This is a genomic window from Methylobacterium sp. Leaf465 (genome assembly GCF_001424705.1).
Lineage (GTDB): Bacteria > Pseudomonadota > Alphaproteobacteria > Rhizobiales > Beijerinckiaceae > Methylobacterium.
The window spans coordinates 392,729-448,651 of the sequence record NZ_LMRA01000034.1; the positions used below are offsets into that span (position 1 = coordinate 392,729).

At 70.2% G+C, this 55,923-nt stretch carries 52 protein-coding genes (2 of these 52 only partly in view); 26 read left to right on the top strand and 26 right to left on the bottom strand.

Annotation, left to right across the window (positions count from 1 at the left end; translation table 11 throughout):
• Both ssuD and ASG51_RS16925 read left to right on the top strand, forming a co-directional pair.
• Positions 1–445, top strand: the final stretch of a protein-coding gene (gene ssuD, locus ASG51_RS16920; RefSeq protein ID WP_056211773.1) for an FMNH2-dependent alkanesulfonate monooxygenase. Its footprint begins 719 nt before the window's first position; only the last 445 of its 1,164 coding nucleotides appear in the window; the start codon falls outside the window, past its left edge; the stop codon is at positions 443–445.
• 332 nt (positions 446–777) lie between these two features.
• Positions 778–1,758 carry a sulfonate ABC transporter substrate-binding protein gene (locus ASG51_RS16925; protein WP_056381978.1) on the top strand — a complete coding sequence of 327 codons (981 nt, stop codon included), beginning with the start codon at positions 778–780 and terminating at the stop codon, positions 1,756–1,758.
• 6 nt (positions 1,759–1,764) lie between these two features.
• On the opposite strand, the gene ASG51_RS16930 is transcribed toward ASG51_RS16925, so the two are convergent.
• The 3 genes from ASG51_RS16930 to ASG51_RS16940 form a co-directional block, all read right to left on the bottom strand.
• Positions 1,765–3,000, bottom strand: coding sequence for an oxalate decarboxylase family bicupin (locus ASG51_RS16930; protein WP_056381980.1), 1,236 nt, complete (start codon positions 2,998–3,000; stop codon positions 1,765–1,767).
• Positions 3,001–3,125: 125 nt separating this feature from the next.
• On the bottom strand, positions 3,126–6,671 hold the full coding sequence (locus ASG51_RS16935) for a DEAD/DEAH box helicase (protein ID WP_244480174.1): 3,546 nt from the start codon (positions 6,669–6,671) through the stop codon (positions 3,126–3,128).
• A gap of 173 nt (positions 6,672–6,844) precedes the next feature.
• Positions 6,845–8,338 (bottom strand): DUF2252 domain-containing protein, encoded by a 1,494-nt coding sequence (locus tag ASG51_RS16940; RefSeq protein WP_082501407.1) that lies wholly within the window; start codon positions 8,336–8,338, stop codon positions 6,845–6,847.
• A gap of 546 nt (positions 8,339–8,884) precedes the next feature.
• Here ASG51_RS16940 and ASG51_RS16945 point away from each other — a divergent pair.
• Both ASG51_RS16945 and ASG51_RS16950 read left to right on the top strand, forming a co-directional pair.
• The gene (locus ASG51_RS16945; protein ID WP_056381982.1) at positions 8,885–10,516 is read left to right on the top strand and encodes an alpha-D-glucose phosphate-specific phosphoglucomutase; all 1,632 of its coding nucleotides are present in this window, start codon (positions 8,885–8,887) and stop codon (positions 10,514–10,516) included.
• Positions 10,517–10,628: 112 nt separating this feature from the next.
• A complete protein-coding gene (locus ASG51_RS16950) occupies positions 10,629–11,399 on the top strand; it encodes a glucose 1-dehydrogenase (protein ID WP_056211782.1) in 771 nt (256 codons plus the stop codon).
• Between the two features lie 188 nt (positions 11,400–11,587).
• Here ASG51_RS16950 and ASG51_RS16955 read toward each other — a convergent pair whose 3' ends face one another.
• On the bottom strand, positions 11,588–12,481 hold the full coding sequence (locus ASG51_RS16955) for a LysR family transcriptional regulator (protein WP_056211784.1): 894 nt from the start codon (positions 12,479–12,481) through the stop codon (positions 11,588–11,590).
• 96 nt (positions 12,482–12,577) lie between these two features.
• Between ASG51_RS16955 and ASG51_RS16960 the strand changes: the two genes are divergently transcribed.
• Positions 12,578–13,699: an aldo/keto reductase gene (locus tag ASG51_RS16960; protein ID WP_056381984.1), complete on the top strand. Its 1,122-nt coding sequence runs from the start codon at positions 12,578–12,580 to the stop codon at positions 13,697–13,699.
• A 240-nt stretch (positions 13,700–13,939) separates the two neighbouring features.
• Here ASG51_RS16960 and ASG51_RS16965 read toward each other — a convergent pair whose 3' ends face one another.
• From ASG51_RS16965 to ASG51_RS16975, 3 genes are all read right to left on the bottom strand, one after another.
• Complete coding sequence (locus tag ASG51_RS16965) at positions 13,940–14,314, bottom strand: hypothetical protein (RefSeq protein WP_200941355.1); 375 nt, start codon at positions 14,312–14,314, stop codon at positions 13,940–13,942.
• Positions 14,315–14,434: 120 nt separating this feature from the next.
• Complete coding sequence (locus ASG51_RS16970; protein WP_056381986.1) at positions 14,435–15,775, bottom strand: leucine-rich repeat-containing protein kinase family protein; 1,341 nt, start codon at positions 15,773–15,775, stop codon at positions 14,435–14,437.
• Positions 15,776–15,797: 22 nt separating this feature from the next.
• A complete protein-coding gene (locus ASG51_RS16975; protein ID WP_056381988.1) occupies positions 15,798–16,850 on the bottom strand; it encodes a tyrosine recombinase XerC in 1,053 nt (350 codons plus the stop codon).
• Positions 16,851–17,140: 290 nt separating this feature from the next.
• Between ASG51_RS16975 and ASG51_RS23560 the strand changes: the two genes are divergently transcribed.
• On the top strand, positions 17,141–17,632 hold the full coding sequence (locus ASG51_RS23560; RefSeq protein WP_082514056.1) for a lipocalin-like domain-containing protein: 492 nt from the start codon (positions 17,141–17,143) through the stop codon (positions 17,630–17,632).
• 389 nt (positions 17,633–18,021) lie between these two features.
• Here ASG51_RS23560 and ASG51_RS16980 read toward each other — a convergent pair whose 3' ends face one another.
• Positions 18,022–18,393, bottom strand: a complete 372-nt coding sequence (locus ASG51_RS16980) for an antibiotic biosynthesis monooxygenase family protein (protein WP_056352143.1) — start codon at positions 18,391–18,393, stop codon at positions 18,022–18,024.
• 87 nt (positions 18,394–18,480) lie between these two features.
• Here ASG51_RS16980 and ASG51_RS16985 point away from each other — a divergent pair, with 87 nt between their 5' ends.
• Positions 18,481–18,957 (top strand): MarR family winged helix-turn-helix transcriptional regulator, encoded by a 477-nt coding sequence (locus tag ASG51_RS16985; RefSeq protein WP_056381991.1) that lies wholly within the window; start codon positions 18,481–18,483, stop codon positions 18,955–18,957.
• Between the two features lie 227 nt (positions 18,958–19,184).
• On the opposite strand, the gene ASG51_RS16990 is transcribed toward ASG51_RS16985, so the two are convergent.
• Together ASG51_RS16990 and ASG51_RS16995 are read right to left on the bottom strand one after the other, a co-directional pair.
• Complete coding sequence (locus ASG51_RS16990; RefSeq protein ID WP_056381992.1) at positions 19,185–20,144, bottom strand: alpha/beta hydrolase; 960 nt, start codon at positions 20,142–20,144, stop codon at positions 19,185–19,187.
• Positions 20,141–21,715, bottom strand: a complete 1,575-nt coding sequence (locus ASG51_RS16995) for a GMC family oxidoreductase (RefSeq protein ID WP_244476460.1) — start codon at positions 21,713–21,715, stop codon at positions 20,141–20,143. The genes ASG51_RS16990 and ASG51_RS16995 overlap by 4 nt, the downstream gene beginning before the upstream one ends.
• 217 nt (positions 21,716–21,932) lie before the next feature.
• Here ASG51_RS16995 and ASG51_RS17000 point away from each other — a divergent pair, with 217 nt between their 5' ends.
• The 4 genes from ASG51_RS17000 to ASG51_RS17015 are packed head-to-tail and all read left to right on the top strand — an operon-like array spanning position 21,933 to position 24,649.
• A complete protein-coding gene (locus ASG51_RS17000) occupies positions 21,933–22,427 on the top strand; it encodes a DoxX family membrane protein (protein WP_056381995.1) in 495 nt (164 codons plus the stop codon).
• A complete protein-coding gene (locus ASG51_RS17005; RefSeq protein ID WP_056216166.1) occupies positions 22,424–22,882 on the top strand; it encodes a hypothetical protein in 459 nt (152 codons plus the stop codon). Before ASG51_RS17000 ends, ASG51_RS17005 begins: the two co-directional genes overlap by 4 nt.
• Positions 22,883–22,886: 4 nt before the next feature.
• The gene (locus ASG51_RS17010) at positions 22,887–23,807 is read left to right on the top strand and encodes an SMP-30/gluconolactonase/LRE family protein (RefSeq protein WP_056381997.1); all 921 of its coding nucleotides are present in this window, start codon (positions 22,887–22,889) and stop codon (positions 23,805–23,807) included.
• Entirely contained in the window at positions 23,804–24,649 is an 846-nt protein-coding gene (locus ASG51_RS17015; RefSeq protein WP_056381999.1) for a VOC family protein, read from the top strand. The genes ASG51_RS17010 and ASG51_RS17015 overlap by 4 nt, the downstream gene beginning before the upstream one ends.
• 62 nt (positions 24,650–24,711) lie before the next feature.
• Here ASG51_RS17015 and ASG51_RS17020 read toward each other — a convergent pair whose 3' ends face one another.
• Both ASG51_RS17020 and ASG51_RS17025 read right to left on the bottom strand, forming a co-directional pair.
• On the bottom strand, positions 24,712–24,924 hold the full coding sequence (locus ASG51_RS17020; protein ID WP_244480175.1) for a hypothetical protein: 213 nt from the start codon (positions 24,922–24,924) through the stop codon (positions 24,712–24,714).
• Positions 24,925–24,986: 62 nt separating this feature from the next.
• Positions 24,987–25,730, bottom strand: coding sequence for a Crp/Fnr family transcriptional regulator (locus tag ASG51_RS17025; protein ID WP_056216157.1), 744 nt, complete (start codon positions 25,728–25,730; stop codon positions 24,987–24,989).
• A 432-nt stretch (positions 25,731–26,162) separates the two neighbouring features.
• Here ASG51_RS17025 and ASG51_RS17030 point away from each other — a divergent pair, with 432 nt between their 5' ends.
• The 9 genes from ASG51_RS17030 (at position 26,163) to soxA (ending at position 33,269) form a co-directional block, all read left to right on the top strand.
• A complete protein-coding gene (locus tag ASG51_RS17030; RefSeq protein ID WP_056382003.1) occupies positions 26,163–26,366 on the top strand; it encodes a hypothetical protein in 204 nt (67 codons plus the stop codon).
• Between the two features lie 625 nt (positions 26,367–26,991).
• On the top strand, positions 26,992–27,453 hold the full coding sequence (locus ASG51_RS17035; protein WP_056216155.1) for a (2Fe-2S)-binding protein: 462 nt from the start codon (positions 26,992–26,994) through the stop codon (positions 27,451–27,453).
• 10 nt (positions 27,454–27,463) lie between these two features.
• A complete protein-coding gene (locus tag ASG51_RS17040; protein ID WP_056382006.1) occupies positions 27,464–29,650 on the top strand; it encodes a molybdopterin cofactor-binding domain-containing protein in 2,187 nt (728 codons plus the stop codon).
• Positions 29,650–29,961, top strand: coding sequence for a c-type cytochrome (locus ASG51_RS17045; RefSeq protein ID WP_056275969.1), 312 nt, complete (start codon positions 29,650–29,652; stop codon positions 29,959–29,961). The genes ASG51_RS17040 and ASG51_RS17045 overlap by 1 nt, the downstream gene beginning before the upstream one ends.
• On the top strand, positions 29,958–31,208 hold the full coding sequence (locus tag ASG51_RS17050) for an NAD(P)/FAD-dependent oxidoreductase (RefSeq protein ID WP_056382008.1): 1,251 nt from the start codon (positions 29,958–29,960) through the stop codon (positions 31,206–31,208). Before ASG51_RS17045 ends, ASG51_RS17050 begins: the two co-directional genes overlap by 4 nt.
• A gap of 89 nt (positions 31,209–31,297) precedes the next feature.
• Positions 31,298–31,699, top strand: a complete 402-nt coding sequence (gene soxX / locus ASG51_RS17055; protein WP_244480178.1) for a sulfur oxidation c-type cytochrome SoxX — start codon at positions 31,298–31,300, stop codon at positions 31,697–31,699.
• A gap of 8 nt (positions 31,700–31,707) precedes the next feature.
• Positions 31,708–32,172 carry a SoxY-related AACIE arm protein gene (locus ASG51_RS17060; RefSeq protein ID WP_056382010.1) on the top strand — a complete coding sequence of 155 codons (465 nt, stop codon included), beginning with the start codon at positions 31,708–31,710 and terminating at the stop codon, positions 32,170–32,172.
• A 6-nt stretch (positions 32,173–32,178) separates the two neighbouring features.
• Entirely contained in the window at positions 32,179–32,499 is a 321-nt protein-coding gene (gene soxZ, locus ASG51_RS17065; protein WP_056382012.1) for a thiosulfate oxidation carrier complex protein SoxZ, read from the top strand.
• A 17-nt stretch (positions 32,500–32,516) separates the two neighbouring features.
• Complete coding sequence (gene soxA / locus ASG51_RS17070) at positions 32,517–33,269, top strand: sulfur oxidation c-type cytochrome SoxA (RefSeq protein WP_056382116.1); 753 nt, start codon at positions 32,517–32,519, stop codon at positions 33,267–33,269.
• Between the two features lie 3 nt (positions 33,270–33,272).
• Here soxA and chrA read toward each other — a convergent pair whose 3' ends face one another.
• Positions 33,273–34,532, bottom strand: coding sequence for a chromate efflux transporter (chrA, locus tag ASG51_RS17075; protein ID WP_056382014.1), 1,260 nt, complete (start codon positions 34,530–34,532; stop codon positions 33,273–33,275).
• A 308-nt stretch (positions 34,533–34,840) separates the two neighbouring features.
• Between chrA and ASG51_RS17080 the strand changes: the two genes are divergently transcribed.
• The 5 genes from ASG51_RS17080 (at position 34,841) to ASG51_RS17105 (ending at position 42,109) form a co-directional block, all read left to right on the top strand.
• The gene (locus ASG51_RS17080; RefSeq protein ID WP_082514058.1) at positions 34,841–36,184 is read left to right on the top strand and encodes a flagellin; all 1,344 of its coding nucleotides are present in this window, start codon (positions 34,841–34,843) and stop codon (positions 36,182–36,184) included.
• 1,781 nt (positions 36,185–37,965) lie between these two features.
• Positions 37,966–38,646 carry a helix-turn-helix transcriptional regulator gene (locus ASG51_RS17090; RefSeq protein WP_056382019.1) on the top strand — a complete coding sequence of 227 codons (681 nt, stop codon included), beginning with the start codon at positions 37,966–37,968 and terminating at the stop codon, positions 38,644–38,646.
• Positions 38,647–39,066: 420 nt separating this feature from the next.
• A complete protein-coding gene (locus ASG51_RS17095) occupies positions 39,067–39,750 on the top strand; it encodes a TadE/TadG family type IV pilus assembly protein (protein WP_244479877.1) in 684 nt (227 codons plus the stop codon).
• A gap of 1 nt (position 39,751) precedes the next feature.
• On the top strand, positions 39,752–40,429 hold the full coding sequence (locus tag ASG51_RS17100) for a TadE/TadG family type IV pilus assembly protein (RefSeq protein WP_082514059.1): 678 nt from the start codon (positions 39,752–39,754) through the stop codon (positions 40,427–40,429).
• 24 nt (positions 40,430–40,453) lie between these two features.
• On the top strand, positions 40,454–42,109 hold the full coding sequence (locus tag ASG51_RS17105) for a pilus assembly protein (RefSeq protein ID WP_244480176.1): 1,656 nt from the start codon (positions 40,454–40,456) through the stop codon (positions 42,107–42,109).
• 59 nt (positions 42,110–42,168) lie between these two features.
• Here the strand turns inward: ASG51_RS17105 and ASG51_RS17110 are convergent, their stop codons facing one another.
• The 13 genes from ASG51_RS17110 to ASG51_RS17165 form a co-directional block, all read right to left on the bottom strand.
• Positions 42,169–42,960 (bottom strand): FCD domain-containing protein, encoded by a 792-nt coding sequence (locus ASG51_RS17110; RefSeq protein ID WP_056216136.1) that lies wholly within the window; start codon positions 42,958–42,960, stop codon positions 42,169–42,171.
• Entirely contained in the window at positions 42,957–44,459 is a 1,503-nt protein-coding gene (locus ASG51_RS17115) for a M81 family metallopeptidase (protein WP_056382021.1), read from the bottom strand. Before ASG51_RS17115 ends, ASG51_RS17110 begins: the two co-directional genes overlap by 4 nt.
• 23 nt (positions 44,460–44,482) lie before the next feature.
• The gene (locus ASG51_RS17120; protein ID WP_056382023.1) at positions 44,483–45,730 is read right to left on the bottom strand and encodes a Zn-dependent hydrolase; all 1,248 of its coding nucleotides are present in this window, start codon (positions 45,728–45,730) and stop codon (positions 44,483–44,485) included.
• A 23-nt stretch (positions 45,731–45,753) separates the two neighbouring features.
• Entirely contained in the window at positions 45,754–46,467 is a 714-nt protein-coding gene (locus ASG51_RS17125; RefSeq protein ID WP_056216130.1) for an ABC transporter ATP-binding protein, read from the bottom strand.
• The gene (locus tag ASG51_RS17130) at positions 46,464–47,252 is read right to left on the bottom strand and encodes an ABC transporter ATP-binding protein (RefSeq protein WP_056275941.1); all 789 of its coding nucleotides are present in this window, start codon (positions 47,250–47,252) and stop codon (positions 46,464–46,466) included. Before ASG51_RS17130 ends, ASG51_RS17125 begins: the two co-directional genes overlap by 4 nt.
• A complete protein-coding gene (locus ASG51_RS17135; RefSeq protein ID WP_082514061.1) occupies positions 47,249–48,304 on the bottom strand; it encodes a branched-chain amino acid ABC transporter permease in 1,056 nt (351 codons plus the stop codon). The genes ASG51_RS17130 and ASG51_RS17135 overlap by 4 nt, the downstream gene beginning before the upstream one ends.
• 13 nt (positions 48,305–48,317) lie before the next feature.
• Positions 48,318–49,172, bottom strand: a complete 855-nt coding sequence (locus tag ASG51_RS17140; RefSeq protein WP_082514062.1) for a branched-chain amino acid ABC transporter permease — start codon at positions 49,170–49,172, stop codon at positions 48,318–48,320.
• Between the two features lie 138 nt (positions 49,173–49,310).
• On the bottom strand, positions 49,311–50,528 hold the full coding sequence (locus tag ASG51_RS17145; protein ID WP_056216126.1) for an ABC transporter substrate-binding protein: 1,218 nt from the start codon (positions 50,526–50,528) through the stop codon (positions 49,311–49,313).
• Positions 50,529–50,922: 394 nt separating this feature from the next.
• The gene (locus ASG51_RS17150) at positions 50,923–51,273 is read right to left on the bottom strand and encodes a hypothetical protein (RefSeq protein WP_056216124.1); all 351 of its coding nucleotides are present in this window, start codon (positions 51,271–51,273) and stop codon (positions 50,923–50,925) included.
• 45 nt (positions 51,274–51,318) lie between these two features.
• Positions 51,319–52,134 (bottom strand): transglutaminase family protein, encoded by an 816-nt coding sequence (locus ASG51_RS17155; RefSeq protein ID WP_056216122.1) that lies wholly within the window; start codon positions 52,132–52,134, stop codon positions 51,319–51,321.
• A gap of 86 nt (positions 52,135–52,220) precedes the next feature.
• Positions 52,221–52,484 carry a hypothetical protein gene (locus ASG51_RS17160; protein ID WP_056216120.1) on the bottom strand — a complete coding sequence of 88 codons (264 nt, stop codon included), beginning with the start codon at positions 52,482–52,484 and terminating at the stop codon, positions 52,221–52,223.
• A gap of 385 nt (positions 52,485–52,869) precedes the next feature.
• Positions 52,870–53,043: a hypothetical protein gene (locus ASG51_RS24685; protein WP_200917584.1), complete on the bottom strand. Its 174-nt coding sequence runs from the start codon at positions 53,041–53,043 to the stop codon at positions 52,870–52,872.
• Between the two features lie 11 nt (positions 53,044–53,054).
• Positions 53,055–53,267, bottom strand: a complete 213-nt coding sequence (locus tag ASG51_RS17165) for a hypothetical protein (protein WP_244472697.1) — start codon at positions 53,265–53,267, stop codon at positions 53,055–53,057.
• A 436-nt stretch (positions 53,268–53,703) separates the two neighbouring features.
• Between ASG51_RS17165 and ASG51_RS17170 the strand changes: the two genes are divergently transcribed.
• On the top strand, positions 53,704–55,923 hold the 5' portion of the coding sequence (locus ASG51_RS17170) for a polysaccharide deacetylase family protein (RefSeq protein ID WP_082514063.1). It continues 924 nt past the right edge of the window; only the first 2,220 of its 3,144 coding nucleotides appear in the window; it begins with the start codon at positions 53,704–53,706; its stop codon lies off the right edge, out of view.

Below are 55,923 nucleotides of genomic sequence, written 5' to 3' on the forward strand. Positions count from 1 at the left end.
GGCCTGGGCCGCGGCCGAGAGCCTGATCTCGCGCCTCGACGACGCGACCATCGCCAAGGCGCAGGCCACCCTGAAGCGCCAGGATTCCGTCGGCCAGAGCCGGATGATGGCCCTGCACGGGGGCGACCGCACCAAGCTCGAGGTCTCGCCGAACCTCTGGGCCGGCGTCGGCCTGGTACGCGGCGGCGCCGGCACCGCCCTGGTCGGCTCAGCCGATCAGGTCGCCGACCGGATGAAGGAGTACATCGACCTCGGGATCGACCGCTTCATCTTGTCGGGCTACCCGCACCTGGAGGAGGCCTACCGCTTCGCCGAGCTGGTCTTCCCCAAGCTGCCCTTGCGCGCCACCACCGGCGTCGCGCCTACGAACGCCCGCAACAACGGCCCGTTCGGCGAGGTCATCGCCAACGACATCGTCCCGAGTCGGCGCATCGCGGCCCATTGAGGCGCTGACGTCGAAGGCGCCTCCTCGGCGTCGCCGCCGCTCATCGCGGGCACGACGCGGTGTCCGCGCTCCTCGCCCCGCAGGCGGCGACCGTATTCACGCATCCGCCTCTGCAAGCTCGGCGCGTCCCTCTCCCCCTTGTGGGAGAGGTGAGGAGTGGGGGGCGGGTGACCCTCAGCCGGCCGAGGCTGGCGGAGCCACCCCCACCTCCCACTCCTCCCCACGAGGGGGAGGAGGGCCGCGTCGTGCCGACATGTGGAAATCCGGTCGCCGCAGGCGGGGAGAGAGCCTTGCCGGCGCTCCACCCCACCCCCAGCCCAGAGGACAGTCCCATGCCCGCCGCCACCCACGCGCTCGCGCTCCGCTCCGACGGCACCCGCCGCGCCGGGATCCTGCTCGCCGCCCTGGCCGTGCTGACCTTCGGCGTCCTGCACGCCCGCGCGGACGAGAAGGTGATCCGCATCGGCTACCAGAAATACGGCACCCTGGTGCTGCTCAAGGGCAAGGGCCTGCTGGAGCAGCGCCTGAAGCCGCTCGGCTACCGCGTCACCTGGGCCGAGTTCCCCTCGGGGCCGCCCCTGATGGAGGCGCTGAATGCCGGGGCCGTCGATCTCGGCTCGGCCGGCGAGGCCCCCCCGATCTTCGCCCAGGCCGCCAACCCGGACCTGCTCTATGTCGGCCACGAGCCCGCAGCCCCCAAGGGCGAGGCGATCCTGGTGGCCCAGGACGGCCCGATCCGCACGGTCGCGGACCTCCGCGGCAAGAAGATCGCCCTGAACAAGGGCTCGAACGTCCATTACTTCCTGGTCCGGGCCCTGGAGCAGGCGGGGGTGCCCTACGAGGCGGTGACGCCGACCTTCCTGGCGCCGGCCGACGGGGCCGCCGCCTTCGCGCGGGGCGCCGTGGACGCCTGGGCGATCTGGGACCCCTACCTCGCCTCGGGCGAGCGCAGCACCGGCGGTCGCATCCTCGCCGACGGCACCGGCCTCGTGCCGAACCGCCAGTTCTACCTCTCGACCCGCGCCTTCGCCGCCGCGCACGGCCCGGCCCTCGACGCGACGCTCGCCGCCATCGGCGCGATCGACGCCTGGGCCAAGGACAACACCGACGCGGTGGCGGCCGAACTCGCCCCCTCCGTCGGCATCCCGGCGCCGATTCTCACGGTGGCCCTGCGCCGCCTCACCTACGGAGTCACGCCGCTGAACGCCGAGACCACCGCCGACCAGCAGCGGGTCGCCGACACCTTCCACCGCCTCGGCCTGCTGCCGAAGCCCGTGGACGTCGCCGCGGCGGTGAGGAAGCCCGGGAGTTGAGGCGGCTCAGCCCGGCAGCACCGGCGCCTTGACCGCCGGCAGGCGGTCGAGATCCGCCGGATTGAGGTGGGTGTGCGCCGCCACCAGGGCGTGCGGGGTGAGGGCGAGCCACTGGCGCAGGGAGATGTCCGCGTAGGTCGGGCTGCGGAACATCTCCAGGAAGGTCAGGGGCGTCGGGCCGGTGTTCTCGATGTAGTGGCCCATGGCGAAGGGGACGTAGCCGACGTCGCCGGCCTGGTAGTCGAAGGTGCGGGCCTTCGATTCCGAGCCGAACACCGTCATGCGGCCCTGGCCCGCGATGTAGAACTGCCACTCGTCGCCGTTCGGGTGCCAGTGCAGCTCGCGGATGGCTCCGGGCTCCAGCTCCACCAGGGCGGCCGCGATGGTCTTCGAGGCCTTGAACACCGAGGAATCGGTGATGCGCACGGTGCCGCCCGGCAGGCTGAGGGGGGCCTGGGCCAGCATCCGGTGGCTGAAGGGCTCCGGCACCGGGCCGCTGCCGCCCATCCGGTCCGCGTCGAGGGGGCCGGGCATCGGCCCCGGGAAGATGTAGAGTTCCTTCTCCGGCACGCCCGCGAAGGCGCTCTCCGGCAGGCCGAAATTCTTGGCCAGGATGTCCCTCGGCGTATGCGCCATCCAGTCGGTCAGGAGGAAGGTGGAATCCTCCGAGAACCCGCCATCGTCGAAGACCAGCAGGAACTCGCAGCCGTCGACGCCGTCGGCGGACAGGCCCTGGATCGAATGCGGGATGCCCGAGGGGAAGTACCAGAGGTCGCCCGCGCCGACATCGTCCGCGAAGGTCCGCCCCTGCGCGTCCACCGCGGTGATCCGGGCCCGGCCCTTCAGCATGTAGGCCCACTCGGCCTCCTTGTGCCAATGCATCTCGCGCACCACCCCGGCGCCGAGCCGCATGTTCACCCCCGCCATCGCCTTCGACACCGGCAGTTCGCGGATCGTCGTCTGCCGGGCCCAGCCCCCCTCCTCGAGGCGCATGTGGCTGTCGGCGAAGGACCATTTCAGGTTCGGCATCGTGCCGTGGTCGGTCCGGGGCGGGCGCAGGGTGAAGGGGTCCTGCGCCTCCCGGGCCGGGTTGCGGGGCCCCAGGATCGAGGCGCCGTCCTTGCCCCGGATCGGGCTCTGCGCCCCGGGGGCCGCGGGCTGAGCCTGCGCGCCGGCCACGGTGAGGAGGGAGCCCCCGGCGGCGGTGGCGGCCAGGAGGCTTCGGCGGGACAGGTCGGTCATGGGCAGCGGGTCTCGGGCATCGGGTCGCGTCTGGCGTCCGGGAGCGCCGCTGGGCGCCCCCACGCCCTCGTCAATCGGCCCCGCCGCCGGCCGTTCCGTGCCTCACGGCCTCGTGCGGCGGCCCGTCAGGCCGCCGCCGCGAGGGCGGGCGCCGGGCGCTCGCCCTGCGCCGCCAGGCGCTCCAGGAAGGCGGCGGCGAGGCGCCCGCGCGTCGCCGGGTCGTCGCTGCCCTGGCGCAGGAGCACCCGGTTGTCCTTGCGCACGATATGGGCGTGGGCGGGCACCGGCAGGGGCGGCGCGTTCGGCCGCAGGTCGGCGGCCAGCCCCTGCGGTCCGCCGCTGAGGCGGTGGATGCCGAGCCCGAGGCAGCCGACCCGGAGCCGGGCCAGGGCGATCAGGTCCTCGAAGGCGGCGGGCGGCGGGCCGAAGCGGTCGACCACCTCGCTGCGCAGGGCCTCCACCTCCTCCGGGTTCGCGAGGCGCAGGGTGCGGGTGTAGAGGCTGAGCCGCACCTCCGGCTCGGGCACGTAGTCGGCCGGCACGGCGCCCGACAGGCCCAGCCGGATCTCCGGGTTCCAGTCCTCGGCGGGCTCGCCCTTGGCGGCGCGCAGGGCCAGGTGCAGCAGGTGCTGGTAGAGCCCGAGCCCGATGAGCTTGACGTGGCCGGCCTGGTTCTCGCCGACGAGGTCGCCCGCCCCGCGCAGGTCGAGGTCCCGGGCGCTGATGGCGAAGCCCGCGCCCAGGCGGTCGAGGGCCTCCAGCGTCCGCAGGCGCTTTTCCGTGGCGGGCGTCAGCGGCCGGTCGGGGCGGCTCAGCAGGTAGACCACGCCGCGGCGCTGGCCGCGCCCGACCCGGCCGCGCAGCTGGTGCAGCTGCGACAGGCCGAAGCGCTCGGCATCCCAGACCAGCATGGTGTTGGCGCGCGGCACGTCGAGCCCGCTCTCGATGATGCTGGTGGCGAGCAGCACGTCGCCCTCGCCGTCGGCGAAGCGCACCATCACGTCGTCCATCTCGGCGGCGTTGAGCCCGCCGTGGGCCACCCGGGTCTGCAGGTCCGGCACCAGCTTGGCGAGGCGCGCCGCCATGGGGGCGATGTCCTCGATGCGCGGGCAGACCACGAAGCTCTGGCCGCCGCGCCGGTGCTCGCGCGTGAGGGCGTCCCGCATCGCCTCGTCCTCGAAGGGCCCGATCACGGTGCGGATGGGCTGGCGCACGGAGGGCGGCGTGGCGATGACGCTGAGGCTCTGGAGTCCCACCAGCGCGCTCTGCAGGGTGCGGGGGATCGGGGTCGCGGTGAGCGTGAGCACGTGGCCGTCCCCCGCCGCCTCCCGCAGCCCCTGCTTGATCTTGGCGCCGAAGCGCTGCTCCTCGTCGATGACCATCAGGCCGAGATCGGCGAAGCCCACGCCCTTGGCCGCGAGGCAGTGCGTGCCGACCACGAGGCGGATCGTGCCGTCGGCCAGCCCCGCCTTCACCCGCTTGGCCTCCGCGGCCGAGACGAGGCGGGAGAGGTGGGCGACCTCGAGGCCGAAGCGGGCGAAGCGCCGGGTGAAGGTCTGCACGTGCTGGCGCGCCAGCACCGTGGTCGGGGCGACGATCGCCACCTGCTTGCCGGCGAACACCGCCGCGGCGGCGGCTCGCAGGGCGACCTCGGTCTTGCCGAAGCCGACATCGCCGCAGACGAGGCGGTCCATCGGCCGGCCGGAGGCCAGGTCCGCCATCACGCCGCTCACCGCCGCCGCCTGGTCGGCGGTCAGGGCGAAGCCGAAGCCGGCGGCGAAGCGCTCCATCTCGCGCTCCCGGGGCACCAGGACCGGTGCCCGGATCGTCCGGCGCTTCTCGGCGTCCGCCAGCATCACCCGGGCGGCCCGGGCCATGCAGGCCTCCGCCTCGAGGCGGCGGCGTCCCCAGCTTCCGCCCTCCAGCTTGTCGAGGGTCACGGCCTCCACCTCGGAGCCGTAGCGCCAGATCCGATCGGCCTGCGAGACCGGCACCATCAGGATGCCGTCGCCGGCAAAGCGCAGGCGCAGGGCGTCCTCGCTCCCGCCCTCGCCGGTGCTCACCGCCTCCAGGCCCTCGAACACGCAGAGCCCGTTGTCGCGGTCCACGGCGACGTCGCCGATGCGCAGCTCGACCTCGCCGATGGGCAGGATGGCGCTCGGGCCCCCGGCCGCCACGGTGGCGGCACGGGCGCCGAAGAGGTCGGCGGCGGCGACCACCGCCACCCCCTCGCCGGGCACCCGGAAGCCCGCCTCGATCGGGGCCTCCAGGCTGAGGAGCGCGCCGGGCTTGGCCGCGACGGCCTCGGCCCAGGCCCGGACCGTCCGGGCCTTGCGGCCCAGCGCCCGTTCGGCGATGCGGACGAGGCGCGCCAGGGGCTCGGCCGGTCCCGTGAGGAGGATGCGGTCGCCCGCCTTCAGGCGCTCGCGCAGGGTCTCGGCCAGGGCCGTGTTCGGCCGGGCCTTGCGCACGAAGGCCGGCATGGTGAGATCCTCGGCGCCCTCCGCCTCGGCCTCGGCGACCCGGCGCGCCGCGAGCTGGGCCGCCCAATCCGCGGGGCTGAGGTAGAGGCCGCCATCCTCGGCCCCGCCGCGCCGGGACCGGGCCGCGGCCTCGCGGCCCTCGTCGATCTGCTCGAAGAAGGCCTGTGCCCGCTCCTCCGCTCCGTCCTCGACCACGAGGCGCGCGTCGGGCACCTGATCGAGGACCGTGACGAGGGACGGGTAGAACCGGGCGAGGCCGTGTTCCTGGCCGGTGAAGGGCGCGAGCCGGCTCTCCGAGCCCTCGGGCAGGAGGATCTCCGTGGCGGGGTCGATGACGAGCAGGTCGGCATCGGCCAGCGAGCGCTGCGAGACCGGATCGTAGGAGCGGATCGCGGTGACCCGGCCCTCCTCGTACTCGATGCGGCAGGGGCGGTCGGCGGCGGCCGGGAAGACGTCCACGGTCCGGCCCCAGACCGCGACCTCGCCGGGCTCGTCGACCCGGTCGTCGAGGATGTAGCCCAGCCGCTGCAGGAAGGCGGAGACGGCGGAGGGATCGAGGGCGTCGCCGACCCGGACCTCCAGGCGCGCCTGTGCCCAGGTCTCGGCCGGGGGCGCGCGCTGGATCAGGGCGGGGGCGGTGGTGAGGACGATGTCGGGCAGGGCCGCGGTGTCGGTGAGCCAGCGCAGCACGCCGGTGCGCGCGCCCATCACCCCGCGCGAGGGCGACGCCCTGTCGTAGGGCAGGCAGTCCCATTCGGGGTAGATCGCGACGCTGCGCTCGGGCGACAGGGCGCGCAGGATCTTGGCGATGACGTCGAGCCGGTGGCTCTCGCGGGCCATGTGGATCAGGGGCTTGCCGGTCCGCGTCAGGTCCAGGAGGGCGACCGCCAGGGCACCGGTGGGCACCAGGGGCGCCACGATCTCGGGGCCGGCCGGGGCGGCCTGCGCCGGCGCCGCGGCCGGACGGCCCGCACCGGTCCCCTTCCCAGATTCCTTGCCGGCCCCCTTGCCGGCCCCCTTGCCGGATGCGGCGTCGGAAACCGTCTCGGCCGGTGTCCCCGAGGCCTTGCGGGAGGCGGGTTTCGGCGCCGCCTTGGCACGCGGCCCCTGGGGCGACGTCTTGGTCGGCCGCTCGACCGTTTTCTTGGCCGTTTCCTTGCCCGGTTCCTTGGCCGATCCCCCGGCCATTTGCTCGGCCGATCCCTCGGCCGTCGCGGTCGAAGCGGAAGACGACGCGGTCCTGCGTTTTGCCATCTGGGGTGTGCGCTGCCCGGCTCGAGGAGAGGACTCGGGAAACGCGGCCGGAGGGTCCGGGCTCCGTTCTTTCGCCCGCCGTCCCCAGTTTGTCGCAGGCCTGTGGATCACATCTCCGGGTCGGGCGCCGCCTCCAGGCGGCCCTGCGCGATGGCGGCCTGGAAGGCGGCGAAGTCGGCCTCGTTCTGGTCGCCGTAGGCCAGGGCCCAGTCGGCCAGGGCCTCGCGCAGGTCGCACTGGCGGTCGCGGCCGCAATAGCCCGCGATTGCCGCCGCATCCCCGGTGCGGGCATGCGCCCGCGCCAGCAGGGCGCCGTAGGCCCAGGAGAAGTAGATCAGCGGCTGGCCGGTGAGGCCGGCCACGGGGATGTCGCCCTTCATGTTCTTCATCTGGCGCACGTAGAACGGCCGGCCCTCGATGGTGGTCCAGCCCAGCAGCGGGTCGCCTACCGCCTGGAGCAGGCGCTGGCCGTAGATCACCCGCTCGCCCTCGTGGTCGCCGTAGGCGTCCGGCATGCCCGCGAGGTAGGGGGCATGGGCCGGCGTCACCGCCTCCTTGACCTGGAGGAAGAGGACGTCCTGGTCGGAATTCCCGCACAGGAGCGCCACGTAGGCGCGGGTGCCGACGCTGCCGACCCCGACGACCCGGTGGGCGACGTCCACCACGTGGTAGCGGCTGAGCATGAACCGGCGCTCGCGCGGCAGGGTCTCGGCATAGTGCTCCAGCCCGCCGATCACCGCCTCGCGGGTCTCGGCATCGACGCTCGTGAGGATCGGGGGGGCCGCCTTGAAGCGCCAGCCGCCGTCGGTGCGGCGCTCGCCGACCCGGGCGAGCAGGCTCTTGTTGTGCTTCTTGCGCGCCTTCTCCACCGCCTTGGCGATGACCGCCTCGGAATGGGTGTCGATGGTGAGCCCGGCGAAGTCGAGCTGGTCGGCCCGGGCCGCCTGGTGCCAGACGTCGAGGGGTCCCTGCGGCGCCAGCTCGGTCATGGTGTGCTGGTAGCCCGCCACCGCCGCGAGGGCGGCCTCGCGGCGCTCGGCCTTGGCGACCCCGTCGGTGCGCGCCGCCACCTCGATGCTGGCGGCGAGGCGCTTCAGGTCCCATTCCCAGGGTCCGATCGTGACCTCGTCGAAGTCGTTGAGGTCGAGGACGATGTCGCGCTGGGGCGTGCCGAACAGGCCGAAATTGGCCAGGTGCGCGTCGCCGTTCATCACCACCGCGATGCCGCTGCGCGGGGTGTGGGCGAGGTCCCAGGCCATGACGTGGGCGGCCCCGCGCAGGAAGGCGAAGGGCGAGCTCGCCATGCGGGCGACCCGGAGCGGGATGAGGTGCGCCTGGCGCCCCTCATGCGCCGCCTCGATCAGCGCGACGGGGTCGGGCCGGTGGGCGGGCGGCGTCCAGGCCGCGTGGGCGGCGTGCGGCACCGCCTCGCGCAGGGCCTTGCCGGCGTGGCGACGCTTGTCCCAGGGCTCGCCCGCCTCGCGCAGGTTGATGCGCGGGATGTCGGCGAGGGGCGCCAGCAGGATGTCGTCGGCCTCCGGGCGGACCTCGGTCGCGCTCGACCCGTCAGCGCGCAGGCTGACATCCTGGGGGCATTCCATGCACGGTCCTCACACGCGAATTCGTGAAGGACAAATCTTGACCGTTTGGGATCGTTCCCGGGGCAACACGTCTCAGGACCGGGATTCATCCCGGCGCGCAGCGTCGGGACGCGGCTGCGAAAGGCGACGTCGGCAAGGGGCGTTGCGGCGGCCGGCGTTCAGGCCCGGTCGTCCGCCCTTGGGCGGGAGGGCGAACCCCGATGACGCGCCGCGAGGGGGCTGGTCGTTCAGGATGGAGGCCGGGGTCCGGATTTGAACCGGACGTACGAATCCTTGCGGGGATCCTGGCTCGACACTCACCCACCTGGCCGAGATCCAGGAAGCATGGAATCCGCGACGCGGCAAGGCGGATGTGCTTCGGGAACGCTGGCGTTGTCATCGCTCTCTGAAGACCATCCCCGTCCGCGACGCTGTCCGAAGCGTGCGTGGTCGCCCCCCATCGGCGCGAAGCTTGCCCCGAAGGCCGGCTCCCCTGCGGGCCGGCGCCGATTGACCCGCAGCGGCAAACCGCGTTCTTGAGCGCGGCGATTCAGGAGTGCTTGAACGATGTCCGCAACGACCGTCCCGACGACGCCCTACGACGACCAGAAGCCGGGCACGTCCGGCCTGCGCAAGAAGGTGCCGGTCTTCCAGCAGGCGCATTACGTCGAGAACTTCGTCCAGGCGATCGTCGACTGCATTCCCGATCGGGCGGGCGCCACCCTGGTGCTCGGCGGCGACGGGCGCTTCCTGAACCGCCAGGTGGTGCAGACCACCCTGAGGATCGCCGCCGCCAACGGCTTCGCCCGCGTGCTGGTGGGCCAGGGCGGCCTGCTCTCGACCCCGGCCGCCTCCTGCGTCATCCGCAAGCACGGCGCCATCGGCGGCATCATCCTGTCGGCGAGCCACAACCCGGGTGGCCCCGAGGGCGATTTCGGCATCAAGTTCAACACCGCCAATGGCGGCCCGGCCCCCGAAAGCGTCACGGCGGCGATCCACGCGCGCACCAAGGCGCTGACCGAATACCGGATCGTCGCCGGGCCCGACCTCGACCTCGACACGATCGGCGAGACCCGGATCGGCGACATGACCGTCGCGGTGATCGACCCCGTCGCCGACTACCTCGCGCTGATGCGCGAACTCATCGACTTCGACGCGATCACGCGCCTGTTCGCCGGCGGCTTCCGCATGCGCTTCGACGCCATGAGCGCGGTCACCGGCCCCTACGCCCACGCCATCCTGGAGGGCGTGTTCGGCGCCGAGCCGGGCACCGTCCTCAACGGCACGCCGCGGGAGGATTTCGGCGGCCACCACCCGGACCCGAACCCGGTCCACGCCCACGACCTCTACGAGCTGATGCTGAGCGCCGACGCGCCGAACCTCGGCGCGGCCTCGGACGGTGACGGCGACCGCAACATGATCGTGGCCCCCGGCCTGTTCGTGACCCCGAGCGACAGCCTGGCGATCCTGGCCGCCCACGCCCACCTCGCCCCCGGCTACGCTCAGGGGCTCGCGGGCGTCGCCCGCTCGATGCCGACGAGCCGGGCTCTGGATCGGGTGGCGGCGTCGCTCGGCATCGCGGCCTACGAGACCCCCACCGGCTGGAAGTTCTTCGGCAACCTGCTCGATGCCGGCCTCATCACCCTCTGCGGCGAGGAGAGCGCCGGCACCGGCTCGAACCACGTCCGCGAGAAGGACGGGCTCTGGGCCGTGCTGATCTGGCTCAACATCCTGGCGGTCACGGGCAAGCCGGCCGACGCCGTGGTGCGGGACCACTGGGCCACGTTCGGACGCGACTACTACACCCGGCACGACTACGAGGAGATCGATTCCGAGGCCGCCAAGGGCCTGATGGAGGGCCTGCGCGCCAAGCTCGCCAGCCTGCCGGGCCAGACGCTCGGCTCCCTCACCGTCGCGGCGGCGGACGACTTCCGCTACGTCGATCCCGTCGACGGCTCCGTCACCGAGCAGCAGGGCGTGCGCGTCACCTTCGCGGAGGACGCCCGGGTGGTCTACCGCCTCTCCGGCACCGGCACGGCGGGGGCGACCCTGCGGGTCTATATCGAGCGCTACGAAGCCGCCCCAGATCGGCTCGAATTGCCGGTGGCGGAGGTGCTGGCCCCGGTGGTGGCGGTGGCCAACGCGCTGGCCGACATCGCCGCGCTCACCGGCCGCGCCGCGCCGAGCGTCGTCACCTGAGGGGCGCACGCCCGCACGGGCGCCCGTGATCCGGCGTCGCGGCCCGGAACAGGGCCGGGCGCCGGTCCCTTGTCCCCGCATCGATTCGAACGGTGCGAGGAGACGGGCTCACATGACGCTGGAAGGCAAACGCGCGCTGATCACGGGCGCGGATTCGGGAATCGGACAGGCGACGGCCGAGCTGTTCGCCCGCCAGGGCGCCGACGTGGCGATCACCTACAACACCGACGCGGACGGTGCCCGCGAGACCGCGCGCCGGGTCGAGGCGGCGGGCCGCCGCTGCCTCGTGATCCAGAACGATGTCGGCGATCCGGCCTCGGTGGCGGCGACCTTCGCGCGGGTCGCGCAGGATCTCGGCGTGCTCGACATCCTGGTGAACAATGCCGGCCAGGCGATGAGCGGCATGCCGGTGGCCGAGATGGACGACGGCAAGCTCGAGCAGATCCTGCGCGTCAACCTGATGGCCCCGGTCTTCTGCGCCCGGGCCTTCATCAAGGTCCGCCGGGCCCAGGGCGGGCGCGGCAAGATCGTCATCGTCTCCTCGGTGGCCCAGCACCTGCCCACCCCGGAGAGTGCCCCCTACGGCATGTCGAAGGCGGGCGTCGGCTCGCTGTGCCGCAGCCTGGCGCGGGAGCTCGCCGAGGATCGGATCAACGTCAACAACGTGGCGCCCGGCCTGATCGAGACGCCGATGACCGCCGACCGCTTCGAGAACCCGGACAAGCTCGCCCAGTCCCTGGAGCGCATCCCGTGGCACCGGGCCGGCCAGCCCGACGAGATCGCCAAGGCGATCCTCTACCTCGCCTCGGACGATGCCGACTACGTCACCGGCCACACCCTGGTGGTCGACGGCGGCCTGACCATGCAGTGGGGCGGCGCCTGAGGGGGTGACGGGGGCCGCGGGGCGGCCGCCCGGGTGGGCGGCGCCTGACGCCCGGTCCGGTCCGGGTCGGGCCGGACCTCGTCGGCCCGCCCCGCGCTCCGGCGGCCGGAAGGCCGGCGGAGCGCCCTGTGGCGAGATCGCGACGAAGCGGTCGCGAGGACACCCGCGTCGCGCCGGACCCCGGCCGGTCAGGCTTCGGGCCGACGCAGGGCGTCGATCAGGGCGCGAAGCGTCGGCGTCGCCTGCCGGCTCGGATGGTAGAGGTGGTAGCCGGGGAAGGGCGTGCACCAGTCCGCCAGAACCTGCACGAGGCGGCCCGCCGCGATGTCGGCGGCCACGTCCTCCTCCAGCATGTAGCCGAGCCCGGCCCCGGCCCGCACCGCGGCCCCCGACAGGTCCGCATCGTTGACGATGAGCTGCCCCTTGGCCCGCACGCGCACCTCCTGGCCGTCGCGCGCGAACTCCCACGGCAGCAATCCCCCGCCGCCGACCAGCCGGTAGTTGACGCAGTTGTGCGCGTCCAGGTCGGCCGGCGTCTCGGGCCGCGGATGGCGCGCGAAATAGGCGGGCGTGCCGACCACCACCGTGCGCAGGTCCGGCCCCAGCCGCACCGCCACCATGTCCCGCTCCACCGACTCGCCGAAGCGGATGCCGGCGTCGAACCGGTCCGCGACGATGTCGGCCAGGCGATCGTCGATGACGACCTCGACCGAGACGGCCGGATGGTCGAGGAGGAAGCGCGGCAGGGCCGGCTCGAGCACGCGGCGTGCGGCCGAGGAGAAGGTCGTCAGCCGGAGCGCACCGGACGGCGCACCGCGCCAGTCGGCGAGGGCTGCAAGGCCGCCTTCGATCTCCGCCAGCGCCGGGGCCAGCGACCGCACGAGCCGCTCGCCCGCCGGCGTCGGCGCGACGCTGCGCGTGGTGCGCGCCAGCAGCCGAACCCCGAGCCGTTCCTCCAGCCCGCGGACGGCGTGGCTGAGCGCCGAGGGCGACAGGCCGAGTTCCGCCGCCGCACGCGTGAAGCTGCAGGTGCGCGCGACCGCCGCGAAGGCCGCGAGATCATCGAGTGTGCCTCGTCGCATTGCTGAATTCCACTCACAGACCCTTGCCGATGAATCCGGCTAATCCCCCTGGGCCGGTGGCCTTATCCTGGGTGATAGCAGCAAGGATATGCAACAATGGACCTCACGCATTACCGTACGCTCGGCCGCTCCGGCCTGGCGGTCAGTCCCCTCGCGCTCGGCACCATGACCTTCGGGACGGTGCGCTGGGGGCTGGACGAGGCCGGCAGCCGCGCTGTGTTCGATGCCTATCGGGAGCGGGGCGGCAACTTCGTGGACACGGCCGACGTGTATGCCGGGGGCGAGGGCGAGGCGATGCTCGGGCGCTTCATCCGCGCGTCCGGCATGCGGGACGGGATCGTCCTCTCGACCAAGTCGGGGTTCGCGACGGGCAACGGTCCGCACGCGGGCGGCAACGGTGCCAAGCACGTCCACGCGGCGCTGGAAGGCTCGCTGCGCCGTCTGCGAACCGACTACGTCGACCTCTACTGGGTGCATGTGTGGGACGGGGTCACGCCGGCCGAGGAGTTGCTGGAGACGATGGCCGGTCTCGTGCGCGCCGGGAAGGTTCGCTATTGGGGCGTGTCGAACACGCCCGCCTGGTACGTTGCCACGCTCGCGACGCTGGCCGCACGACGCGGGCTGCCGGGGCCGATCGCCCTGCAGTACTTCTACGCCCTCGTGAACCGGGACGTGGAGGACGAGCACATCCCGCTCGCCGCCGCATTCGGCCTGGGCGTGGTGCCGTGGTCGCCGCTCGCCTACGGGCTGCTGAGCGGCACGTACGACCGCGCGACGGTGGAAGCGGCCGGACCCCGCGCGGGCGGCCTGCCGAGGGATGCGGCGGCGTCGGGCGAGGCGCGTCCCGCCGGCGACAAGCGGCTCGATGGGGCCAATCCGTTCGGCGACAGCCTGTTCACGCCGCGCAACTGGACCATCGTCGAAGCGGTGCGCCGGGTGGCGGAGGCCATCGGGCAATCGCCGGCGCGCGTGGCGCTCGCCTGGGTGATGGGGCGACCGGGTGTGACCGCGCCGCTGATGGGCGTGAGCCGACCGGCGCAGGTGGCCGACAACATCGCTGCGCTCGATGTCGTGCTCGCCGCGGAGCATCGCGCCGCGTTGGAGGCGGTCAGCGCGCCGGCGGAGCCACGCCTGATCTACGGCCTGTCGCGAGCGCCGTTGCGGCAGGCGGTCGTGTTCGGCGGCGCGCGGGTTCAGGCCTCGGGCGAGGCGGCCTGAGGCCCATCCCGTCCCGCCCACGCTCCCGCGCCCTGAGCGAGCACCGCTCGATCGGACGGCCAATGTCCGGCGTCATGGCGGTGCGCCCCTAGAGCGGACGGTCGGCCGGGGCGCGTCCCGGGCCTCGAAGGCCGTCCCCCGGGAGTCTGTCAGGCTCATCCTGAACCCGACAGACCCTCGAGTCCTGTCCGGTCGTTGGTCTTTTCGGGAGAACCGGTTTCCCCGAATCCCGGACAACCGCTAGCGCGGGTTCTGCCAGGTGGTCGCGGCAGGGGCGGTGGTGACCGGGGCGAGGCTGCCGGTGGCGGCCGGGGCGGCGGGGCGGACCGGCGCGGCGCGCTCCTCGGCCACCCGCAGCTTGGGCGGGGCGACCGCGGCCCGCCGGGCGGCGCGCACCCGGCGGCGGCGCGGGCGGGGGCTCTCGGCGGTGGCGCCGATATAGCCGCCGACGATGCCGCCCACGACCGCCCCCACCGGTCCGCCCACCAGGGCGCCCGCCACCGCGCCGGTGCCGACGCCCACCGTGGTCTTGCTCGCGGCCATCGCGGCCTGCGGGGCCGCGAGGGCGCCGAGGAGCAGCAACGCGGAAGTAAATGCCTTCATGATCCCCGTCATCCCTTGATTCCGGCTGCGGTCCCTGGCGGGCCACCGTGACGAAATCGGGGCCGCTTCGGGCCGGGGCGCGGGTTTGGCCCGCCGGGACTTGCGCCGGGCGGCGCCTGTGCTTTCCGCACATCAGTCGTCGCGGCCGGCCCCCGTCGTCGCGGCCGGCAGAAGGGCGAGGAGATCCGAAAAGTCCGGGCGCGCCGCGATGTCGGGCCCCGTGCAGGCCCGTTCCAGGTCGCGCCAGGGCCCGGAATCGAGGCGCGCCAGGGTGAGGAGCTCGCCCAGGAGCAGCCCCCAGGCCCGCATCTCGATCCGGCGCAGGGCCGCGCCGGCCGGCCCCGCGGGCAGGGTCGAGGCGGCGCCGAAATCGCTGACGACGGCGGCGCCGTCCGTGCCGTCCCACAGGATGTTGTGGCCGTAGAGGTCGCCGTGCAGGATGCCGCGGGCGTGGAGATGGGCGCAGGCCTCCGCGGCGGCGCGGGCGATGCGCAGGGCCGCCGCCGGCGTCAGGGCGAGGCCCGGGGCGTAGACGTCGCGGCTGCAGCTCTCCAGGCTCGGCGGCCCGGCGAGCACCCGCCAGTCCGCCGGCAGCAGCGGCATCAGCAGCCCCTCCGCGCCCGCCGGGTGGTCGACGAGGCGCCCCAGGGCGCCGGTGAGGTGCGGGTGCGCGCCGGCCGCGAGGCAGGCCGCCATCTCGCGCTCGGGCAGGCCGTCGCTGGTCATGGCACCCTTGAACAGCTTCAGGGCGACCGCCTCGGCCGGGGCCCCGCCGCGGCGCCAGAGCGCCCGGTGCACGCGGCCCGAGGCGCCCTCGCCGAGGAGGTCGCCCGGTTCGAGATCGCGCCAGGACACGCCCGGCACGTCGCGGCGCCCGGGCGCGTCATCGACGGGATTGCCCGCGAAGGAGGTCCAGGCCAGGGCCGGCAGGGTGGTCAGCCAGGGCGGCAACGCCTCCAGGCGGTTGGCGGCCAGCCGCACCAGCTCCAGGTTCGGCGCCCCCGCCAGGCTCTCGGGCAGCTGGGTCAGGGCGTTGCCCGAGAGCATGAGCTTCTGCAGGTGCGGGCGCTGCCCGAGGGCGTCCGGCAGGGCGGCGATCCGGTTGTCCGTGAGGGTGAGCCAGCGCAGGGCCGGGGGCAGGGCCTCGCCCGGCACCTCCTCGAGCCCGGTGCCGCGAAAGCCGACCTGGCTCAGGGACGGGCAATCCCCCAGGACCGGCGGCAGGCGGGTGAAGCGGCTGCCCGAGCAGAACAGCACGCGCAGGTGCCGCAGGCGGCCGAGATCCGCCGGCAGCGCGTCGAGGTGGCTGCCGCTGAGGTCCAGGAGCTCGAGGGTGTCGGCGAGGCCGAAGACCTCGGGCGGGAATTCGGCGAGGCCGGGGGGAAAGCGCAGGGCCCGGGCCCCGGCGCAGTCGCCCCGGCGCAGGGAGGCCAGCAGGGCGGCCAGCGGGTCGGCCAACGGGTCCTGGGTCATGTCGGGGGCGCGGGGAGCCGGATCATGCCGCCGGTTCTAGCGCGGGTGGGGGACCGGGCGCACGGCTTTTCGCGCGCAGGGCCGCGGCCCGGCCGGCGCCGGCGCGGGGATGGGCGGCGTCGAAGGCTTCCATCAGGCGGGCGGCGTCGACCTTGGTGTAGAGCTGCGTCGTGGCGAGGGAGGCGTGGCCGAGCAGCTCCTGGATCGCCCGCAATTCGCCCTGGCGCGCCAGGAGGTGGGTGGCGAAGGAGTGGCGCAGGGCGTGCGGCGTCGCGCTCGGGGGCAGGCCCAGCCCGCCCCGCATCGCCGCCACGGCGTACTGGATGATCCGCGGCGAGAGCGGGCCGCCCTTGGCGCCGACGAAGAGCGGGCCGTCCGGCGCCAGGGCGTAGGGACAGGCCGCCACGTAGTCGGCCACCGCCGCCGCGACCACCGGCAGCACCGGCACCATCCGGGTCTTGCCGCCCTTGCCGAGCACGGTGACGGAATCGGTGCCCGGCACGGGCGCGTCCTTCGCCCGGATCCCGAGTGCCTCCGAGATGCGCAGGCCCGAGCCGTAGAGCAGGGCCAGCACGGCGGCGTCGCGCGCCAGCACCCAGGGTTCGCGGGTCTCGCCGGCCCGCAGCTCCGGCCCGGTCATCGCCCGGGCGGCGTCGATGGGGATCGGGCGCGGCAGGCGCCGCTCCACCTTGGGCGAGCGCACGGCGCCCAAGGCTGCCACGGTGCCGTGGCCCTGGCGCTCGAGGTGGCGGGCGAAGGAGCGCAGGCCCGCCAGCGCCCGCATCAGCGAGCGCCCGCCGACCCCGTCCGCCCGGCGCGCGGCCATGAAGGCGCGCACGTCGCGCGGTTTCAGGGCGACGAGCTGGGCGATGCCGGGCGGGCCGTGCCGCCCGGCGCGATGGGCCAGGAACTGGCGCAGGTCCCGGGCATAGGCCTCGACGGTGTTGGGCGAGAGGCGCCGCTCCCGCGCGAGTTCGTCCTGCCACGCCCGGGCTTCGGCGCGCAGGGCCGCATCGCCGGGAAACGCCAGGGCGTCGGCGGGGAGCGGGGCGGGACCGGGTGCGGAGGATGCCATCCGGCCACTGAAGCCCGAGAGGCGTTGACGCTCCGTTGCCGAGGGGGCGCGGGGTGGCGGAATCTGACTGCCGGGGAGGTCGGCTTCCGACCCTTTGCAGAAGCCGACAACGTCCGCTTCCAGGTTGCTAATTAGACAGAAGCCTACGACCGGCACGGGTGGAGTTCTGCCAAACTGGTTTCGAATGACAATTCTCAGTCCCAGTCATTCGATAGAGTGGATGTGAGTAAAGTATCGATCCATAGTGCTGTGGTTCGCATGCTGCGAATTGACAGCAACAGGAGCAGGATATGAGAATAGTTGCTACGGCCGTGGCGTGCTTCGTAAGCGCTTCCGGAGCCTTCGCATTAGATGCACAGGACATCCACGGGACGTGGCGCCTTTCGAGTGCTACCCGGAAGATCGTGGATACCAATGAGGTAATCGACGCTTATGGTGGTCCTCGGCCAACCGGCTGGATCAACTATGGGAAAGACGGGCGCATGATGGTGATTTGCGCTTTCGAGGGTCGCGAAAAACCTGCGGCAAACGATAAGATGACGGATGAGGATCGGGTCCGCCTCCACAAGACGTTCTTTGCTTACGCAGGCACCTTTAAATTCGACGGCAAGAAAGTCACACATGCCATTGATACGTCGTGGAATGAGGTTTGGACAGGTACGTCACAGGTCAGAGAAGTCGAGTACAGCGATAATAAACTCACACTGGTCACTCCGCCCTTTAAGTTCAATGTCGACGGCAAGATGAGCGTAATCACGCTTGTTTGGGAACGGTATCCTTGAAACTTGAGGTTTTCAGATTCTTTTTGTCCTATAACGCCAAGCGAAATCTGGTTTTTCGAAGCATTGCGAGCGATCCGTGCGAAAGCACTTGTTACGTCCGTTTTAGCAACAGGGTGGATCAGCGCTCAGGGTGAGGTTTAAGTGTGGAGAGGAATGTCCGCTTCGGCGAGAAAGGCCAAGGGCGGCTTCCCACCCTTCTCAGACCCTTGGAAGGTCCGCTTCTCGGCAGCTACGTCGAGGATGACCCACGTCCAGGGTGGTGGATTTCCGACGGTCCGCTTTGGGAAGTGAGGGCCGAGAAAGTGGCCCTCACTCGATCGAGCAACCGCAGTGATCAGCCTTCATCCGCGTTCTCGAAGAGCAGTGTCCTGATCTGGGCCCATGAGGCGTCAGGCGATGCAAATGCCGGGAACCTCGACCTTACGGAACAGATGGGGGCTCGCCCTCGCGCTCTCTGGATACTCCGAGAGTTTCGCCCGAAACTCGGGGTTGGCGAAGGCGGCCCGGAAATGGGCGACGGACTGCCAAACCGCATAGTTCAGAAAGGCACCGCTTCCCGCGATGCCGCGATGAAGCTGTGTCGAGATGAAGCCCGGCTGCCGTTTCATGATCGCCGCATCGCGGCTCCAGACCTCCAGAAGCGCGTCCGCGTCCTCTGGCGGGACGACGAAGGTGTTGATCAAGACGATCGGACCAGCCTCCTCGTCGGCCAACTGGTCGGCGAGGGTCACGGTGCTGTCCATTTCGATGAACGTCGACATCGGGTGCTCCCTGGGCATGCAGGCCAATGAGTTGCCTTCGTGATGCCTACATGACATCATGATGTCAATAGGGCGGTGATCTCTGCGATGTCCGAAGTTTCTCGCTCCGCTGAAGCGCTGACCGATCTCGTTCTCACGCTCTTCCGGGTCAACAACGCGACGCTGATCTGGGGCGACCGCCTGGTCGAGCCCTTCGGGCTCACCAGCGCGCGCTGGCAGATCATGGGGGCCATCGCCTATGCAGATCGGCCGCAGCCGGTGGCTTGGCTGGCCCGGGACCTCGGCGCGAACCGGCAGAACGTGCAGCGCATCGTCAACGAACTCGCCAAGGACGGCTTGGTGGCCTTCGAGACCAACCCGCACCACAAGCGCGCACAACTCGTAGTTTTGACGACGGCAGGTCGGCACGCCTACGAAGCCGCCGTTCGGGCTTGGTTTCCGGCGGCCGGCGACTTGGCCAAAGACATCCCTTCCGACGATCTCGCCACGGCGCTGCGTGTTCTCGGAATGCTGCGTAACAGGCTCGCGGAGAGCGGCGCCGATGCCGAGGACCGGAGCGCGTAGCTCACGGTCGGCTGACGCCCCCGACGCCCCGGGTATCGTCCACAAGGACGGCTGCTTTCAGGGATCGCTGGCGGAACGTCCGCTTGAGGGCGAAGGGGCAGGGTCTGCTCCCCACCCATCACCGACGCAGAGGGGCGGGCCTAACACCCGCCCTCGATCCGCAACGGGCCGCCGCGACGCCTCATTGCCATACAGAAGCGCCCGTCACTCGCCCCACATCCAACCCCTCACCCCCGGCCCATCCGGTCCCCCAAAAAATCCCAGATCCGCGCCTCGGCCCGGCGGGATTCCGGCAGGCCGAGCAGCGGGTAGACGTGCATCAGGCCGGGCTCCTCGTGATAGGCGAGGGGGGCCTCCTCCGCCCGGGCGAGGGCGGCGAGGCGGCGGGCATCGGCCACCAGGATGTCGTGGGTGCCGCAGAAGAGTTCGATCGGCGGCAGGCCCCGCAGGGTGCCGAAGAGGGGGCTGACCCGCTCGTCCGTGAGGTCCCAGTCGCCTGCGTACCAGCGCCCGAGGGTCCGCACGCCCGGGCGCATCAGCATCACGTCCCGGGGTTCGATCCGGGCCTGGGACGGGTCGGCGGTGGTGACGTCGAGCCAGGGCGAGATCAGGACGAGGCCGGCGGGACCGGGCAGGTTGCCTGCGCCGCCGGTCTCCCGCACCTGCATCGCCAGGGACAGAGCGAGGCCGCCTCCGGCCGAATCGCCCATCAGGGCGATCGGCGCGCCCGGATCGGCCTCGGCGCAGGCCCGGTAGACCGCCATCGCGAAGGCGCTCGCCTGCGCGCAGGCATGCTCCGGCGTCAGCGGGTAGAGCGGCACCGTGACGGTGAGGCCCGTGGCCGAGACCAGCCGCGCGAGGAAGCGCCAGTGGAGGCGGGTGATCGGGCTCGTATAGGCGCCCCCGTGCAGGTAGATCACCCGCCCCGTGCGGGCTCCCTGGCCGGGGGCCCCGGCCCCCGTGCGCGGCGCCCGTGCCCCCGTGCGCGGCGCCAGGGTGTAGACCTCGAAGCCGTCGCGGGTCTCCCAGGTCACGGCCAGGGTCCGGCGCAGGGCGGGCGTCGGCCGGGCCGGCCGCGGGCGCCGGGCCACCGCCGCCTCGGGGTCGCGCTCCGCCTGGGCGAAGCTGCGCCGCCGCCCGGTGAGGCGGATCGCCAGGGCGAGGAGGCGCGCGGGCAGGCTGGTCACAGCCGCCCCGCGATGGTGTCGCCGACCCGCAGGGCGTTGGCGATGATGGTCAGGGTCGGGTTCACGGCCCCGATCGAGGGGAAGAAGCTCGCATCGGTGACGTAGAGGTTGTCGATGCCGTGGGCCCGGCAATCGAGGTCGAGCACGGAGGTGGCCGGGTCCGTGCCGAAGCGCAGCGTCCCGGCCTGGTGCGCGGTGCCGCCGATGGGCGTGTCCTTGCCGAGATAGAGCGAGCGGTCGAACAGGTGCGGGTGCACGTCGAGCTTGCCGCAGAGGTCGCGCAGCTTCTGCTTCAGGCGGGTATGCCCCTCCATGTTGCTCTCGGTGAGGTCGAGGCGGACCCGGCCGCCCTCGTAGAAGATCCGGTTCTCCGGCCGGGGCAGGTCCTCCGAGGTCAGCCAGAAGTCGAGGGAATGCTTCGCGATCCAGTCGAAGGGCTTTTCGGGAAACCATTGCAGGAAGCCCGGCAGGCCCTCGCCGTGGATCTGGGTGCCGTCGGACTTGCCGACCATCTGGATGTGGCCCAGCGGAAAGTCCCAGTCGTCCGAACCGAAGTAGAAGTCGTTGAGCCCGAGGGTCTTCTGGAACTTCGTCGGGTTCGGGGTGCGCGAGACCGCCAGCACCGTGGCGTTGTTGTGGCGCATGTAGTTGCGCCCGACCTGGCCGGAGCCGTTGGCGAGGCCGTGCGGGTGCGCCTCGTTGGCCGAGCGCAGCATCAGCAGGGCCGAGGAGAGGGCGCCGCAGGCCACCACCACGATGTCGCCCGAGACCGTCCGGCTCTGCCCGTCGCGCACGAGCTCGACGCCGGTGATCGCCCGCCCGCTCGGGCTGGTGAGGAGGCGCTCGACATAGGCGCCGGTCCACAGGGTGAGGTTGGGGTGCCGGGCCAGGGCCGGGTCGACGCAGATGATCTGCGCATCGGCCTTGCCGTTGGTCAGGCAGGGATAGCCGTCGAAGGCGTCGCAGCGGATGCAGGCCGAGTGCGGCAGGGCCTTCCCGTCGCGCTCGTCGAGGAGCACGCCCACCGGCAGGTGGAAGGGCCGGTGCCCCTCGCGCTTCAAGCCGTCGAACAGCTCCTGGATGCGCGGCTCGTGGGAGACCGGCGGGTAGGCGTAGGGCTTGTCCGCCGGAGGCTCGGTCGGGTCCTCGCCGCGCAGGCCGTGGACGTGGAAGAGCTCCTCCGCCGCCTGGTAGTAGGGCGCGAAGGTGTCGTACTTCACCGGCCATTCCGGCGCCTCGCCGTCGGGGTGGCGCACCACGTCGAAGTCGCGGGCGCGCAGGCGCAGCAGCACCGAGCCGTAGACCTTGCTGTTGCCGCCCACGTAGTAGTGCAGGCCCGGGTGGAAGGTGCGCCCGTCGGCGCCGTACCAGGTCTCGGGCGCCTGGTAGCGCGCATCCACGAAGACCGCCTGGCTGTCCCAGTTCTCGCGCTCCCGCGGCAGGTAGCCGCCGCGCTCCAGGAGCAGCACCCGCTTGCCGGTCTGGGCGAGGCGCCAGGCCATGGTGCCGCCGCCCGGCCCCGAGCCCACGATCACCACGTCGTAATGGTCCTGATTCATGGGGGTTTCCATGGGGCGTCCTTCGGGATCCTGCGCCGCGGGCGGGTCGGTTCGCGGATGCCGGCACCGGAGCCTCGCTTGCGCCACGATCGCGCGCCGCGGTGCAGCATCCGATGCTCCGAACGTTTGAACCCCCGCGCGGGTGCCGCGTTCAACCGCCGATGGCATCACGTTCTGCCGAGCCATCCCATCCCGGCGGGTCGCCCACCTCTCAGGTCAGGACCGGATCTTGATCGCACTCAGCATCGGTATCGCCTTCGCGGTCCGGCTCCTCCTGGTCCTGCTGTTCCTGCCCTTCAGTGCGCTGGACAAGATCCTGAATTTTCGGGGCGCGGTCGGCCAGGCCCGCGAGCGCGTCGCCAGCACCGGGCTCGCCCGCGCCCTCATCCTCGCGGGGCTGTTCGTCGAGGTGGTGATGTCGGCCGGCATCCTCACCGGCATCGCCGACCGGGCCGCCGCCTTCGTGCTCGCCGGCTATTGCGGCGTCACGGCGCTCCTGTGGAAGCAGTTTTGGCGCCCGGGCGACTTCTGGGCCGGCGGCGACAGCGAGGGCCGGGGCCTGTTCTGGGACTTCCTCAAGAACGTCGCCCTCGCCGGCGGGTTTCTGCTCATCACCTTCGGCACCGGGGCCGACACGGTGCGGCTCTTCCTCGCCGACCCGCTGGCCTCGTCGCAGCCCTACCGCACCACCCCCGTTTCCACCCCCGTCAGGACGAGCCCATGAGCGACGAGACCGCCCCCGAAAAACCCCGCGTGCCCTACTGGCACCTCTGGACCGACGCCGAGGGCGTCAGCCACCAGACCCGCTGCGCCCTGACCGATTTCGACATGAAGTCGATGCAGCCGCCGGCCGATCCGCAATGGCAGGGCACCAAGACCCATGATGGCGCCACCGTGATGGTCACGGTGCAGCCGGTGGGCTGGACCGGCGCCTGGCACGAGAACCCGAAGCCCCAATGGATCATCCCGCTCTCGGGGCGCTGGTTCGTCGAATCCATGGACGGCACCCGGGTCGAGATGGGGCCCGGCGAGATCTCCTTCGGGGAGGACCAGAACACGAAGGCGGTGGACGGGCGCCAGGGGCACCTCTCCGGCACGGTCGGGCCTGAACCCGCCGTGCTGATGGTGGTGCAGTTCGATGCGCCGCCCACCGTCGCCACCCCGTGCCGGTTCCGGTAGCCCCATGGCGTCCACGCGCGAAGATCCGGGGTTCGAGGTCGTCGATCCGCGCTTTGCCGGATACCTGCTGGGCAATGCCGAACTGGAGGAGATCGCCACCGGCTTCCGCTGGATCGAGGGGCCGGTCTGGTTCGGGGATGCCGACTGCCTGCTGTTCCAGGACCTGCCGCGCGACCGCACCCTGCGCTGGAGCGAGGCGGAGGGGCTCTCGGTCTACCGGGCGCCCTCGCACTTCGCCAACGGCCAGACCCGCGACCGCCAGGGCCGGCTGATCGCCTGCTCGCACCGGAACCGCTGCCTCACCCGCACCGAATACGACGGCGCCGTCACCACCCTCGCCACCCACCATGCCGGGCGCCGCCTCAACGCCCCCAACGACGTGGTGGTGGCCTCCGACGGCGGGATCTGGTTCACCGACCCGGTCTACGGCATCGCCACCGACTACGAGGGTGGGCGCCAGACCTCCGAGCAGCCGCCCGCCCTCTACCGCCTGGACCCGGCTTCCGGCGCGGTCCGCGCCATGGCCACCGATTTCGACGGGCCGAACGGGCTCGCCTTCTCCCCCGACGAGCGGAGGCTCTACGTCTCCGAGACCGGCGACCAGAGCCGGCCGAACCCGCGCCAGTACATCCGCGTCTTCGACGTCGGCTCCGACTTCGCGCTGTCGGGGGGCGGGGTCTTCCACACCGTCGCCCCCGGCTACTGCGACGGGATGCGGGTCGACGAGGACGGCAACGTCTGGAGCAGCGCCGCCGACGGCGTCCACTGCATCGATCCCTCCGGCCACCTGATGGGCAAGATCTTCGTGCCCCACCGGGTCTCGAACCTGACCTTCGGCGGCCGGATGAAGAACCGCCTGTTCATCGGCGGCTCGCACACCCTCTACGCGATCTTCCTCAACCGGCGCGGCGCGCAGACCCCATGACGGGGGACGTGAAGCCGGATAGCGGGGCCGGACCGCTGCGCCTGGACCGGATTCGCCTCGTCAGCGCCGATCCTGAAACGCTGGCGCGGTATTTCACGGCGGCGCTCGGGTTTACCCGCGTGACCTCGACACGACCTCTGGTCGACCGGCGAACCACTTTTGGCGAAACCGTCGTGTCCCTCCGGCTCGGCGCGCAGGCCGTCGACCTCGTCGGGTTCGACCGTCCGGGGCGGCCCTATCCCGACGCCGTGCCGGGCTGGAGCCCCCTGTTCCAGCACATCGCCATCGTGGTCTCGGACATGGCGGCCGCGGTCTCACGCCTGTCGGCGACGCCGGGCTGGCGCCCGATCTCCACGGCCGGTCCGGAGCGCCTGCCGGCGGCCTCGGGCGGCGTCACCGCCTTCAAGTTCCGCGACCCCGAGGGGCATCCCCTTGAATTCCTTGCGTTTCCCCCCGGGCAGGTACCGGAGGCCTGGCGCAGCGGCGGCCCCGATCCCTGCCTCGGCCTCGACCATTCGGCGATCTCGGTGACGGATACCGCCGCGAGCCTCGCCTTCTACGCGGGCCTCGGCTTCAGGGCGGCGTCGCGCTCCACCAATGTCGGTCCCGCGCAGGCCCGCCTCGACGACGTGCCGGACCCGCACGTCACCGTGACGGGCCTGAGGCCGCCGGGGGCACCGACACCGCACGTCGAACTCCTTGACTATGCAGGGGAATTTTCCCGCGGCGGTCACGTCTGCGACGACCGCGACATCGCCGCCACCGTCCTGGTCTTCGCCGGCGCCGATGGCGCGCCCCGCCACCTCCGGGACCCGGACGGCCATCGGCTTCGGCTGACCTGAGATCCTCGTCCGGAGCGGCCCGCCCGTGGGGCGCAGCGCCGAATGCGCCCGGAACCGGAAATTCACGGCCTGCGGACCCCGTCGCGCACGCCCTCGCCGGACCGCGTGTCCGCCTGCGTCGCGATCCAGGCCAGCGCTGCAGCCAGATCGCGGAAAGGCGCCGGCCTCGGAGAACCGAGGTTGCCGAAACCCACCTCCAGGAACCAGTGTCCGGCCTCCGCGCCATGGTCGGCCGAGAGTTGGATCAGGATCGCGACGAGGAGCCCCTCGTCCATGACCAGCCGGCCTTCCTCGTCGCTGCTCCCTGTCCGGATCCGGACGGACTGGAGGCTCGGCGTCATGGGCCGGGTGGCCGCTTCTGATGCAGGTAGGCCGGGTCGAATTCCGCGCGGTTCGTCAGTGCGTCCCAGTCGTGGATGACGAGGCGCTGCCCCTGAAGGGTCAGCAGTCCCTGGCCGCGCAGATCCTGTAGGACGCGGTTGACGTGGACATTCGAGACGCCGATCGCATCGGCGATGTCACCCTGGGTGAGGGGCATCTCGCAGGCGAAGTCCCGCGCCAGTCCCATGCCGTGCAACTTCAGGTAGATCTCGCAGAACAGGTGCGTGATCCGGCCGAGCGTCGAGCGGCGTCCGATATTGGTCATCCACTCCCGGAAGATCGCCGCGTCCACGAGGGTATCCCGCCAGAGGGCGGCCGTGATGCCGGGATGGTTGCGGGTGAGGTCGAGCATCGCCTCGTGCGGGATGAAGGCCAGGGTGCAGGCCGTCAGGGTGCTGAGGCTATGATCCATCACCGGCAGGTGCAGGCTCTGCAGGTCGGGGATGTCCCCGGGGATGTGGACCGACAGGATCTGCCGCTTGCCCTCGTCGAGGAGCTTGTAGCGGAAGGCCCACCCTTCGAGCAGGAGGCAGCATTGCTTGGGATGGTCGCCGTCGCGCACGATGTCCTGATGGGCGCTCAATTGCCGGCGCGTGACCGGCAGGCGTTCGATCGCCCGACGCTCGAGGTCCGAGACGGTGATGATCGTCTCCAATTTTCGAACGAGCAGGCTGAGATCGGTGCCGGCGGCAAGGCTCATTGCGCAAGTGCCTTTCTCGGGCAGGTTTGGCGTGGGCAGGAGTGACGCATCGGAACTCCGTAGACCGGCCGGACCGCGCAATCCTCACCTACTAACATGAAGACAGGCGGGGAGGTGCCCGCGTTGGCCGGGTCTGCCCGCGGGTATCGACCTCGCCCTCTCGCCAGGGGGTGTTCCCGAATGGGCCTGCTTTAACAAGGCGAACGCCGGCGCATTAACAAATATCAGTGACAGGCCTGACTGTGCCGATCAGGCTGAAAGTATCACGCGGATGTGAATGGGCCCTTCGCTGGTGGAAGCGATCCCCGATCTTACCGAAGAACGTGGCGGGGGCGTGAGAGACCCGCGCCGCTTCGTTCAAGTTCAGATCGGCCACACCCCCTGGGGGCATGCGACCCTGCCCCTACGAATCCGTCTGGCTCGCGGATTCTCATGTCGCATGACCGGGTGGGCGGGGATGAGATGCCCGTCACCCACGCAGTCCTGGTCCAGACTCTGGGATCCCAGCGCCTCGGCGCGACCCTCAGCGTGCAGGCGCTCGAGGCGCTCGCCGCTAGCAGCAACGGACTGCCCGAGGGCGAATATCACCGGCTCATTCCGCAGGGACCGGACCCGGAGCGCGGCGCCGGGATCTGAGCCGGTGTGTCCCGTCGGATGCGCGCGGCCTGACGCGGGTCTGAAAGGCGGGGCTGGGCGGTTGCAGCTGTTGAGACTCGAGCCGCCCAGCCCCTATCGGAGCGCGGACCTTGGGAAGGAGGCACTTCGATCGGGGGGGGAATCTGCATTCGGATGGAACGCGATCACCCACGATTACGTCGCACCACGTGATGCCCGCGGGGTGCCTTTTAGAAAGTCGGAGCCGACGCAGGCGCGTGCGGCCACATCTTCAGTACGTCGGCATCACGGCTACCGGATTCAAGCGCATCGAAGTCCGGGCCTCATGGATGACCCGCCTCTCGCCGAAACGCAGTCGTTATTCTGGATAAAATCCCATGCGAATGGTTGGGAGGCGGTCCAAATTGAGGCAAGATCTCATGAATATTCAAAGATAAATTTGAATAACGGAAATGCATGAAGATAATCGGTCGCGGGGCGGATTTGGAAGATCCCATGCCAGGGGCCGACCTGCACATGGTTCGCGACGAGAAATGCCTGTGGACTTGGTCGACCACGGCACCGTACAACCATTCCAAAGAGGGAGCCGCCGCCGCGGACATCCGGCGGAGCACGACTCACGACTGGGCAACACGGCAGGAAACGCATGATCCGTTTGAATTTGAACGGCGCCATCCGCGAGGTCGAGGCCGAACCCGACACGCCGCTCCTCTGGGTCATCCGCGAGCAGGCCGGCCTCACTGGCACCAAGTACGGCTGCGGCATCGCTCAGTGCGGCGCCTGCACGGTGCATATCGACGGCACGGCGGTGCGCTCCTGTTCGATGCCGGTCTCCAGCGTCACCCCTGACCAGAAGATCGTGACGATCGAGGGCCTGTCGAAGGATCGCTCGCACCCGGTGCAGAAGGCCTGGGCCGAACTCGACGTGCCGCAATGCGGCTTCTGCCAGTCTGGAATGATCATGGCGTCGGCGGCGCTGCTGGCGCAGAACCCGCACCCGAGCGAGGCGCAGATCCGCTCCGAGATCACCAACATCTGCCGCTGCGGCACCTACAACCGCGTCCTGGCCGGCATCAAGCTCGCCGCCGATGGCGGCCAGGCCGGTTGAGGAGACAGCCATGAATGCCCTCGCGAACAAGCCTTCCCGACGCGCTTTCGTGGCCGGCGCCGTTGCCGCCGGCGGCCTCAGCCTCGGATTTCACGTGCCCTTCCCCGAGGCTGCCGCGCAGGAGGCTCCGCCGGCGCTCACGCCCGAGGTCAATGCCTGGGTGGTGATCAAGCCGGACGAGACCGTGGTGATCCGCATCGCCCGATCCGAGATGGGCCAGGGCACTCTCACGGGCCTCGCCCAGCTCGTCGCCGAGGAGCTCGGCTGCGACTGGAGCAAGGTGGTCACCGAGTATCCCACGCCGGGCCAGAACGTCGCCCGCGGCCGGGTCTGGGGCGATTTCGGCACGGGCGGCAGCCGCGGCATCCGCGAGTCCCAGGACTATGTTCGCAAGGGGGGAGCCGCCGCCCGCATCATGCTGGTCGAGGCCGCCGCCCAGGGTTGGGGCGTCGCTCCTTCGGAGTGCCGGGTCGAGAAGGGCGTGATCAGTCATGGAGGCTCCGGCCGCACCACCACCTTCGGTGCGGTGGCGATGGCGGCAGCCAAGGTCACGCCGCCGAAGGACATCGTCCTCAAGGATCCGAAGGACTGGACCATCGCCGGCAAGCCGGTGAAGCGCCTCGATACCGTCGAGAAGACCGACGGCAGCCAGATCTACGGCATCGATCTCACCATGCCTGGCCTGCTGAACGCGGCAATCCGCGACTGCCCCGTCTTCGGCGGCACCGTGAAGAGCTTCGACGCCAAGGCTGTCGAGGGTATGCCCGGGGTCAGGAAGGTCGTCGCGGTGGGCGATACCGGCGTGGCGGTCATCGCCGACACCTTCTGGCGTGCCAAGACCGCCGTGGAGGCCCTGCCGATCGTCTGGGACGAAGGCCCGAACGGCCAGGTTTCGAGCAAGACCATCGCGGCGACCCTGCGCGACGGCCTGGACGCCGAGGACGCCTATGTGGGCAACAAGGGCGGCGATGTCGCGACCGCCCTGAAGGGCGCGGCCCGGGTCGTGGAGGCGACCTACGGCGTCCCCTTCCAGAACCACGCCACCATGGAGCCGATGAACGCCACGGTGCGCTGGACCCCGGAGCGCTGCGAGGCCTGGGCACCGACCCAGAACGGCGAGGCGGCGCTCGCCGCCGTGGCCGAGGCCGCCGGCCTCTCGGCGAAACAGTGCGACGTCTACAAGCTCCTGCTCGGCGGCGGCTTCGGCCGGCGCGGCGCCACCCACGACTGGCTGCGCCAAGCCGTCCTCATCGCGAAGGAGATGCCCGGGACCCCGATCAAGCTGATCTGGACCCGCGAGGAGGACATGACCCACGGGCGCTACCACCCGATCACCCAATGCCGGATGCGCGCCGGGCTGGACGACGCCGGCAACGTCACCGGGCTGCACATGCGCATCTCGGGGCAATCGATCCTGGTCTCGGTGGCGCCGAACCGGATGGTGGACGGCAAGGATCCGGTGGTGTTCCAGGGGCTCAATGCCGGCGGCGCGGAGGCCGCGATCGGCTACGCGATCCCGAACATTTTGGTCGACCACGCCATGCGCAACCCGCACGTCCCGCCGGGCTTCTGGCGCGGCGTGAACATGAACCCGAATGCGATCTACCTCGAATGCTTCATGGACGAGCTCGCCCATGCGGTGGGACAGGATCCCCTGGCCTTCCGGCTGAAGCTGATGGAGCAGCACCCCAAGCACCGGGCGGTGCTGCAGGCGGTGGCGGACAAGGCCGGCTGGGGCACGAAGCCCCCCGCAGGCGTCCACCGGGGTCTCGCCCAGATGATGGGCTTCGGCTCGTACGTGGCAGCGGTGGCCGAGGTCTCCGTCGGCGAGGATGGGACGGTCAAGGTTCACCGCATCGTCGCGGCCACCGATCCGGGCCATGCCCTCAACCCACAGCAGATCGACGCCCAGATCGCGGGTTCCTTCGTGTACGGCCTGTCCGCGGCGCTCTACCAGGAATGCACCGTCAAGGACGGCCGCATCGAGCAGACGAACTTCGACACCTACCCCGTGATGCGGCTTCAGGAGATGCCCGTGGTCGAGACGATCGTGATGCCGTCGGGCGGCTTCTGGGGTGGGGTCGGCGAGCCCACCATCGCGGTGGCGGCCCCCGCTGTGCTGAACGCGATCTATGCGGCCACCGGCAAGCGCGTGCGCCAGATGCCGGTGAAGAACACGGACCTGCGCCGGGCGTGATGCGCCCGGCTGTGCTCGCGGCCTGGCTGCTCGCCGGGTCCGTCGGGATGGTCCTGGCGAGGGAGCGCCCGCCGCCGGGGGCTTCCTCCTGCGCCGGGTGTCACGCCGAGGGGGCCGCGATGGGGGCGATCGACGGTCGCCCGGAGGCCGAAATCGCGGCGGCGCTCGCCCAGTACCGTTCGGGCGTGCGACCCGCGAGCGTAATGAGCCGCATCGCCAGGGGTTTCTCGGAGGAGGAGTCCCGAGCGATCGCCGCCTACCTGTCGCGGCAGCGTCCGGCCGCCCCCGAGACGAGCCAGGAGCGGCCATGAGCCGGACGCGCCGGGCGTTCCTCGCCACCGGGGCAGCCTTCGCTTTGGGGCGGCCGGCTCTGGCTCAGGCCGCGGCGAAGGTCGTGGTGATCGGCGGCGGCTTCGGCGGCGCCACCGCCGCACGCGCGCTCCACGGCGGCGGCCTCGACGTGACCCTGGTCGAGGTGAATTCGACCTACGTCTCCTGCCCGTTCAGCAACGAAGTCATCGCCGGGCTCCAACCGATGGCGGCGCAGCGGTTCGGCTACGAGGGCCTTGCCCGTGCCGGCATCCGCATCGTGCACGCCGCTGCCACCGGCATCGACGCGGATGCACGCCGGGTGACGCTCGCAGACGGCACCGCACGCACTTATGACCGACTCGTGCTCTCGCCGGGGATCGACCTGCGCTTCGACGCCATTCCCGGCTACGACGCGGCGGCGGCCGAGCGCATGCCCCATGCCTGGAAGGCGGGCGAGCAGACGCTGCTCCTCGCCCGGCAGCTCGCCGCGATGCCCGAGGGCGGCACCGTGGTGCTGGCGGTGCCGGGCAATCCCTATCGCTGCCCGCCCGGCCCCTACGAGCGCGCGAGCCTGATCGCCCATGTGCTCAAGACCACCAAGCCCCGCGCGAAGCTGATCCTCCTCGACGCCAAGGACACCTTCTCGAAGCAGCGCCTGTTCCAGTCGGGCTGGAAGGCCCTCTACCCGACGCAACTCGAATACGTCCCCCTGGCGGAGGGCGGACAGGTCACTGCCGTCGACCCGGACGCCATGATCGTCCGCACCGACTTCTCGGACTACAAGGCCGACGTGGCCTGCATCATCCCGCCCCAGCGGGCGGGGCGGATCGCCGCCGTCGCTGGCGTCGCCGACCGCAGCGGCTGGTGCCCGATCGATCCCGTCACCTTCGAATCCCGGCTGGTGCCCGGCATCCACGTCATCGGCGACGCGGCCATCGCCGGGGCGATGCCGAAATCCGCTTTCTCGGCCAACGCCCAGGCCAAGGTCTGCGCCGACGCGGTGATCGACCTCCTGGCTGGCCGCGCACCCGAGACGCCGAAGCTGATCAACACCTGCTACAGCCTGGTGGCGCCCGGCTACGGCATCTCGATCGCGGGCGTCTACCACCCGGCGGGCGGCGTCCTCGCCGACGTGGAGGGGGCCGGCGGCATCAGCCCGGTCGACGCGTCGATGGCCCTGCGCGAGCAGGAGGCCCTCCACGCCGCCGACTGGTACCGCACCATCACCCGGCAGGTCTTCGGGTGAGGCGCGTGCCCGGATGGGTCTGGATCGGCTGCACGATCCTGGCCGCGCGGGCCGAGGCCGCGACCGGAGCCGAACCGGGCGCGGAGCCCCTGCGGCCCGTCACCGTCGTCGACCGCGCCATACCCGCCAGCCTGACCGGCGTGCCGGGGGATCCCGCGCGGGGCCGGGCCCTCGTGACCGACCGCACCAAGGGGCTCTGCCTGCTCTGCCACGACGGGCCGTTCCCCGAGGAGCCGTTTCCCGGCAATCTCGGCCCCGACCTCGTGGGCGTCGGCGACCGGCTCGCGCCCGGAGCGCTGCGCCTGCGCCTCGTGGACGGCCGGGTCTTGAACCCGGACACCATCATGCCCTCCTATTACAGCCTCGCGGGCACCACGCGGGTCGGCGCAGCCTGGCGCGGCCGGCCGGTGCTGGCACCCCAGGAGATCGAGGACATCGTCGCCTTCCTTGCGACGCTACGCGAAACCCCTTCGGAGAGGCCGGCGCCGTGAGCCCGCACATGTCCCACCGCCCGAGCCGACGCGGCCTCCTCGCCCTTGGACCCGGCCTCGCCGCGACCGTCGCCCTGCGCCCGGTGGCGGCCGGGGCCGCGATCCGCACCGAAAGCACGGCCGAGGCCATCCGGCGCTTCGCAGGCGAGGCCGAGATCCTCCCGGGGCGCGTCCGCCTCGACCTGCCGCCGCTGGTCGAGAACGGCAACGCGGTGACGATCACCGTGGCGGTGGACAGCCCCATGACGCCGGAGGACCATGTCCGCCGCATCGCGGTGTTCAACGACAGGAATCCGCAGCCGAACGTCATCACCGTATACCTAGGGTCGCGTGGAGGTCGCGCCGCGATCACGACCCGAATCCGCCTCGCCGACACGCAACGCATCACCGCCATCGCGGAGACCAGCGACGGGCGCTACTGGTCGACCACGGCCGACGCCATCGTCACCCTCGCCGCCTGCCTGGAGGGCTGAGCCGCCATGGCCCGCACCCTGATCAACGTGCCGAAATCCGCCCAGGTCGGCGAGGTCGTCACGATCAAGACCCTGATCTCGCACCCGATGGAGACCGGCTTCCGGCCGGGGGCCGACGGGCGCATCCGCCCGCGGGACATCGTCACGGAGTTCGCCTGCCTCTACGACGGCGAGACGGTGTTCCGGGCCGAGCTGTTTCCGGCCACCGCAGCCAACCCCTACCTGACCTTCAGCCTGCGGGCGACGCGGACGGGCACGCTCACCTTCACCTGGCGCGGCGACAACGGTTTCTCGCAGACCGAGACCGCGACCCTGACGGTGACGTGAGGCGGTTCGCGCTCCTGATGGTCGCGGTCCTGTCGGCGGGGCCGGGGCGGGCGGACGGGAGTCCCGCCGCCGCGCGGCGCTCGGGCTTCGACACCATGAGCCCCGACATCCAGGCGATGCAGCGCGACGGCATGGCCAACCCGGCCCTGCTCTGGCTCGCGGACGGCGCCGACCTCTGGGGCAAGCCGCCGGCCCCGGGCCGGCCCGCCTGCGCCGGCTGCCACGGCGAGGCCGGGACCACGATGCGCGGCGTCGCCGCCCGCTACCCGGCCTGGGACGCCGAGACCGCGGCCCCCCTCGACCTCGAGGGCCGGATCAATGCCTGCCGGCGGCGCCACCAGGGCGCGGAGCCCTATCCGTACGAGAGCCGCGAGCTCCTCGGGCTCGCCGCCTACGTCGCCGCCCAGTCCGCGGGCCTGCCGATCACGGCCCCGGACGATCCCCGCCTCGGTCCAGCCCGGGCGGCCGGCAAGGCGCTGTTCACGCAGCGCATGGGCCAGCTCGGCCTGTCCTGCGCCGCCTGCCACGACGACAACCCCGGGCGCCGCCTCGGCGCGGCCCTGATCCCGCAGGGCCACCCCACCGGCTATCCGCTCTACCGCCTGGAATGGCAGGGGGTCGGGTCCGTGCAGCGGCGCCTGCGCAACTGCATGACGGGAATGCGGGCCGAGCCCTTCGCCTACGGCGCGGCGGAGTTCGTCGCCCTGGAGCGCTACCTCATGGACCGGGCCGCGCCCCTGCCGGTGGAGACCCCGGCGGTGCGCCCGTAGGGGTCAGCGGAGCCGGGCCAGCACGAGCCCGCCGGCCGCGGTGAGCAGGACGACGATCCAGGGGGGCGCCCGCCCTGCGGTGAGCAGCACGAAGGCCAGGACCGCGAGGGCGAAGTCGCGGGCATCGCCCACGGCGCTGACCCAGACGGGATCGTAGAGGGCGGCTCCCAGAATGCCGACCACGGCGGCGTTGGTGCCGCGCATCGCCGCCTGGGCGCGGGGACGGGCGCGCAGGCCGTCCCAGTAGGGCAGGGCGCCGTAGACCAGGAGCAGGCCCGGCAGGAAGATCGCCACCAGGGCGATGACCGCCCCGGGCAGGCCGTGCGGCACCGGGCCGACCGCCGCGCCGAGATAGGCCGCCACGGTGAAGAGCGGCCCCGGCACCGCCTGGGCGGCGCCGTAGCCGGCGAGGAACCGGGCCGGATCGATCCAGCCGGGGCCGACCACCTCCGCCTGCAGCAGCGGCAGCACCACGTGGCCGCCGCCGAACACCAGGGCGCCCGCGCGGTAGAAGGCGTCGAACAGGGCGAGCCCCTGGCCCGCCGGACCCGCGGCGCCGCTCGGGGCGAGCAGGGCCGGCCCCACGAGGGTCGGCCCCACGAGCAGCCCCGCGAACAGGATCAGCGCCACCGCGCCCGCCCGGCGCGAGACCGGCACCGCGAGGCGGCCGACGGTGGCGGCGGGCGCACCCCGGCACAGGATCAGCCCGGCCGCGGCCCCGAGGGCGATCGCCAGCACCTGTCCGACGGCGCCGGGCAGGAAGACGACCCCCATCAGCGCCGCGACGGCGATCCCGGCGCGGGGCCGGTCGGGGGTGAGCGTGCGGGCCATGCCCCAGACCGCCTGGGCCACCACCGCCACGGCCACGAGCTTGAGGCCGTGCAGCACGGCCTCCGCCCAGGGGCCCGTCAGGGCGCCGGCCCCGAGGGCGAAGGCGAGGAGCACCAGCGCGGAGGGCAGCGTGAAGGCCGCCCAGGCGGCGAGCCCGCCGAGGAGGCCGCCGGCCCGCAGCAGCCCGAGGGAGAAGCCGACCTGACTGGAGGCCGGCCCCGGCAGGAACTGGCACAGGGCGACGAGGTCGGCATAGCCCGCCTCGTCGATCCAGCGCCGGCGCTGCACCAGCTCGTCCCGGAAGTAGCCAAGATGCGCGATCGGACCGCCGAAGGACGTCAGACCGAGCTTGAGGAACACGCCGAACACCTCGGCGGCCCGGCCGGGACCCGGACGCGTCTTGGGGAATGGAGGCTGTGCCTGCCCGTTCACGCGGTGATCCTCATCGTCGACACGTCTGCAGCACCCATCCCGCTCTCGATCGACCATGGACCGGTTCGGCGGGCGGATACCATCCGGCGCGGCCTAAGTCGCGGCGATTCCCACCGGCCGGCCCGTCCCCGGGGCGCGGCGCACCGGCGGACCGCAGGCGCGCCGCGCGGGAAACGCCCAAACGAGGCGCAGAGCAATCAAGTCTCGCTATAGTACGCATCGTCCTAAGTAAAGTACGGATCGTCACCTAATAAATCGACTCGAAGGTCTGTACTTACAAATCCATAAACCAATCCCGGTCGAGATTGATGTGCCTAGACGGCATTGATGGCTCCAAACCTGGATTGCATCTCATGGACTATTCTGTTGGTCTAACTCAGGCTGCGCGTGACAACGTGCTCTCTCTGCAGAACACCGCGTCGCTGATGTCTACCAATCAGGAGCGCCTGACGACTCGAAAGAGCGTCAACAGCGCCCTGGATGATCCGGTCAAGTATTTCACCGCGCAGGCGCTCACGGATCGCGCCGGCTCCCTGACGAGCCTGCTCGCAGGCATGTCCAACGGCATCCAGACCATCAAGCAGGCGTCGAATGGCCTCGACACGATCAGCACCTACGTGAAGTCGATGCAGGCGGTGGTGCAGCAGGCCCAGAGCAGCGCCGCGCAGAACCTGCCCAAGATTTCCGGGACCGCCGTCCTCGGTGCTCCGAACTTGGCCACTGCCGCGGGCATGAGCGTCCGTGACTACTCCCTCGGCATGACCCTGATCGCTCCGGTCGCCCCGGCCAAGGCCGGTGCCAACGGAAACGTCGGGCTGGCGACGACCGTCAACACCCTGCAGATTTCGGCTGGCAACGCGAGCTACAGCTACACGATCACGGCGTCCGACACGGTCGCCGACCTCGTCAGCCAGATCAACAAGTCGGGCCTCGCCACCGCGTCGGTGGACAACCAGGGTTTGATGCAGGTGGTCGGCGAGGGATCCGATCCTCTCACCATCAATCTCGGTGCCGCCGCGACGCCGCCGGCGACCGGCTTCACCGCCAACACGACGGCGACGACGCGGATCTTCGGTGCGAAGTCGAATGCCGTCGTCGGCGGCCTCACCTCGGCGGCCCGCTCGGCTCTGGTCGAGCAGTTCAACACCTTGCGCACCCAGATCGACTCCGCAGCCAAGGATTCCGGCTTCAGTGGCATCAATCTGCTCAACGGCGACAAGACCTCGGTCGTCTTCAACGAGTTGACCGGGCCGGACCAGTCAAAGCTCGTCGTGCAAGGCACGGTGACCAACTCAGCAAACCTAGGGATCGGTCTGATGCAGGATATAGCCACGTCCGCCGGTGGGTCGAACTTCGGCATCCAGAACAACGCGGACCTCACGAAAGCGGCGGACGGGCTGACCGGTGCGCTCAACACCCTGAAGACCCAATCGAACGTGCTCTCCTCGAACATGTCGATCATCCAGACCCGCCAGGACTTCACCAAAAGCATGACCAACATCCTCGCGACCGGCGCCTCCAACCTGACGGCGGCGGACATGAACGAGGAGGTTGCCAACTCGCAGGCCCTGCAGCTTCAGCAGTCGCTCGGCGTCTCGGCGCTGTCCCTCGCCAATCAGGCGAACCAGAGCATCCTGCAGCTCCTGCGCTAAGCGGACCCAGCAACTCGGCGCGGTTCGATTGACCGCGCCGAGTTGCGCCCGGGGTTCGCGCACGCCGGTGCGACCGCGGCCCCTCTCTCAGCATGATCCGGCCGGCCATGGCTCTCGCTTCCGAACTGTCCAGATGGCTTGCCGCAGGGGCAGCGCTGACGGGTGCCATCGTGATGATGACGCAGTCCGCCCCCTCGTGGGACGGTGTGCGGATCGGGCTCGTGTGTCTCGTCTCATGGGCGATCTTCACGACGATCGGGTTTGCAGGCGGGTTTGCGGCACTCGTTACCGGCCGGACGCGCAAGCGGGCCGGACGTTCATCGACCGGGCGCCCGGCAAAACCGGACCCGGCCGGGCCCCTGACGGACGGCCCTGCCGCGAACGAGCGGACATCGCCGGAAGCCCCGTCCCCGTCTGCTCCAGCCTCGTCCGCCGCATCCCTTCCGGCCCATCGGAAGCGGATTCTACAACGGAGATTTCTCTGATCCATCCGGTCTGACAAGTTTCAGTCTCATCTATGTTCAAATAACTCTGTTTCGTCTCAGCGTAGAATACAGGTAACTGTAGATTTTTATCAGGTATCTGGGCCGCTGAGTGCGGGCTCGCTCGGGAAATATTCTGTCGAATGCGTGGTCGACCGCGATGAGAGACGAGCCTGATCCGTTCCGTTGCTGTTGGAATAGTTCCTAGGTCATGCGCCAGTGACCTCCTGGATTATCCTCCGGCGGGCCGCGATCGGGGCTTCCGGTCGGCACCATCGTTCTTGGACCGTCCCGCGTTGCGCGTGCTCCACTCTCCCGGCGTTCGAGCTTGGCAGGCTTCCGTCCGAGGGTCGGAGCGACCCGTCAGACCACCCGTCCGGTCCGGACTAGGAAGTAGTCTTTCTGTTTCCGGGATGAGGTTCGAAGTCGAATTCTATAGGCCAAATTATAATGTAAATTAAAAATATATCTGAATCTTATGGAAGATAGATACGGCGCCTGATCTTTCTTATCCCAGTCGGGAGGAGCGATTGCATGGTGTGCCCATTCGACCGAGATCGCAGGCGCTGACCGCGGCCTCCGCGTCGCCCGTCGACGCGGGTTCCGCACCCTGGGCGCCCTTTTCCGAGGATGGGCTTCTCCGAGGGAATCCGCCGCAGGCACGCCCCTGGTCGGGCGGTACGCGTCGACGAGTCCGACCGGGACGCACGCATCTCCGCGAACCGACTCAGGGCCGTTTCAGTCAGCCAAAACCGCGCGCGTGCACGCAAGACGGGTGCAGCGCAGCGCGCGCGGCGTTCTGAGACTGACGATGGCATGTGCACGGACGGACGTTCCGTCCTTCAATCCAGACAATCCATCCCGGAGCGTGCGGATCCGCTGTGGCGCTATTCACTGCGCGAAGAGCGAGCAATAGATTGTCCGGGAGGCGTACTCCGGGATATCCGGACTGTTTTGGGTCAATCGAGAGGGCCATAGAACTGGATCGGATAGATGATAGAGTATCTTTTCCAGAGCATCGCCGACAACAATACGCGTCGAAGAGCCTGGATTGATGCCTTGGCGGATCTATTCGAGGTGCGTTGCGAGCAGGACGTCTTTGTTCCGTGCAGTGTATACCAAAGATATTATAATCTGAAGAAAATGATGTTTACCGAGACCGACGGCTTCAAGCAGGTCGCGGAGAGAAAATCGTCTCAAATCGCGAACCAGAACATCGATCACATCTGCATCTCCCTCCAGCTCTCAGGTCGGAAAAAGATTGCAACCTAAAGGTGCGTTTCGGAAATCGAGAAGGAGATGCTGGTCGTCTTCGATCTTTCTCAGGAGCTCTCGATCGACCGCGCGGGCGGGGGCGCCGAATTGGGGGCGATCGTGCCGCGCCGTGTCCTGGATGGTTGGCGCGGCGATCCGTCGAGCTGGCATGGACGGGTCATCCCTCCGACGACCACACCCCTCACCCTTCTGCTCGCCGACCATCTGAAAGGCTTGCGGACCTGCCTTCGGACGGCGGCCCCGCTGCAGAAGAACAGGCTCGCCGAGGCCTCCATCGCTCTCTGCAACGCGGCGTTCATCGCGGAGGCGGACAGCGCCTACAATCACACCGGCGTCCTCGGGATCGCCGTGCGCCAGGAGATCGACCGAAACCTCGCCGCGATCGACGCCGAGACGCTGATGGCCAAGTTCGGCCTGTCGCGGACGCCCCTCTACAAGCTGTTCGAGGCCGATGGGGGGGTCTACGCCTATATCCGCAGCCGGCGCCTCGCGCACGCCATGCAGCAGCTCGCCTGCGCCGCCGGCGGGCGGCGCCCGAGGATCGCGCAACTGGCGTTCGAGAGCGGTTTCGAGAACGAGCAGGTGTTCAGCCGGGCGTTCCGGCGCAAGTACGGCCTGAACCCGAGCGAGGTCGACGCCACCTGCCAGGTCTGCCCGCACGACGACCGCGCGTCACGCCTGCTGTCCTGGCTGCGTGAACTCTAGCCGATCGCGGGTCCCGCTCGCGGCGCCGCGCCGTTCGCGCCCCGTCGGCTCAGCAGGTCCTTGCGGAACTTGGCATCGGGGCGCTGCAGGAAGTGCCCGGCGCAGCGCATGTGCTCGTGCATCTCGCGCCCGACACGTCGGCGCCCCGGGACCGAGCGGCGCTGCGATCCCAGGGCCCGCCTCGTCCCGGATGCGCGGGAATCGGTGTCCGGAGAAGCCCCGGTTGGGAACGGGCGGACCGCTTCCGGACTGGCCGGTGTTCAATTCGCAGGAGTCCGAAGGTGCACGAAAGCAAAAATTCGAAAAACGGATTCATACATTGTGAATTGCTGGCCCGTATGCCTGTAGCGCGTAAGATTTAAAAATCGAGCCGCATGCAACTTCTGCGTTATAGAGCTTGTATCACAGAAACTTGTTCCGATGCTGTTCGATCAGAAAACCTTTCGAAAGATGGTCTTGAATCGTACAGGACATCCCTGCCAGCCTGAAACGACCGGAAAAGCCGACGTTTTTCTCAATGTGCGTGCGGTTGCGCTGCTCGAACGATTCCGCTCGGACAGTCGTGGCGCGACCGCCGTCGAATTCGGGCTCGTCGCAATTCCGTTCTTCACGATGCTTGCGGCGATCATCCAGATCTCGTTTCAGGTCTGGGCTGCGCAGAACCTCGACTATGCTGTGCAGAAGGCAAGCCGAGCCATTCTGACGGGATCCTTTCAGGTGGCCAATAGCGGGCAGCGGGACCCGGCCGTTCTGTTGGGACGTCTGCGGGACAATCTCTGCAACTCCGGCGCGCTGATGCCGGCCTTCGACTGCCAGTCGATCAAGCTCGACGTCACGCTGAGCGGGTCCTACGGCAGCGGCAGCGTTTCCAGCCCGTTCGACTCGAGCACGGGCGGCTGGTCCCGCACGGCCGGGACGCAGTTCAGCTGTCCGCAGCCGGGCGCCATCGTCATCGTTTCGGCGGCCGCGAAGTTTCCGGTGTTCTTCTCGTTCCTGAAGCTGAGCCCGAATACCTTCGCCGATGGATCCCAGCTGATGCTGTCGACGGCCGTCTTCCGGACGGAGCCCTACCAGACGACATCGACCACGGGCTGCAACACCTGACATGGGTTCGCCAGGCTCCTTCCCGCCACCTGCCCGGAACGTCCACGCCGTCCGGATCCGTGCCCGTTCGTTCGGGCGGGCGGCCGGCGGCGTCTCGGCGGTGGAATTCGCCCTCATCTTCCCGATCATGCTCCTGCTGCTGGTCGGCATCATCGAGCTGTCGAATGGTGTCGACAACTGGCGCAAGGTGACCCTCCTGTCGCGGGCCGTCGCGGATCTCACGTCGCAGGGCGACAAGCAGAACCCGATGACGGATGCGGCGATGGCCGACATCCTGAAGTCGGCCAAGCTCATTCTTCGTCCCTTCGACACCACGAACGTCAAGATCGTCGTGAGCGCGCTGGGGGTCGACCTGAAGGGCTTCTCCCTGAGGCCCGTCGTCTGTTCGAGCGCCGCCACGGACAACGCCAAGGCGCGCGCTACCGGGGCCGCCGCGGACCTGAGCGTTCCGCAGGGATTCCAGGTCACCGGCACCCGCTACATCCTCGCGGAGGTGACGATGCCCTACGCGCCGATGCTGGGCAGCGCCCTGGTGAACCAGCTCGGCGGGACCAACGGGCAGATCACCCTGACCGTCAACACGCCCTGGCCGACCCGCGGCGGCCAGCCCTACGGGGTGAACCCCTACAGCGAGGTGGTCCTGCCCAAGGGATCGCCCTGCCCCGCCCCCGTGACCTGAGTGCGACGAGGTGAGGAGATGATCGTGCGTCGTCCTGGTTTGGTCCAACGCTTCCACGTCGATCGCCGCGGGAACGTCGCGGTGATCTTCGCGCTCGCGAGCCTGCCGCTGCTCGCCTTCGCGGGGGCCGCCCTCGATTACGGAACCGCCACGCGGATGCAGGCCAAGCTCCAGGCGGCCACCGATGCGACGGCCCTGAGCCTGTGCCAGAGCCCGAGCACGACGACCACGGCCCAGATGCAGGCCCAAGCCCAGGCCATGATGGCCGGCTACATGGGAGCCGCCGGATTGACGGTCGATCCCATCAGCGTGACGACGAGCCCGCGCAAGATCGTCCTGGCCACCCATATCAGCTCGCCGGCCCTGTTCGGCCAGGTCTCCAAGACGCTGGATCTGAATCCCACCGCCGTCGCCCAATGCGCGACGCCGCTTCCGAAGACGTTCGAGATCGCCCTCGTGCTGGACACGACCGGCTCGATGAGTTCGAGCGGCGGCAGCACGACGAAGATGCAGGCCGCTCAGCAGGCGGCGAACAACTTCATCGACTACGTCCACAACAACCCCGCCTTCACCGCGGATACGCGGATCTCGATCGTTCCCTTCGCGGCGTCCGTCGCGGTCAATCCGGTCACGTACCGGAACGCGGCCTGGATCGATAAGCTCGGCAAATCCTCCTACCACTGGAACAACGTCAGCGGCGCCACGGCGGCCGGGTTCACCAGTCGGTTCGGGATCTTCGATTCCCTCAAGACCGTCTCGCCGAGCTGGGGCTGGGGCGGGTGCCTGGAGACCTTGCCCTATCCGCTGAACGTCCAGGACGGGCAACCGGGGGCGAGCGCCGATTCCCTCTACGTCCCGATGTTCGCACCCGACGAGCCCGGTCAGGGGACGACGTCCTATACGACCTATGCGGGGAACTACACGTTCAACAGCTACCTGAACGACGCGACGGGATCCAATTCCTGCAAGGCGGACACCAGCCTGAGCTTCGCCGCCACCGAGGCGCGGGCCTGCAAGTACGTCAATCCCCAAGGCGCGGCGCCCACGGAGAGCTCCTACCTCGCCCTGCCGAACGGACCCAATTTCGGCTGCACCAGTCAGCCCCTGCAGCGGCTGACCAACGACGTCACGATCCTCAAGTCGCTGGTCTCGAGCCTGAAGCCGCAGGGCGCGACGAACATCCTCGAAGGCCTGATGTGGGGATGGCGCACGGTGTCGCCCAACAGCGTCTTCGGCGATGGCGGCTCCTACGCCTCGGCGAACGTCAACAAGATCATCATCCTGATGACGGACGGGGCGAACAGCTGGAGCGACAACCCCTACCAGAACTACAACGGGACGTTCTTCTTCTCGATGGGGTATTTCAAGAACGCCGACGGCTCGACGCCGAACGGGCGCCTGCCGCCCAACTACCAGAATCTCACGACCACCACCCAGGCGCGCAACGCCCTGGACGCCCTGACCCAGACGGCCTGCACCAACGCCAAGGCGGCCGGCATCCAGCTCTACACGATCGGCTTCAGCACCGCGGGCGATCCGATCGACAGCCAGGGCCTGAGCCTGCTGAACGGCTGCGCGAGTTCGCAGAGCCAGGCGTTCATCGCCAACACCTCGGACGCCCTCATCGCGGCCTTCGACCAGATCGGAAAGAGCATCGGAACGCTGCGCTTGACCCAGTGAGGGCACCCGTCCCTGGGCCGGCTCCCAGACGCTGAGGGCCGTCGTCCCGGGCCCGACCCTCACACACCCGCGCCGTTCGCGCCCCGTCGGCTCAGCAGGTCCTTGCGGAACTTGGCATCGAGGCGCTGCATGAAGTGCTCGGCGCAGCACATGTGCTCGTGCATCTCGCGCCGGACGGCCTCGGCGTCCTCGGCCCGGTAGGCGGCCACGAGGGCGCGGTGGCTTTCGAGGTTGTGGGCGCCGAAGGCCTCGTGCTCGGTGAGGCTGTCGCTGCGGAATTCCACGAGGTCGCGCAGCAGGCTGTTGAGGAACCGGCACATGAAGGCGAGGAGCGGGTTGTCGCTGGCGTCGCACAGGATGTCGTGGAAATCGACCTCGACCACCCGGCCGAGGCCGCGCTGGTCGCCCGCGTTGGCGGCCTCGCAGGCGGCCATGTTCGCCTCCAGGCGGCGGAACTCCGCCTCGCCGAGGCGGCCGACCACGCTGACGCCGAGCGTCACCTCCAGGCTGCGGCGCAGGGCGTAGACCTGGGCGAAGTCGAGCTCCTGGAAATGCAGGAACCGGCGCAGCTGCTGGGCGGCGGCGTCCACCGAGATCGGGCGGATCTCCGGGCCGCCGTTGGGGCCGGACTGCATCGTCACCAGACCCTGGACCTCCAGGGCCTTCAGGGCCTCGCGGATCGTGCCCTTGGCGCAGCCGTAATGCTGCATCAGGGCGCGCTCGTTCGGCAGGCGGTCGCCGGGGGCCAGGCGTTCGCGGGCGATCCGGTTGCAGAGATCCTCGGCGATCTGGTCCGACAGCTTGATCCGCCGCATCGGCGCGGGCGGGCCGTCCACCTCGGGCGTGGTCATCGGGGAGCCGGACTCGGTGGAGCCCAGGCCGCGTCGGCGTCGAGGGGGAAGATCGGGCGGGCGAGCTTGGCGAAAGGGAACAGGCCGTAATCGGAGCTGGTGACGCCCCGGCTCGCGCACTCCACCACCGCCCGGGCGAGGGGCTCGAAGACCGGCCGGCAATACATCCGCGACTTCAGGATCAGCACCCGGGCGGCCGCCGGGTCGAGGCCGAGGCTGGTGAACACGCCGAGGTCCCAGGGCTCGTGCGGCTCTTCCGTGACGAGGATGCGGGCCGCGCCCGTGTCGAGCACCGCCGCCCGGCCCATGCGGCAGCGTTGGCCCGTATAGGTCGGGCCGGTGATGACGTAGTCCCCGTCGCCCAGCGCCGTCACCGTGCCGGCGAGGGGGAGGGGGGCCTGGCGCGGGAAGCCCGGCAGGGGCACGCGGTTGCCGAGGCCGCAGGCGACCCGGGCGCCCACGCCCGCCGCGTGCAGGGCGGCCACGGCCTCCGGATCGCAGATCGGGCCGGCGAGGATGCCGTCCATCCCGGCGTCGAGGGCGGCGGCGAGCACGTCCATCACGTCGCAGGTGCCGCCCGACATGCAGTTGTCGCCGTGGTCGAGGAGGAGCACCGGGCCGTCGCCGGGCTGCGCCAGCGCGGCTTGTCCCGCCGCGATGGACTCGGCCAGCGGCGCCTCCGCGTAGACGAAGGCGTCCCGGGCGTCCCAGAGCCCGGCCGCGAGGTCGCGGGCCGCCGCGTCGGCGGCGCCCTGCGTCTCGGCCGTGACCGTGACCGAGACGCCGGCCTCGGCGAGGTCGGCCAGGGAGAAGCCGCCGAAGATCGTGGCGGCGAGCACGCCGGGGCGGGCCTCCGCCGCCCGGGCGGCCGCCACCGCCGCCTGCATCGGGCCGGGTACGCGGGTGTCCATGCGCAAGGTGTGGGCGAGCATCGGCGGGTGGACCCAGGCGCGGTGGGGCCTGAGGCCCTCGTCGAGCATGCGCCCGACGATCCCGGCGACGCGGGCGCCGGTCTCGGCCATGTCCACGTGCGGGTAGGTCTTGAAGCCGGCGAGCGCGTCGCACTGCGCCACCATCGCGTCCGTGATGTTGCCGTGGAGGTCGAGGGCGACGCCGAGCGGCACGCCGGGCGCCAGGGCGCGGATGCGGGCGAGCAGCGCACCCTCGCCGTCGTCGTGGCTCTCCGTCACCATCGCCCCATGCAGGTCGAGGAGGATGGCGTCGCAGCCCGGGCGGATCGCGTCGAGGATCGCCGCGCAGAGCGCCTCGAAGGCTGCGTCCGCCACCGGGCCGCTCGGGTTGGCATGGGCCGAGACCGGCACCGCGACGGTGGCGCCGCGCGCCTCCGCGAAGCGGATGAAGGCGCCCAGCGCCGTGGTGCTGTCGCGGCCCGCCGCCAGGGCCGCGTCGCCCCAGAGCGGGTGGAAGGCGGCCAGCGGGGTGGCCAGGGGCGAGAAGGTGTTGGTCTCGTGGTTCACCCGGGCGGTGACGATGCGCATGGCGGCAACTCGTGTCGTTGGGGTCAGGGCGCGGCGCTGTGGCGGGCGTCGTAGTCGAGCACCGCGTCGAGCAGGACCTGCGCGCCGGCGGCGCATTCGGACGGGGCGGTGGATTCGGCCGGGTTGTGGCTGAGGCCCCCGGCGCTCGGCACGAACACCATGGTGGTGGGCACCAGGCCGGCGACGTGGGCGGCGTCGTGGCCGGCCCCCGAGACCATGTCGCGGGTGGCGTGGCCGCCCTTCGCGGCGGCGCTCCGGACGGAGGCGATGCACTCGGGGTCGAAGGCGACGGGCGCGGTCCGGGCGATGGCCTGCAGGCGGGTCTCCAGCCCGAGCTCGGCGGCGACGCGCGCCACGGCCACCTCGAGTTCCGCCTCCAGGGCGTCGAGCACCGCGTCCTGCGGGTGGCGCAGATCGACGGTGAGGAAGACGTGGCCCGGGATGACGTTGTTGGAGTTCGGCGTCACCGTGAGGTGGCCGACGGTGCCCACCGCGTCGGGGGCGTGCGCCTGAGCGGCGGCGTCCACCGCCTCCACCAGCCGGGCGGCGCCGACCAGCGCGTTGCGGCGCAGCGGCATCGGGGTCGAGCCCGTATGGGCGGACCGGCCCTCCAGGGTGACCTCGAACCAGCGCATGCCCTGCACGCCCTGCACCACGCCGATGGTGGCGCCTTCCGCCTCCAGGATCGGGCCCTGCTCGATGTGCAGTTCGAACATCGCCCCGAACGGCACCGCGCCCGCAGGCGCCGTGCCGCGGTAGCCGATGGCGTCGAGGGCTTCGCCGAAGCGCGTGCCGGCGCTGTCCTGGCGCGCCTCGGCCCAGTCGTCGGCATAGATGCCCGCATAGACGCCGGAGCCGAGCATGGCGGGGGCGAAGCGCGCACCTTCCTCGTTGGTCCAGTTCACCAGCAGCAGCGGCGCCTCGGTGACGTAGCCGGCCCCGTCCAGGGTGCGCAGCACCTCGAGCCCGGCGAGCACGCCCAGCACCCCGTCGAACTTGCCCCCCGTGGGCTGCGTGTCGAGGTGGCTGCCGAGCGCGATGGGCTTCAGGTCCGGGTTCCGGCCGGGGCGCAGGGCGAACATGTTGCCCACCGCATCCACCGTGAGGGTGCAGCCCAGGGCCTCGACCTGGGTCCGCAGCCAGTCGCGCACCCGGCGGTCCTCGTCGCTCAGGGTCAGGCGGGCGATGCCGCCGTCGGGGGTGGCGCCGATGGCGGCGGTCTCGGTCAGGGTGTCCCAGAAGCGTTCGGCGTTGATGGTGAGGTTCGACATCGGTGTTTCGGAGTCCCTGCTGCTCACGCCGCCTTCACGCCGAGGAAGCGGTCGCGCGCCGCCTCGTCGGCGACGAAGTCGGCATTGCCGGCCGCGTAGGCGACGCGGCCGAGTTCGAGGATGTAGTGGCGGTCGGCCAGGCTCGTGCAGACCGCCAGGTTCTGCTCCACCAGCAGGATCGGGACCCCGGCCTCGCGGATGGCGCGGATCTGGGCCACGATCTCTTCGACGATGACGGGGGCGAGGCCCTCCACCGGCTCGTCGAGCATGAGGAGCTTCGGCCCGGAGAGGAGGGCGCGGGCGATGGAGAGCATCTGCTGCTCGCCGCCCGAGAGCTGCGCGCCCCCGTTGCGGCGGCGCTCTTCGAGACGCGGGAACATCGCGTAGATGTCCCGCAGGCCCCAGGGCGAGCCCTTGCGCACGGCGATGGCGAGATTCTCCGCGACGCTGAGCAGGCTGAAGATGCCCCGGTCCTCCGGCACGAGGGTGAGGCCGGCCCGGGCGATGCGGTGGGCGGGCCAGCCCGCCACGTCGGTTCCGTGGAACTGCACCCGGCCGCCGCGCGGGGGCAGGAGGCCGCTGATCGCCTTGAGCGTCGAGGTCTTGCCGGCACCGTTGCGCCCGAGCAGGCAGACGATCTCGCCGTCGCGCACCTCCAGGCTGACGCCCTGGAGGATGTGGCTCTTGCCGTAGAAGCCCTGGACCGCGTCCAGGCTGAGGGCGACCGGGCCGCTCACGAGGCGTGCGCCCGGGCGGGCGTGAGGTCGCCCGTGATCATGTTGCCGAGATAGGCCCGCCGCACCTCCGGGTCGTCGCGGACCCGGGCCGGCGGCCCCTCCACCAGCACGCGGCCGGCGCGCATCACCGTCACGGTGTCGGAGATGTTCATGACGATGCCCATGTTGTGCTCGATGAACAGGACGGTGTGGTCGCGGCCGAGGTCGCGGATCAGCGCCGTCATGGCGGCGATGTCGTCGATGCCCATGCCGGAGGTCGGCTCGTCGAGGAGGATGACCTTCGGCGCCGCCGCCATCGCCATCCCGACCTCCAGGCGCCGCTGCTGGCCGTGCGAGAGCGCGCCCGCGGCGCGCAGGGCCACCGCGGTCAGGTCGAGGCGGTCCAGCATCGCCTCGGCCATGGCCAGCGCCGGCCGGTTCGCCTCGGCCCGGCGCCAGGGGGCCAGCGCCTGCCAGGGCGTCTTGCCCTGCGCGGCCAGCCGCAGGTTCTCACGGACGCTCAAGGTCGGGAACAGGCTGGTGACCTGGAAGGAGCGGGCGAGGCCGAGGCGCACCCGCTCGTGGTCGGCGGTGCGGGTGATGTCCCGGCTGCCCAGGGTGATGCGCCCGGCCGAGGGCGCGATCCGGCCGGTCAGCGCGTGGAACAGGGTCGTCTTGCCGGCGCCGTTCGGGCCGATGATCGAGTGGACGCTGTTCTCGGCGATGCGCAGGGTCACGTCCTGCAGGGCGACGAAGCTGCCGTAGCGGACGCCCAGGGCGTCGGTGGCGAGGATCGGCGCGCTCATCGGGCGACCTCCGGTGCGCGGCCGGTCTCCGCGCCGGGAAGAGCCTCCGGCGCGGGCGCGACCTCGGGGGCGGTCACCACGGGCCGGTCCGGCGCCGGATCGTCGACCGGCGGCGCCCGCGTCACGAGGGCGACGGCGTGCTCGATCAGGCCCCAGAGGCCGCGCTGCAGGAACAGCGTGATGACGATGAGGAGGAGCCCGAGGAGGAGGAGCCAGCGCGGCCAGATCGCCGAGAGGGCGTCGGCGGCGAGCAGGTAGGCGCCGGCCCCGAGGAGCGAGGCGAACAGGTTGGCGCTGCCGCCGATGATCGTCATGATCAGCAGGGTCTCGCTGGTATGGTAGTCGATGTTCGAGAGGGGCGCGACGCCGATCAGCATGGCGTGGAGCGCGCCCGCGAAGGCCGTCACCGCCCCGGAGATCGCGAAGGCCGCGACCTTGAAGGCGCGCACCGGATAGCCGATCGCCCCGGCCCGGCCCTCGTTGTCGCGGATGGCGAGCAGGGTGCGCCCGAAGGTCGAGAGCGCGACCCGCTGCAGGGCGGCGAAGAGCCCGAGGAAGAGCACGGCCACGAAGGCGTAGTAGGTCCAGGGATCGGCCAAAACCGTGCCGGCGAGGCGCGGGCGGGGAATGTCGAGCAGGCCGTTGTCGCCGCCCGTGAGGCCGCTGAAGGTGTAGGCCAGGAAGTAGAACATCTGCGAGAAGGCCAGCGTCAGCATGACGAAGTAGACGCCCTGGCGCCGGATCGAGACCCAGCCCACGGCGGCCGCCACCAGCGCCCCCAGGGCCAGGGACAGCAGCAGCATGACGGGGGCGGGCAGGCCGGCGCGGACGAGGCCGAGCCCGGCGACGTAGCTGCCCAGGCCGAAGAAGATGCCCTGGCCGAAGGAGAGGAGGCCCGTGTAGCCCAGCAGCAGGTTGCAGGCGGCGACCGCCAGCCCGTAGATCAGGATCTCGCTGGCCAGCGTGCCGGAGCGCATGACGAGCGGCAGGACCAGCACGGCGGCGAGCGCGAGGCCGAACTGTACGAGAGGCCGGTCGAGAAGAGGGACCATCGCGGAAAAATCCTCAGGCCCGGCCGAACAGGCCGCGCGGCATCGCCATGATGATGCCGGCCATGCCGAGATAGATGACGAGGCGCGCCCCCTCGGGCCACAGGGTGGCCATCAGGCTCTGGGCGATGCCAACGAGGAGGCCGGCGGCGAGCGCCCCGGCGTAGCTGCCCATGCCGCCGATCACCACCACCACGAAGGCGATGCCGAGCGCCTCGACGCCCATGAAGGGCTCGACGCCGCGGATGGGGGCGGCCAGCGCCCCGGCCAGCCCCGCGAGCCCCGCGCCGAGGGCGAAGACGGCGGTGTTGATGCGCAAGGTATCGTAGCCGAGGAGCGCCATGTTCGCGGGCGATTCCGACCCCGCCCGCACGATGGCGCCGAGCCGCGTCCGGTCGAGGAGCCACCACAGGCCCGCGGCCAGGAGCGCCGTGAAGCCGATCACGAAGAGCCGGTACTCCGGATAGACGAAGTCGCCGAGGATCAACACGCCGCTCAGTTCCTCCGGCGGGGCGACGTTCCCGCCGAGGGGTCCCCAGACGATGATGACGAGTTCCTGCACCACCAGGGCGAGGCCGACGGTGACGAGGATGTGGAAGGTGTGGGGCAGCTGGTAGACCCGGCGCAGGAGCAGCCGCTCGGTCAGGGCCGCCAGCCCCGCGACGACGAGGGCGGCGAGCGGCATCGCCACCCAGAAGCTCAGGCCCCGCTCGACGCCCTCGTAGGCGAGGTAGGCCCCCAGCAGGTAGAACGCCCCGTGGGCGAAATTCACGAACTGCAGCAGCCCGAAGATGATGCTCAGGCCCACCGCCAGGAGGAAGTAGAGCATCCCGAGCCCGAGGCCGTTCAGGATCTGGAACAGGTAGGTCACGGAGTCTCCCGTTCAGCCAAGGTGTCGTCCGCGTCGCGGGTCGGGTGAGGGGTGCGCGCTGTCCGGAGAGGTCGCCCCCTCGCCCGGTCGCTCCGCGACCACCCTCCTCCGCGGAGGGGGGAGGGTCGGAGCCAACCCTCACGCCATCTTGCAGCCGGCGGCCTCGGGCGAGAGGAACGACTTGCCGGACTGGATGACGTCGGCGAAGTCGTCCTTGTCCTTCATGGCGGACTTCGCCTTGCCCTTGAGCAGGTAGTAATCCTTGATGACCTGGTGGTCGGCGGCGCGGATCTCCTCCTCGCCGGTCAGGCCGGCATAGCGCATCCCTTCGAGGGCCTTGATCACGGCGGGGCCGTCGGCGCTGCCGGCCTTGGCGGCGGCGTCGAGGAGCAGCTTGGTGATCTGGTACGAGCCGGCGAAGGAGTAGTTCGGCGTCATCCTGGCGGTCTCGCGGACCTTGGCCACCAGGGCCTTGTTCAGGGGCGAGTCGATGCCGTGCCAGTACTGCGCGCCGAAATAGACGCCCTCGCAGAGATCGGCACCCAGGGCCTCGAACTGCTCCAGGCCCGAGGCCCAGGCGAGCACGATGGTCATGCGCTTCTTGAGGCCGAAGCTCACCGCCTGGCGCAGGGCATCCGAGGATTGCGAGCCGAAGTTGAGGAGCAGCAGCACGTCGGGCTTGGCCGCGATCGCGTTGGTCAGGTAGCCGCTGAACTCCTTCTCGGCCAGCGAGTGATAGCTGTTGCCGACATGCTCGATGCCCTTCTCCTGGAAGACCGCCTTGGCGGCGCTCAGCAGGCCCTCGCCGAACACGTATTGCGGAGTGATGGTGTACCAGCGCTTGGCGTTGGGCATCTGCGCGATGAGGGGCCGCACCGTCTGCGCGATGGCGCCGAAGGTCGGCACCGTCCAGCGGAAGGTGCTGCGGTTGCAGTCGGAGCCCGTGATCTCGTCGGCGCCCGCCGTGGTGATGAAGACGCCGTCGGACTTCGCCGCCTCCTTGCCCATCACCAGGGCCTCGGAGGAGAGGATGCCGCCGGCGAAGAGCCGGGTGCCCTGCGCCATCGCCTCCTGCACCTTGCGGGCGGCCGGCGCCGGCTTGCCCTCGGTGTCGATGTCCGCGACCGTGACGGTGCGTCCGAGGACCTTGCCGGCCTCCTGCGCCGCGAACGCGGCGCCGAGCGAGGCGTACTTGCCGTTGGCCGCGAAGGCGCCGGAGATCGGCAACGGGGCGCCGATGACGAGAGGCCCCTCCGCCGCGTGGGCGCCGCGCAGGACACCGGACACCGGGAGGCCGGAAGCCCCCAGGGCGGCCGCCGTCAGCGAGGTCTTCAGAAACGCACGACGATCACGCATGGCACCGCTCCCCGCTCTCGCACCGGTCGAACTATCCAAACTATACGCATAGAATATGCGCGTGTTCGATCCGTCAAGCGGTCGTGGATGTTGCGCTGCACTTGTGCAATTGCGGGTCGTAAGCCGGGATTTCAGGCAGGCGATGCTCGTTATCGCTGCAGGATCGACCGGGTCTTGGCGCGCTTGACCGGGCCGAGGGCGAAGGTCGATTCGATCGAGGCGACGTCGTCGTGGCGGCTGAGGTTGTCGTTGGGGAAGCGCGCCGCCTCCCGGTGGCGACGCCGGCGGGCTTCGCACGCCCGCCTCAGGGCGGAGCGCGCCAGCCGATCAAGGCGTCGCCGATCGGTCTGGGGCTGGACGGACGCGCCGATCCGACCCCGAGGGGGAGGCCGGTTCAGACCCCGATCGCGCCGTTGTGCAGGGCGCGCAGCTCGACGTAGCTCATGGTCTCGCTGCTCCAGCTCGGCCCGTCGCAATCGTGGAGCCGCTTGGGGAGCGGCTTGTGCTTGTCGCCCTGGTAGAACCCCAACACGACGGTCTGTCCGTCGGTATCGTCGCGCTCGATCCGGTAGGCCGGCCGAACCTCCGATCCGAGGCGGCTGATCCGAACCCGCAGGGTCGGATTGCGCGCCTGGTCGGGGACCATGTTGCGGTAGACGCCTCTCAGGTACTCGAGGCGGTCGGCGTTCCGGCCCGCGAGATCCGCGATGGAGACGTTCTCGGCGAGCATGGCGGGGGAGGTCATGGGGTTCGGCTTTCGGTTGGGAGCGGGGGCGCTTCGCAGCGCCGGTCAGGCGACGGCCGGGGCTTCCTCGGTCGTCACAACGAATCGGGTCAGGGTGTTGGGCCCGAAGGTCAAGGTGAGCGGCACGTCGGCGGCATCCCGGCCGTAGGCGATCAGGATGCGGCCGATCCGCGACGCATTGTTGCGCGGATCGAAGGTGTGCCAGCTTCCATCGAGGAAGACCTCCATCCAGGCCGCGAAGTCGCCCGGTGCGTGCGGGAGCGGCAGGCCGATGTCGCTGACGTAGCCGTTGCAGTAGCGCGTCGGGATGTTGAGGCAGCGGCAGAAGGCGATGGCGAGGTGCGCGTAGTCGCGACAGACGCCGCGCTGCTCCTCGAACACCTCGAAGGCGGTCCGGGTGGCGCGGGCATGCTCGTAGCCAAAGGTAATGCGGTCGTGCACGTAGTCGCAGATCGCCTGGACACGGCTCCAGCCGGGCGGCAGATGGCCGAACAGGTCCCAGGCGATCTGCGAGAGGCGGTCGGTCTCGCAGTAGCGGCTGCCCAGGAGGAACAGGAGGCTGTCGGTCGGGAGCTGCGCGATGGGCGTCTCCGCCGCCGTCGGGTGCGGATGGTCCCCGCGGCCCCCGTCGCGCACGATCGTCTCGGTCTTCAGCGTGAACGCGCCGGCCGGAGCCGTCATCCGCTGGCACCAGTTGCCGAAACTGTCGCGATAGCCCTCCAGCGGCACCGCGGGCTGCGTGACGAGGTGGTCCGGGCGCTCCAGGTCCGAAACCCGCGAGGCATGGACGTTGAGGGTGGCGATGACCGGGGTGGGCTGGGGGAAGGTGTAGGTCATCTCGCAGCCGACGAGGATGCGCATGGGGTCTCTCCGGGATTGTCGTCGCGCGCGGGAGGGGGCCGCCGGGCCGCGAGGGGGCGGTTCCGCTGGCCGAGGGGCTTCTTCCCTCAGTGCAGGGTCGGCGGCGGCTCCAGGAACACGCGCATGCCATCGCCCGCCTCGACGGCCTCGGTGAACGCGTCGAGGGCATCCGCGTCGCAGGCGAAGGTGGTGTCCCAGAGGGTCGACCATCCCGTCGGATCGATGACCTCCAGCGTCCAGGGATCCTGGGAGCCGGCGAAGCGGTAGACGTTCACCGTCACCGTGATGCCGTCCTGGGTCGCCTGTCCGGTCAGGTCCGAGAACTCCATCGTCGGTTTCTCGTAGGGCATGCGGTGTCTTTCTCGATGGACGAGGTCACCGCAGGAGCCCGGACGGGTCCCTATCTCATGAGCCGAATAACAGGTCTTTAGCAGAGTTCGGGTCGCAACGGTTCGAAAATCGCAATCTACCGCAACGATGCGTCGTCTCATCGGCCCTGCACACTTTAGTCCAGTCCTCGTCGATCTCGGACCGAGAGAAAGTTCGCTTATCCGACAGGGCTGCATCGGGAGGCCGATGCGTCTGTGAACGTTCGGCCGCGAAGTCCTGTCACGGAGCGACGCGTTCCCAAGACACGGGCCAAGAGACGGGCCAAGACAGAGGCCCAGGCACAGAGCTCGTCCCGCGCGCCGGTGCGGCCGGGTCGATGACGGAAGGCTACCCGGCCTGGGCCAATTATCCAGTCTTGGCCAACAGAAAGAGCCCGGTGCCGATGGCGAGCAGGGTTCGGGACACCCGGGAGAAGGCGAGGGCGCCCGCGCCGTCCTCCAGGGATCGCAGATGGGCGACCTGGGCGAACAGCGCGGCCCAATAGGCGGCCCAGAGGCCCAGGACGGAGATCAGCCCCATCGGCCCGGCGGCTAGGCTTCCACCCGGCGCTCGTGCCGCCACAGCGCGATGGCGTGCCGGCGCGCCTCGTAGGCCCGCCGCATGGGCGTATCGACGGCGCCTTGCCCCTCCGGACGGTAGCCGAAGCGGAGGACGCCGTCCGAGCCGTAGAGACGCGTCATCTCGGAACGCCACACCTGATCCGTGCGGGTGAGAACCGCCTCGGTCTCGGCCAATCGGTTCATGGGCATCGGGGCTCGCTGATGTGAAGTGATCTTCATCTCAACGCGCGCGGACGCCGGAGGCTCCGGGACGCGTTCGGCACTTTCTGGCGCCGCCAGGGCCCCTCGCAGCCGTCGAACGCCCCTCCGGCCGCAGGGCGCCCCGCTCCGACATCCGGCCTGGGCCCACCCTGACCGGAACCGGGTGTAGCCATTGTCAGGTATCCGGACTGGCCCCCTGGAGGTAATCCCCTTGGCGGAATTACTTTATCCGATCAACTGAGTATGATTCGAGACATGCGGGATTCGTTCCAGATCTGACAGTTGTGGATGCCATCACGATTGCCGATGGATGGCATCATCGAATCATTGATCTGCGCTGGCCGAAGAGAAAAAGCCTGAGGGATTTGTCCTTTCGGCGCTGGACCAATTTTCTACTCTTGCGAGGGGACGCTTTGTCATGCCCACGGTTGATGGCAACCTGAACGATTGGACGTCGTCGGCTCGGCTCAATCCCGCAGGCACGACAGCGGCCGGATACAGTTTGTATGGCGACCTGTCGGGCGGTGTCCTGACCTTCGCCCTCCAGGCGCCGACGGGGACGTCGATCGGGGCGTACACGACGATCTGGCTGAACACCGACAAGAATGCCACCACCGGCTACAGCATCTGGGGTCTGTACGGGGGCTACGACTACAACATCAATATCGCTGCCGACGGAAAGCCGTACCTCTATCGCGGGGGCGACGGACAGACGCTCGTGTCGGCGACGCCGCTGACCGCCGTCTACAATGCCGATCGCACGGTGCTGGAGGTCAGCGTTTCGGCGGCGCAGATCGGGACGCCGAAGAGCCTCAACGTCCTGGCCGACGTGAACAACAGCGTCTTCCTACCGGGCGATTACGGGGCCGGCCCCTACACGGTCTCGGATGCCAGCACCCTGCCGGCCCGGACCTATACGGGGCACAAGGTCGGGATCGTCTACTCGGAATCCACGGCGGCGAACTACTTCAGCCCGATGGCGTATTCGCAGCTCTACATGGCGGCGCAGAACCAGGCCGCGGCCGCGGGCGTCCCCTACGACCTCCTGTCGGAATCGGATCTCACCGATCTGGCGAAGCTGTCGAACTACGACACGCTGATCTTTCCCTCGTTCCGCAACGTCGCCGCCGCGAAGGTCGCGGCGATCACCGACACCCTGACCAGCCTGGAGAAGACCTACCACGTCGGCATCATCACCGCCGGCGACTTCATGACGAACGACGAGAAGAACGCTCCGCTCTCCGGCGATTCCTACGCGCGCATGAAGGCGCTCTTGGATGTCAGCCGCGTCGACGGGGTCAACGGCGCGAACGTCGAGGTCAAGGCGGCGGCCACGACCAATCCCGTCATGGCCGGGTACACGGCCGGCGAGTCGATCCACCAGTACACGAACATCAGCACCTCCTACTTCACCAGTACGGACGGGCTGGGAACGACGCTCGCAAATCAGATCGTCAACGGGCAATCCAACATCGCGGTGATGGCGACGCAGACCGGGGGCAAGAACGTTCACTTCGCCACGGACGGCATGCTCGCCGACAACAACATGCTGGCCCACGCCCTGGATTGGACCATGGCGCCGGCGACGGGGCCGGATGTCAGCCTCCACATGAGCCGGAACAAGGCGATCGTCGCCGCCCGCGTGGACATGGATCAGGCCATGTACACCGACGATGTCCGGCCGGCCTCCGGATCGGGCATCTACGACAAGCTCCTGCCGATCCTGACGCAGTGGAAGCAGGCCTACAACTTCGTCGGATCGTACTACATCGATGTCGGCAACAATCCGGCCGAGGGCGAGGTCACGGACTGGACCTACTCGAAGAAGTACTACAACCAGATGCTGGCGATGGGGAACGAGATCGGCTCGCATTCCCTGACCCATCCCGAGAACACCAACCTCCTCACCGCGGCCCAATTCCAGACCGAATTCCAGCAATCCCGCGCGATCATCGAGCAGCAGCTCGGTTTGACCAATATCGGTGCCGCCGTTCCCGGGGCGGGAGAAAATCTCGCCACCGCGCGGCAGATCGCGCAGTACTATCCCTACATCTCCGGCGGCGCCTCCCTGATCGGCGCCGGGTATCCGGGGGCGATCGGCTATCTCAGCCCGACGGCCACCGATATGAAATCGGTCTACATCGCGCCCAATACCTCCTTCGACTTCACCCTCGTGGGCTACCAGCACCTCACCGCCGCGCAGGCCTCCGCAGCGTGGGCCAAGGAGTGGGCGACGCTGACGGCGCATTCCGACCTGCCGGTCGTGGTCTGGCCCTGGCACGATTACGGTCCGACGAATTGGCTGACCGATACGACGGATGCCGGCTACACCCAGCAGATGTTCACGGATTTCATCGCACGGGCCGCGCAGGCGGGTTCGGAATTCGTGACCCTGAACGATCTGGCCCAGCGCACCGCGACCCTCGAGAAGTCCGACGTCAGCTACAGCTTCGATGCGGCCGCGAACGTCCTCACCGCGTCGGCGACCACCGCGGCCGGAGATCTCGGCAAGTTCGCCCTCGATATCGGCAGCGGCCATACGATCAAGAGCGTGGCCGGCTGGTACGCCTACGACAGCAACAGCGTCTTCGTGCCGAAGGCGGGCGGGACCTTCAAGATCGCCCTCGACGGCACGCCG

What these genes read in the sequence shown, in the direction of transcription:
- ASG51_RS17005 (WP_056216166.1), top strand. Translation starts at nt 22,424, where the DNA reads ATGAGCGACGAGACCGCCCCCGAAAAACCCCGCGTGCCCTACTGGCAC.
- ASG51_RS17045 (WP_056275969.1), top strand. Translation starts at nt 29,650, where the DNA reads ATGCGCCCGGCTGTGCTCGCGGCCTGGCTGCTCGCCGGGTCCGTCGGG.
- ASG51_RS17155 (WP_056216122.1), bottom strand. Translation starts at nt 52,134, where the DNA reads ATGCGCATCCTCGTCGGCTGCGAGATGACCTACACCTTCCCCCAGCCC.
- ASG51_RS17130 (WP_056275941.1), bottom strand. Translation starts at nt 47,252, where the DNA reads ATGAGCGCGCCGATCCTCGCCACCGACGCCCTGGGCGTCCGCTACGGC.
- ASG51_RS17050 (WP_056382008.1), top strand. Translation starts at nt 29,958, where the DNA reads ATGAGCCGGACGCGCCGGGCGTTCCTCGCCACCGGGGCAGCCTTCGCT.
- ASG51_RS17145 (WP_056216126.1), bottom strand. Translation starts at nt 50,528, where the DNA reads ATGCGTGATCGTCGTGCGTTTCTGAAGACCTCGCTGACGGCGGCCGCC.
- ASG51_RS17165 (WP_244472697.1), bottom strand. Translation starts at nt 53,267, where the DNA reads ATGAACCGATTGGCCGAGACCGAGGCGGTTCTCACCCGCACGGATCAG.
- ASG51_RS16965 (WP_200941355.1), bottom strand. Translation starts at nt 14,314, where the DNA reads ATGACGGGGATCATGAAGGCATTTACTTCCGCGTTGCTGCTCCTCGGC.
- ASG51_RS16925 (WP_056381978.1), top strand. Translation starts at nt 778, where the DNA reads ATGCCCGCCGCCACCCACGCGCTCGCGCTCCGCTCCGACGGCACCCGC.
- ASG51_RS17080 (WP_082514058.1), top strand. Translation starts at nt 34,841, where the DNA reads ATGTGCCTAGACGGCATTGATGGCTCCAAACCTGGATTGCATCTCATG.
- ASG51_RS17015 (WP_056381999.1), top strand. Translation starts at nt 23,804, where the DNA reads ATGACGGGGGACGTGAAGCCGGATAGCGGGGCCGGACCGCTGCGCCTG.
- ASG51_RS17100 (WP_082514059.1), top strand. Translation starts at nt 39,752, where the DNA reads ATGGGTTCGCCAGGCTCCTTCCCGCCACCTGCCCGGAACGTCCACGCC.
- ASG51_RS24685 (WP_200917584.1), bottom strand. Translation starts at nt 53,043, where the DNA reads ATGGGGCTGATCTCCGTCCTGGGCCTCTGGGCCGCCTATTGGGCCGCG.
- ASG51_RS17035 (WP_056216155.1), top strand. Translation starts at nt 26,992, where the DNA reads ATGATCCGTTTGAATTTGAACGGCGCCATCCGCGAGGTCGAGGCCGAA.
- ASG51_RS16970 (WP_056381986.1), bottom strand. Translation starts at nt 15,775, where the DNA reads ATGACCCAGGACCCGTTGGCCGACCCGCTGGCCGCCCTGCTGGCCTCC.
- ASG51_RS17025 (WP_056216157.1), bottom strand. Translation starts at nt 25,730, where the DNA reads ATGAGCCTTGCCGCCGGCACCGATCTCAGCCTGCTCGTTCGAAAATTG.
- ASG51_RS16940 (WP_082501407.1), bottom strand. Translation starts at nt 8,338, where the DNA reads ATGGAATGCCCCCAGGATGTCAGCCTGCGCGCTGACGGGTCGAGCGCG.
- ASG51_RS17030 (WP_056382003.1), top strand. Translation starts at nt 26,163, where the DNA reads ATGTCGCATGACCGGGTGGGCGGGGATGAGATGCCCGTCACCCACGCA.
- ASG51_RS17120 (WP_056382023.1), bottom strand. Translation starts at nt 45,730, where the DNA reads ATGTCGAACCTCACCATCAACGCCGAACGCTTCTGGGACACCCTGACC.
- ASG51_RS17150 (WP_056216124.1), bottom strand. Translation starts at nt 51,273, where the DNA reads ATGACCTCCCCCGCCATGCTCGCCGAGAACGTCTCCATCGCGGATCTC.
- ASG51_RS16950 (WP_056211782.1), top strand. Translation starts at nt 10,629, where the DNA reads ATGACGCTGGAAGGCAAACGCGCGCTGATCACGGGCGCGGATTCGGGA.
- ASG51_RS17090 (WP_056382019.1), top strand. Translation starts at nt 37,966, where the DNA reads ATGCTGGTCGTCTTCGATCTTTCTCAGGAGCTCTCGATCGACCGCGCG.
- ASG51_RS16980 (WP_056352143.1), bottom strand. Translation starts at nt 18,393, where the DNA reads ATGTCGACGTTCATCGAAATGGACAGCACCGTGACCCTCGCCGACCAG.
- ASG51_RS17160 (WP_056216120.1), bottom strand. Translation starts at nt 52,484, where the DNA reads ATGCCCTACGAGAAACCGACGATGGAGTTCTCGGACCTGACCGGACAG.
- ASG51_RS16975 (WP_056381988.1), bottom strand. Translation starts at nt 16,850, where the DNA reads ATGGCATCCTCCGCACCCGGTCCCGCCCCGCTCCCCGCCGACGCCCTG.
- ASG51_RS16995 (WP_244476460.1), bottom strand. Translation starts at nt 21,715, where the DNA reads ATGGAAACCCCCATGAATCAGGACCATTACGACGTGGTGATCGTGGGC.
- ASG51_RS17110 (WP_056216136.1), bottom strand. Translation starts at nt 42,960, where the DNA reads ATGACCACGCCCGAGGTGGACGGCCCGCCCGCGCCGATGCGGCGGATC.
- ASG51_RS16955 (WP_056211784.1), bottom strand. Translation starts at nt 12,481, where the DNA reads ATGCGACGAGGCACACTCGATGATCTCGCGGCCTTCGCGGCGGTCGCG.
- ASG51_RS17020 (WP_244480175.1), bottom strand. Translation starts at nt 24,924, where the DNA reads ATGGACGAGGGGCTCCTCGTCGCGATCCTGATCCAACTCTCGGCCGAC.
- ASG51_RS17095 (WP_244479877.1), top strand. Translation starts at nt 39,067, where the DNA reads ATGCTGTTCGATCAGAAAACCTTTCGAAAGATGGTCTTGAATCGTACA.
- ASG51_RS23560 (WP_082514056.1), top strand. Translation starts at nt 17,141, where the DNA reads ATGAGAATAGTTGCTACGGCCGTGGCGTGCTTCGTAAGCGCTTCCGGA.
- ASG51_RS16935 (WP_244480174.1), bottom strand. Translation starts at nt 6,671, where the DNA reads ATGGCCGGGGGATCGGCCAAGGAACCGGGCAAGGAAACGGCCAAGAAA.
- ASG51_RS17060 (WP_056382010.1), top strand. Translation starts at nt 31,708, where the DNA reads ATGTCCCACCGCCCGAGCCGACGCGGCCTCCTCGCCCTTGGACCCGGC.
- ASG51_RS17040 (WP_056382006.1), top strand. Translation starts at nt 27,464, where the DNA reads ATGAATGCCCTCGCGAACAAGCCTTCCCGACGCGCTTTCGTGGCCGGC.
- ASG51_RS16945 (WP_056381982.1), top strand. Translation starts at nt 8,885, where the DNA reads ATGTCCGCAACGACCGTCCCGACGACGCCCTACGACGACCAGAAGCCG.
- soxA (WP_056382116.1), top strand. Translation starts at nt 32,517, where the DNA reads ATGGTCGCGGTCCTGTCGGCGGGGCCGGGGCGGGCGGACGGGAGTCCC.
- ASG51_RS16930 (WP_056381980.1), bottom strand. Translation starts at nt 3,000, where the DNA reads ATGACCGACCTGTCCCGCCGAAGCCTCCTGGCCGCCACCGCCGCCGGG.
- ASG51_RS16985 (WP_056381991.1), top strand. Translation starts at nt 18,481, where the DNA reads ATGTCCGAAGTTTCTCGCTCCGCTGAAGCGCTGACCGATCTCGTTCTC.
- ASG51_RS16960 (WP_056381984.1), top strand. Translation starts at nt 12,578, where the DNA reads ATGGACCTCACGCATTACCGTACGCTCGGCCGCTCCGGCCTGGCGGTC.
- ASG51_RS17115 (WP_056382021.1), bottom strand. Translation starts at nt 44,459, where the DNA reads ATGCGCATCGTCACCGCCCGGGTGAACCACGAGACCAACACCTTCTCG.
- ASG51_RS17010 (WP_056381997.1), top strand. Translation starts at nt 22,887, where the DNA reads ATGGCGTCCACGCGCGAAGATCCGGGGTTCGAGGTCGTCGATCCGCGC.
- soxZ (WP_056382012.1), top strand. Translation starts at nt 32,179, where the DNA reads ATGGCCCGCACCCTGATCAACGTGCCGAAATCCGCCCAGGTCGGCGAG.
- ASG51_RS17135 (WP_082514061.1), bottom strand. Translation starts at nt 48,304, where the DNA reads ATGGTCCCTCTTCTCGACCGGCCTCTCGTACAGTTCGGCCTCGCGCTC.